This window comes from Aeromonas sp. Y289-2 (assembly GCF_027705925.1).
Lineage (GTDB): Bacteria > Pseudomonadota > Gammaproteobacteria > Enterobacterales > Aeromonadaceae > Aeromonas > Aeromonas veronii.
This window is the reverse complement of record NZ_JAPDCH010000002.1, coordinates 392,421-448,735: the sequence shown is the minus strand read 5'-3', so window position 1 is coordinate 448,735 and position 56,315 is coordinate 392,421. Positions and strand designations below refer to the sequence as shown.

General features: G+C 58.2%; 53 protein-coding genes and 1 riboswitch (2 of these 54 cut by a window edge). Of the genes, 36 read left to right on the top strand and 17 right to left on the bottom strand.

The window, feature by feature from the left end:
* From OKC43_RS06370 to OKC43_RS06340, 7 genes are all read left to right on the top strand, one after another.
* Window positions 1-2,675, top strand: partial view of an amino acid adenylation domain-containing protein gene (locus OKC43_RS06370; RefSeq protein WP_270658342.1) — the 3' portion only. It extends 1,315 nt beyond the left edge of the window; 2,675 of the gene's 3,990 nt are visible here — the last part of the coding sequence; its start codon lies beyond the left edge, outside the window; the stop codon is at window positions 2,673-2,675.
* A complete protein-coding gene (locus OKC43_RS06365) occupies window positions 2,672-3,541 on the top strand; it encodes a hypothetical protein (protein WP_270658343.1) in 870 nt (289 codons plus the stop codon). Before OKC43_RS06370 ends, OKC43_RS06365 begins: the two co-directional genes overlap by 4 nt.
* Window positions 3,542-3,809: 268 nt before the next feature.
* A complete protein-coding gene (gene pdhA / locus OKC43_RS06360) occupies window positions 3,810-4,898 on the top strand; it encodes a pyruvate dehydrogenase (acetyl-transferring) E1 component subunit alpha (protein WP_270658345.1) in 1,089 nt (362 codons plus the stop codon).
* Entirely contained in the window at window positions 4,891-5,877 is a 987-nt protein-coding gene (locus OKC43_RS06355) for an alpha-ketoacid dehydrogenase subunit beta (RefSeq protein WP_040066143.1), read from the top strand. The genes pdhA and OKC43_RS06355 overlap by 8 nt, the downstream gene beginning before the upstream one ends.
* Complete coding sequence (locus tag OKC43_RS06350; RefSeq protein WP_270658347.1) at window positions 5,874-6,974, top strand: dihydrolipoamide acetyltransferase family protein; 1,101 nt, start codon at window positions 5,874-5,876, stop codon at window positions 6,972-6,974. The genes OKC43_RS06355 and OKC43_RS06350 overlap by 4 nt, the downstream gene beginning before the upstream one ends.
* Window positions 6,975-7,182: 208 nt before the next feature.
* Window positions 7,183-7,392, top strand: a complete 210-nt coding sequence (locus OKC43_RS06345) for a cold-shock protein (protein ID WP_005302803.1) — start codon at window positions 7,183-7,185, stop codon at window positions 7,390-7,392.
* Between the two features lie 90 nt (window positions 7,393-7,482).
* Window positions 7,483-7,788, top strand: coding sequence for a hypothetical protein (locus tag OKC43_RS06340; RefSeq protein WP_270658348.1), 306 nt, complete (start codon window positions 7,483-7,485; stop codon window positions 7,786-7,788).
* Here the strand turns inward: OKC43_RS06340 and OKC43_RS06335 are convergent.
* A complete protein-coding gene (locus OKC43_RS06335) occupies window positions 7,775-8,023 on the bottom strand; it encodes a TIGR02647 family protein (protein WP_005334209.1) in 249 nt (82 codons plus the stop codon). The two genes, OKC43_RS06340 and OKC43_RS06335, sit on opposite strands and share 14 nt — an antisense overlap.
* Before the next feature lie 245 nt (window positions 8,024-8,268).
* Between OKC43_RS06335 and OKC43_RS06330 the strand changes: the two genes are divergently transcribed.
* Window positions 8,269-8,817 carry a hypothetical protein gene (locus OKC43_RS06330; RefSeq protein ID WP_270658349.1) on the top strand — a complete coding sequence of 183 codons (549 nt, stop codon included), beginning with the start codon at window positions 8,269-8,271 and terminating at the stop codon, window positions 8,815-8,817.
* Between the two features lie 159 nt (window positions 8,818-8,976).
* Window positions 8,977-9,369 carry a DUF2750 domain-containing protein gene (locus OKC43_RS06325; RefSeq protein ID WP_005334204.1) on the top strand — a complete coding sequence of 131 codons (393 nt, stop codon included), beginning with the start codon at window positions 8,977-8,979 and terminating at the stop codon, window positions 9,367-9,369.
* A 93-nt stretch (window positions 9,370-9,462) separates the two neighbouring features.
* On the opposite strand, the gene OKC43_RS06320 is transcribed toward OKC43_RS06325, so the two are convergent.
* The 4 genes from OKC43_RS06320 to OKC43_RS06305 form a co-directional block, all read right to left on the bottom strand.
* Window positions 9,463-11,313 (bottom strand): extracellular solute-binding protein, encoded by a 1,851-nt coding sequence (locus OKC43_RS06320; RefSeq protein ID WP_270658351.1) that lies wholly within the window; start codon window positions 11,311-11,313, stop codon window positions 9,463-9,465.
* Between the two features lie 127 nt (window positions 11,314-11,440).
* The gene (locus OKC43_RS06315; protein WP_005350628.1) at window positions 11,441-12,187 is read right to left on the bottom strand and encodes a DeoR/GlpR family DNA-binding transcription regulator; all 747 of its coding nucleotides are present in this window, start codon (window positions 12,185-12,187) and stop codon (window positions 11,441-11,443) included.
* Window positions 12,188-12,282: 95 nt separating this feature from the next.
* Window positions 12,283-14,715: a formate C-acetyltransferase/glycerol dehydratase family glycyl radical enzyme gene (locus OKC43_RS06310; RefSeq protein WP_270658353.1), complete on the bottom strand. Its 2,433-nt coding sequence runs from the start codon at window positions 14,713-14,715 to the stop codon at window positions 12,283-12,285.
* A 4-nt stretch (window positions 14,716-14,719) separates the two neighbouring features.
* Complete coding sequence (locus OKC43_RS06305; protein WP_042080205.1) at window positions 14,720-15,616, bottom strand: glycyl-radical enzyme activating protein; 897 nt, start codon at window positions 15,614-15,616, stop codon at window positions 14,720-14,722.
* 128 nt (window positions 15,617-15,744) lie between these two features.
* On the opposite strand from OKC43_RS06305, the gene fsa reads away from it, so the two are divergent.
* Both fsa and OKC43_RS06295 read left to right on the top strand, forming a co-directional pair.
* Window positions 15,745-16,398 (top strand): fructose-6-phosphate aldolase, encoded by a 654-nt coding sequence (gene fsa, locus OKC43_RS06300; protein WP_270658354.1) that lies wholly within the window; start codon window positions 15,745-15,747, stop codon window positions 16,396-16,398.
* Window positions 16,399-16,528: 130 nt separating this feature from the next.
* Window positions 16,529-16,708 carry a hypothetical protein gene (locus tag OKC43_RS06295; RefSeq protein ID WP_005344504.1) on the top strand — a complete coding sequence of 60 codons (180 nt, stop codon included), beginning with the start codon at window positions 16,529-16,531 and terminating at the stop codon, window positions 16,706-16,708.
* Window positions 16,709-16,726: 18 nt separating this feature from the next.
* Here the strand turns inward: OKC43_RS06295 and OKC43_RS06290 are convergent, their stop codons facing one another.
* Window positions 16,727-17,926, bottom strand: coding sequence for an HD-GYP domain-containing protein (locus OKC43_RS06290; RefSeq protein WP_270658356.1), 1,200 nt, complete (start codon window positions 17,924-17,926; stop codon window positions 16,727-16,729).
* A 168-nt stretch (window positions 17,927-18,094) separates the two neighbouring features.
* On the opposite strand from OKC43_RS06290, the gene rsuA reads away from it, so the two are divergent.
* Window positions 18,095-18,787 (top strand): 16S rRNA pseudouridine(516) synthase RsuA, encoded by a 693-nt coding sequence (gene rsuA, locus OKC43_RS06285; RefSeq protein WP_270658357.1) that lies wholly within the window; start codon window positions 18,095-18,097, stop codon window positions 18,785-18,787.
* 19 nt (window positions 18,788-18,806) lie between these two features.
* Here rsuA and OKC43_RS06280 read toward each other — a convergent pair whose 3' ends face one another.
* Complete coding sequence (locus OKC43_RS06280; protein WP_115520927.1) at window positions 18,807-19,706, bottom strand: DMT family transporter; 900 nt, start codon at window positions 19,704-19,706, stop codon at window positions 18,807-18,809.
* A gap of 156 nt (window positions 19,707-19,862) precedes the next feature.
* On the opposite strand from OKC43_RS06280, the gene OKC43_RS06275 reads away from it, so the two are divergent.
* Both OKC43_RS06275 and yfcE read left to right on the top strand, forming a co-directional pair.
* Complete coding sequence (locus OKC43_RS06275; RefSeq protein WP_270658358.1) at window positions 19,863-21,500, top strand: peptide ABC transporter substrate-binding protein; 1,638 nt, start codon at window positions 19,863-19,865, stop codon at window positions 21,498-21,500.
* Window positions 21,501-21,510: 10 nt separating this feature from the next.
* The gene (yfcE, locus tag OKC43_RS06270) at window positions 21,511-22,053 is read left to right on the top strand and encodes a phosphodiesterase (RefSeq protein WP_270658359.1); all 543 of its coding nucleotides are present in this window, start codon (window positions 21,511-21,513) and stop codon (window positions 22,051-22,053) included.
* A gap of 36 nt (window positions 22,054-22,089) precedes the next feature.
* Here yfcE and OKC43_RS06265 read toward each other — a convergent pair whose 3' ends face one another.
* The 3 genes from OKC43_RS06265 to flgA form a co-directional block, all read right to left on the bottom strand.
* Window positions 22,090-22,506: a flagella synthesis protein FlgN gene (locus OKC43_RS06265; RefSeq protein WP_040066163.1), complete on the bottom strand. Its 417-nt coding sequence runs from the start codon at window positions 22,504-22,506 to the stop codon at window positions 22,090-22,092.
* Entirely contained in the window at window positions 22,503-22,823 is a 321-nt protein-coding gene (gene flgM, locus OKC43_RS06260; RefSeq protein WP_115520930.1) for a flagellar biosynthesis anti-sigma factor FlgM, read from the bottom strand. Before flgM ends, OKC43_RS06265 begins: the two co-directional genes overlap by 4 nt.
* Window positions 22,824-22,914: 91 nt before the next feature.
* Entirely contained in the window at window positions 22,915-23,598 is a 684-nt protein-coding gene (gene flgA, locus OKC43_RS06255) for a flagellar basal body P-ring formation chaperone FlgA (protein WP_082182337.1), read from the bottom strand.
* 144 nt (window positions 23,599-23,742) lie between these two features.
* On the opposite strand from flgA, the gene OKC43_RS06250 reads away from it, so the two are divergent.
* From OKC43_RS06250 to mgtE, 14 genes are all read left to right on the top strand, one after another.
* The gene (locus OKC43_RS06250) at window positions 23,743-24,654 is read left to right on the top strand and encodes a chemotaxis protein CheV (protein ID WP_005334174.1); all 912 of its coding nucleotides are present in this window, start codon (window positions 23,743-23,745) and stop codon (window positions 24,652-24,654) included.
* 17 nt (window positions 24,655-24,671) lie between these two features.
* Window positions 24,672-25,496 carry a CheR family methyltransferase gene (locus OKC43_RS06245; RefSeq protein WP_005350656.1) on the top strand — a complete coding sequence of 275 codons (825 nt, stop codon included), beginning with the start codon at window positions 24,672-24,674 and terminating at the stop codon, window positions 25,494-25,496.
* A gap of 296 nt (window positions 25,497-25,792) precedes the next feature.
* Window positions 25,793-26,191: a flagellar basal body rod protein FlgB gene (flgB, locus tag OKC43_RS06240; RefSeq protein WP_257697007.1), complete on the top strand. Its 399-nt coding sequence runs from the start codon at window positions 25,793-25,795 to the stop codon at window positions 26,189-26,191.
* Window positions 26,191-26,610 (top strand): flagellar basal body rod protein FlgC, encoded by a 420-nt coding sequence (gene flgC, locus OKC43_RS06235; protein ID WP_005350658.1) that lies wholly within the window; start codon window positions 26,191-26,193, stop codon window positions 26,608-26,610. The genes flgB and flgC overlap by 1 nt, the downstream gene beginning before the upstream one ends.
* Window positions 26,611-26,625: 15 nt before the next feature.
* Window positions 26,626-27,366 carry a flagellar hook assembly protein FlgD gene (locus OKC43_RS06230; protein WP_128836054.1) on the top strand — a complete coding sequence of 247 codons (741 nt, stop codon included), beginning with the start codon at window positions 26,626-26,628 and terminating at the stop codon, window positions 27,364-27,366.
* A 10-nt stretch (window positions 27,367-27,376) separates the two neighbouring features.
* The gene (flgE, locus tag OKC43_RS06225; RefSeq protein WP_270658360.1) at window positions 27,377-28,732 is read left to right on the top strand and encodes a flagellar hook protein FlgE; all 1,356 of its coding nucleotides are present in this window, start codon (window positions 27,377-27,379) and stop codon (window positions 28,730-28,732) included.
* Between the two features lie 144 nt (window positions 28,733-28,876).
* The gene (gene flgF, locus OKC43_RS06220; RefSeq protein WP_005334159.1) at window positions 28,877-29,623 is read left to right on the top strand and encodes a flagellar basal-body rod protein FlgF; all 747 of its coding nucleotides are present in this window, start codon (window positions 28,877-28,879) and stop codon (window positions 29,621-29,623) included.
* Window positions 29,624-29,637: 14 nt separating this feature from the next.
* The gene (gene flgG / locus OKC43_RS06215; protein ID WP_005334158.1) at window positions 29,638-30,426 is read left to right on the top strand and encodes a flagellar basal-body rod protein FlgG; all 789 of its coding nucleotides are present in this window, start codon (window positions 29,638-29,640) and stop codon (window positions 30,424-30,426) included.
* A 14-nt stretch (window positions 30,427-30,440) separates the two neighbouring features.
* Entirely contained in the window at window positions 30,441-31,112 is a 672-nt protein-coding gene (gene flgH, locus OKC43_RS06210; protein ID WP_270658611.1) for a flagellar basal body L-ring protein FlgH, read from the top strand.
* A gap of 8 nt (window positions 31,113-31,120) precedes the next feature.
* Entirely contained in the window at window positions 31,121-32,218 is a 1,098-nt protein-coding gene (locus OKC43_RS06205) for a flagellar basal body P-ring protein FlgI (protein ID WP_216963553.1), read from the top strand.
* Window positions 32,219-32,261: 43 nt separating this feature from the next.
* Window positions 32,262-33,335 carry a flagellar assembly peptidoglycan hydrolase FlgJ gene (gene flgJ / locus OKC43_RS06200; protein ID WP_270658361.1) on the top strand — a complete coding sequence of 358 codons (1,074 nt, stop codon included), beginning with the start codon at window positions 32,262-32,264 and terminating at the stop codon, window positions 33,333-33,335.
* Window positions 33,336-33,338: 3 nt separating this feature from the next.
* Window positions 33,339-35,345 carry a FlgK family flagellar hook-associated protein gene (locus OKC43_RS06195; protein ID WP_270658362.1) on the top strand — a complete coding sequence of 669 codons (2,007 nt, stop codon included), beginning with the start codon at window positions 33,339-33,341 and terminating at the stop codon, window positions 35,343-35,345.
* 4 nt (window positions 35,346-35,349) lie between these two features.
* On the top strand, window positions 35,350-36,558 hold the full coding sequence (gene flgL / locus OKC43_RS06190; protein WP_270658363.1) for a flagellar hook-associated protein FlgL: 1,209 nt from the start codon (window positions 35,350-35,352) through the stop codon (window positions 36,556-36,558).
* 182 nt (window positions 36,559-36,740) lie between these two features.
* A riboswitch (M-box (ykoK) riboswitch) is annotated at window positions 36,741-36,910 on the top strand.
* Window positions 36,911-37,032: 122 nt separating this feature from the next.
* Window positions 37,033-38,376 (top strand): magnesium transporter, encoded by a 1,344-nt coding sequence (gene mgtE / locus OKC43_RS06185; RefSeq protein WP_270658364.1) that lies wholly within the window; start codon window positions 37,033-37,035, stop codon window positions 38,374-38,376.
* A 276-nt stretch (window positions 38,377-38,652) separates the two neighbouring features.
* Here the strand turns inward: mgtE and ppx are convergent, their stop codons facing one another.
* The 3 genes from ppx to OKC43_RS06170 form a co-directional block, all read right to left on the bottom strand.
* Window positions 38,653-40,143 (bottom strand): exopolyphosphatase, encoded by a 1,491-nt coding sequence (gene ppx / locus OKC43_RS06180; RefSeq protein WP_270658365.1) that lies wholly within the window; start codon window positions 40,141-40,143, stop codon window positions 38,653-38,655.
* Window positions 40,133-42,202, bottom strand: a complete 2,070-nt coding sequence (gene ppk1, locus OKC43_RS06175; protein ID WP_005350671.1) for a polyphosphate kinase 1 — start codon at window positions 42,200-42,202, stop codon at window positions 40,133-40,135. The genes ppx and ppk1 overlap by 11 nt, the downstream gene beginning before the upstream one ends.
* A 74-nt stretch (window positions 42,203-42,276) precedes the next feature.
* Window positions 42,277-42,792 carry a glycine cleavage system protein R gene (locus OKC43_RS06170; protein WP_047437655.1) on the bottom strand — a complete coding sequence of 172 codons (516 nt, stop codon included), beginning with the start codon at window positions 42,790-42,792 and terminating at the stop codon, window positions 42,277-42,279.
* Window positions 42,793-42,988: 196 nt separating this feature from the next.
* On the opposite strand from OKC43_RS06170, the gene OKC43_RS06165 reads away from it, so the two are divergent.
* The 5 genes from OKC43_RS06165 to OKC43_RS06145 all read left to right on the top strand — a co-directional run bounded on the left by OKC43_RS06165 (window position 42,989) and on the right by OKC43_RS06145 (window position 48,941).
* Entirely contained in the window at window positions 42,989-43,867 is an 879-nt protein-coding gene (locus OKC43_RS06165) for a DUF2726 domain-containing protein (protein WP_270658373.1), read from the top strand.
* A 268-nt stretch (window positions 43,868-44,135) separates the two neighbouring features.
* Entirely contained in the window at window positions 44,136-45,557 is a 1,422-nt protein-coding gene (locus OKC43_RS06160) for a sigma-54 dependent transcriptional regulator (RefSeq protein WP_042080359.1), read from the top strand.
* A 106-nt stretch (window positions 45,558-45,663) separates the two neighbouring features.
* A complete protein-coding gene (locus OKC43_RS06155; RefSeq protein ID WP_005334126.1) occupies window positions 45,664-46,698 on the top strand; it encodes a sensor histidine kinase in 1,035 nt (344 codons plus the stop codon).
* Window positions 46,695-48,038 (top strand): sigma-54-dependent transcriptional regulator, encoded by a 1,344-nt coding sequence (locus OKC43_RS06150; RefSeq protein WP_270658375.1) that lies wholly within the window; start codon window positions 46,695-46,697, stop codon window positions 48,036-48,038. The genes OKC43_RS06155 and OKC43_RS06150 overlap by 4 nt, the downstream gene beginning before the upstream one ends.
* A 141-nt stretch (window positions 48,039-48,179) precedes the next feature.
* A complete protein-coding gene (locus OKC43_RS06145) occupies window positions 48,180-48,941 on the top strand; it encodes a Nif3-like dinuclear metal center hexameric protein (RefSeq protein ID WP_442865490.1) in 762 nt (253 codons plus the stop codon).
* A 117-nt stretch (window positions 48,942-49,058) separates the two neighbouring features.
* On the opposite strand, the gene purN is transcribed toward OKC43_RS06145, so the two are convergent.
* Window positions 49,059-49,697 (bottom strand): phosphoribosylglycinamide formyltransferase, encoded by a 639-nt coding sequence (purN, locus tag OKC43_RS06140; RefSeq protein ID WP_270658377.1) that lies wholly within the window; start codon window positions 49,695-49,697, stop codon window positions 49,059-49,061.
* Window positions 49,694-50,731, bottom strand: coding sequence for a phosphoribosylformylglycinamidine cyclo-ligase (purM, locus tag OKC43_RS06135; protein ID WP_021231046.1), 1,038 nt, complete (start codon window positions 50,729-50,731; stop codon window positions 49,694-49,696). Before purM ends, purN begins: the two co-directional genes overlap by 4 nt.
* 176 nt (window positions 50,732-50,907) lie before the next feature.
* Between purM and upp the strand changes: the two genes are divergently transcribed.
* From upp to hda, 3 genes are all read left to right on the top strand, one after another.
* Complete coding sequence (gene upp / locus OKC43_RS06130; protein ID WP_005334115.1) at window positions 50,908-51,534, top strand: uracil phosphoribosyltransferase; 627 nt, start codon at window positions 50,908-50,910, stop codon at window positions 51,532-51,534.
* A 150-nt stretch (window positions 51,535-51,684) separates the two neighbouring features.
* Window positions 51,685-52,704, top strand: coding sequence for a DUF2066 domain-containing protein (locus tag OKC43_RS06125; RefSeq protein ID WP_088869418.1), 1,020 nt, complete (start codon window positions 51,685-51,687; stop codon window positions 52,702-52,704).
* A 102-nt stretch (window positions 52,705-52,806) separates the two neighbouring features.
* A complete protein-coding gene (hda, locus tag OKC43_RS06120; RefSeq protein ID WP_013723920.1) occupies window positions 52,807-53,508 on the top strand; it encodes a DnaA inactivator Hda in 702 nt (233 codons plus the stop codon).
* Window positions 53,509-53,614: 106 nt separating this feature from the next.
* On the opposite strand, the gene aceA is transcribed toward hda, so the two are convergent.
* Both aceA and aceB read right to left on the bottom strand, forming a co-directional pair.
* A complete protein-coding gene (gene aceA, locus OKC43_RS06115; RefSeq protein WP_005344572.1) occupies window positions 53,615-54,928 on the bottom strand; it encodes an isocitrate lyase in 1,314 nt (437 codons plus the stop codon).
* A gap of 73 nt (window positions 54,929-55,001) precedes the next feature.
* Window positions 55,002-56,315, bottom strand: the 3' portion of a protein-coding gene (gene aceB, locus OKC43_RS06110; RefSeq protein WP_270658378.1) for a malate synthase A. It continues 294 nt past the right edge of the window; the window shows 1,314 of its 1,608 coding nt (coding positions 295-1,608); the start codon falls outside the window, past its right edge; the stop codon is at window positions 55,002-55,004.

Here is a 56,315-nt window from a genome sequence, read left to right as displayed (position 1 = left end):
TGCGTTTGCCGCTGTTGCTGCCTTGCGAGCAGGCTGAGCTGGTACGCTGGAACCAGACCGACTATCCGTTGCCGACTACCACTCTGAGCGCACTGCTGGCCGAGGGGCTGGCGGCGGCAGATCAGAGCGCCATCGCGCTGGAGTGTGGCGCCGAGCGCTGGAGTGTGGCCGAGCTGCGCCAGCGAACCCGCCAGCTGGCCAGCTATCTGGCGGGGAGGGGCGTGGGCCCCGGTTGCCGGGTGGCTGTGGTGATCCCGCGTTCTCCCGAGCTTATTCTCGCCCAGCAGGCCATCATGGCGGTGGGGGCCGTCTATGTACCCGTGGATCCGGACTATCCGGCGGAGCGGATCGGCTACATTCTCGCCAGCAGCGATCCCGCGCTGGTGTTGACCAGTCGTACGCTTCAGATGCTGCCCGACGTGGCCGCGCCACTTGTCTGCCTCGATGCCCCCGGTGTGGCAGAGCAGCTGGCGACGATAGACGTGGCGGCGATAACACCTTGTGAGCTGCCAGCCCCCAAACCGGAAGATGCGGCCTACATCATCTACACCTCCGGTTCGACCGGTCGGCCCAAAGGGGTAGTGGTGAGCCATGGCGCCATCGTCAACCGGCTGCTCTGGATGCAGCACATGTATCCCATCGGCCCGGCGGATCGGGTGCTGCAAAAGACCCCGGCCGGTTTCGATGTCTCCATCTGGGAGTTCTTCTGGCCCTTTATGACAGGTGCGCGACTGGTGCTCGCCAAACCGGGTGGCCACAAGGATCCCGCCTACCTTGCCGAGCTGATTGAGCAGGCCGGGATCACCACCTTGCACTTTGTCCCCTCCATGTTGCAGATCTTCGTCGCACAAGCCGAGCCTGCGCGTTGCCGCGCCCTGCGCCAGGTCTTCTGCTCCGGCGAGGCGCTGCCCGCGGATCTGGTGCAGCGCTGGTATGGGACATTCTCAGCTCCCCTGCACAACCTCTATGGCCCGACCGAGGCGGCGGTGGATGTCACCTGGTATCCCTGCCGGGCAGACGAGGCGGTGACCAGCGTGCCCATCGGCTATCCGGTCTGGAATACCAGCATCCACATTCTCGACCCCTGGTTGCAGCCGGTGCCCCCCGGTGTGGCGGGGGAGCTCTGGATCGGCGGCGTGCAGGTGGCGGAGGGCTACTTTGGCCAGCCCGAGCTCACCGCCGAGCGCTTTATTGCCAACCCCTTCGGAGCGGGACGGCTCTATCGCAGCGGCGATCTGGCCGCTTGGCGCGAGGATGGCGCCATCGAGTATCTGGGGCGCCTCGATTTTCAGGTGAAGATCCGTGGCCAGCGCATCGAACTGGAGGAGATCGAACAGGTGCTGCTGCGCCATCCCCGGGTGGCGCAGGCGGTGGTGCTGGCCCCCGAATTTGCCCCCGGCGATCGTCGTCTGGTGGCCTATGTGGTGGCCGCAGATAGCAGAGATCTGACGCTGGCCGAGCTTACACCTGCCCTTGGCGCTGCCTTGCCTGACTACATGGTGCCGGGGCTCCTGGTAAACCTGGCCGAACTGCCGCTTACCCCCAATGGCAAGCTTGATCGCAAGGGATTGCCGCTGCCCGATATGGCATCGGCAGTGGGTCAGTCGCTGCCGAAAACCCTGCTGGAGGAGCGGCTCTGTCGCCTCTTCGCCGAGATACTGGGGCTGACGCGGGTCGGCGCCGACGATAACTTCTTTGCCCTTGGCGGCCACTCCCTGCTGGCGGCGCAGTTGGTGGTGCGCATTGAAGAGTCGACCGGACAGACTCTCACCTTGGCCAGTCTGTTCGAAGCGCCGAGCCCAGCCCAGCTGGCGCGCCGTCTTGGCGGCGAACGGGAGGCCATGCCCATGCTGTTGCCCCTGCGAGCGTCCGGTGCGCAGTCGGGCGCATCAGGCCCCACTCTCTTTTGTGTCCACCCCGCAGGGGGGCTCGGCTGGTGTTATGCGCCACTGGTGCCCCATCTGCCGACCGACATGGCCGTCTATGCCCTGCAGGCGCGGGCGCTCTGTCAGCCGGATGCGCCACTGCCCGCCAGTTTCGACGAGCTGGCGCTCGATTATGTGACCGAGCTACGTCGTCAACAGAGCGAGGGGCCCTACTGGCTGCTCGGCTGGTCGCTCGGGGGCATGCTGGTGCACCGGATGGCCGCCATGCTGCAAGAGCAGGGACAAGAGGTGGCCATGGTGCTGCTGCTCGATGCCTACCCCTGTCAGCAGTGGCAGACCCAGCCGTTGCCCGACGAGCAGCGGATGCTCGATGCGCTGCTGCGGATGGGGGGGATTGCGGTTGCGGACGAGGCGCTGGATTCCCTCACCCGTGACGCGGTGGTGGCCCGACTGGGGGCAGAGGGGAGTGCGTTGGCCATGCTCGACGAGCAGGTGGTGAGCGCCATGATTGAGCTGGTTGGCCACAACAACCGGCTGATCCGTGAGCCAGTCGACTACTGCTACCACGGGGAGGTGATCTTTATCGAAGCGTCAGCCTCCCGCCAGCCCTGGCTGGATGGACGTGGCTGGGAGCCACTGACAAAAGGGGACATCCGCTATGAGCGCTTCCCCTGCCTGCATCAGGAGATGGTGCATCCCGACTGGCTGGCAAAGATCGGCGCTTTTATTTGTGAGCGGGTCGATGGGGTCGGGCAACAACCGCACATCCGGCAGGAGGGTGACGCATGACCTCGGTTGCCGCCATCCGGGAAGCCTTGCAGGCGGGCAAGCTGGTGGGGCTGGGAGAGCCGCATTGGCACCCGGATTTTATCCGGCGCCAGCACGCCTGGCTCTGCGATCCTGCGCTCTGGGGAGTCATGAACGATCTGGTGCTGGAGTGCGGCAACCGCCGCCATCAAGGCTTGCTCGATGCCTGGTTGGCGGGGGAGGATAGCTGGCAGGGTGAGCCGCTGACGCTGGCACGGCTCTATCCGGTCTGGCTCGACTCCTGCGCCTTTCCCGCCTGGATGGCCCCCGAGTTTCCGGCTCTCTTTTCCGCTCTGCGCCAGAGCAATCTGGCGCGCCCTAAACATATGCGGCTGCGGGTGCATCTCTGCGAGCCCTTATTCGAGTGGCAGGAGATGAGCCCGGAGCGATGGCAGCAGCACAACAGGGGGCGGGATCAGGCGCTGGCCGACTATCTTCTTGCACTTCCCCCCCACGGAGTGGTGGTGCTGGCGGGGGCGCGTCATCTGCTCAAAGCCGCAGGGGATCCCCACTTTGCGCAGCCGACGCTGGGCCAGTTGCTGGAGGCCGCACGGCCGGGTTGGCTGCAGGTGCTTCACCCTTGGCCAATGGCTGCTGGAAAGGGAGATGAGGAAGAGGAGCGAGTGTGCGAGCTGGCCGGGATCGCGACTGCCGACCTCTATCCCCACTGGCCGGCGCATCCGCCGCTGGAGACCCTCATCGATCGGTTGGTGCGCGTGGCTGACCGGGGACGGGAGATGCGAATTTGCCCCACCTTGCTCGCCGAGCCCTGGCGCAGTCGCTTGTTGAGTCGCGCTCACTTGCTGCCAGTTGGCATGGCCCGCCAGCTGCAACAGTGGCTGGCGTAACTGCTGGTTGGTGTAACCGCTGACTTGAGTAACAGAAGGGGGAGCAAGGCTCCCCTTTTCAATATTTGGCATCCTGTCTTCAGCGCTGCAAAGTTGCACCATTTACGGCATACCTTGCCACTCATCGCCGAAAATTCAGCTCCTTCGCTACTTTAAAGAAGTTTCTACTGGTCTTACCTGAGTAAATCTCTTTGCTTTTTATTTAACAAGGTATTTACATCTAGGTGTCACCAGCATCGGTGACGCTCACAACGGCAAGGAGCCAGTTATGACCCATGTCGACATCCCTTTCCTTCGTTACCTCGATGCGGAAGGGTGCCCGGTCGCCACCTTACCGACCTGGCTGGACAAGGCGATACTGCACACTTTCTACCGCAATATGGTGATGGTGCGCAGCTATGACAAAAAAGCGATTGCGCTGCAACGAACCGGCAAACTCGGTACTTTTCCCTCCCATCTCGGCGCAGAAGCCGTGGGGATTGGCATTGGTCTGGCCATGCAGCCGCAGGATGTCTACGTCCCCTACTATCGGGACATGCCCACCCTCTATGTGCGGGGCGTACCGATGGAGAAAAACCTGCAATATTGGGGCGGGGACGAGCGGGGCAGTTATTTTCTTAAACCCGATGGGAATCCCTCTGAAGATCTCCCCATCTGCGTCCCCATCGCCACCCAGATCACCCACGCCTGCGGTATTGCCTCGGCCTTCAAACTGCGTAATCAACCGCGGGTTGCCGTAGTCACTATCGGCGACGGCGGCACCTCCAAGGGGGATTTTCTGGAGGGGCTCAACTGCGCCGGGGTATGGCACCTGCCCATGGTCATCATCGTCAACAACAACCAGTGGGCCATCTCGGTGCCACGCAAGCTGCAATCGAGCGCTCCTACGCTGGCCCAGAAGGGGATTGGCGCAGGGGTGCGCAGCCTGCAGGTGGATGGCAACGATGTGGTGGCGGTCTACGATGCCGCCCGCAGTGCCGTCGAACGGGCACGCAGCGGCAAGGGGCCGACTTTGATCGAGGCGGTCAGTTATCGTCTCGGCGATCACACCACGGCCGACGATGCCACTCGCTATCGCGACGGGGCCGAGGTCGAGGCCGCCTGGGCCAAGGAGCCGGTCAAGCGGCTGCGCCAGTTTATGCATAGCAAAGGGTGGTGGGATGAAGAGCAGGAGCAGAGCCTGCTGGCGGAGGCTACCCGAGAGGTAGAGCAGGCGGTTGCCCGTTATGAGGCGATGGCGCCCCAGCCGCCGGAGGCGATGCTCGATTATCACTACGCCAGCCTGCCCGCCGAACTCTTGCCCCAGCGCGAGCGAGTGATTGCCAAGGGGATGAAGCAGGAGGTGGGCCATGAGTGAGATCAGTTTGCTGGAAGCGGTCAACATGGCCCTTCACTACGAGATGGAGCACGACCCGGATGTGGTGGTGCTGGGCGAGGATGTGGGGGTCAACGGCGGGGTGTTTCGCGCCACCGTGGGCCTGCGCGACAAGTTCGGTTTCAAGCGGGTGATCGACACGCCGCTGGCCGAGGGATTGATCGCCGGGGTGGCGGTCGGCATGGCGACCCAGGGGCTCAAGCCGGTGGCTGAGTTCCAGTTTCAGGGTTTCATCTTCCCCGGGATGGAGCAGATCATCTGTCAGGCGGCGCGGATGCGAAACCGCACCCGTGGCCGCCTCTCCTGTCCTCTCGTCTATCGCTCCCCGTATGGTGCTGGCATTCACTCGCCTGAACATCACAGCGAGAGTGTCGAGGCGCTGTTTGCCCATATTCCGGGGCTGCGGGTGGTTATCCCCTCCAGCCCGAGACGAGCCTATGGCCTGCTGCTCTCGGCCATCCGCGATCCGGATCCCGTGATGTTTTTCGAACCGGATCGCATCTATCGCTCGATGAAATCCGAGGTGGTGGATGACGGTGTCGGCTTGCCGCTGGATGTCTGCTTCACCCTGCGCCCGGGCCGGGATATCACGATAGTGGCTTGGGGGGCCTGCATTCAGGAGGTGATGCGGGCGGCGAACCTGCTGGCCGAGCAGGATATCCAGTGCGAGGTGCTGGATCTGGCCACCATCAAGCCGTTGGATATGGAGACCATCCTCACCTCGGTACGCAAGACCGGCCGGTTGCTGGTGGTGCATGAGGCGTGTGGCAGCTTCGGGGTCGGGGCCGAAATTGTGGCGCGGGTGACCGAGCAGGCGCTTCCCAGCCTCAAGGCGCCGCCCAAGCGGCTGACCGGCGTGGATGCCGCCGTCCCCTACTATCGCAACGAAGCGTATTACCTCATCACCGAGCAGGATATCGCCGATGCCGCTCACCAGCTGATGGAGAACCAGTGGCTATGAAATTTTTCAAATTACCGGATCTGGGTGAAGGGTTGGCCGAAGCCGAGATCGTCGAGTGGAAGGTGAGTGCCGGTGATACCGTTGCGGTCGATCAGGTGCTCTTGTCGGTGGAAACGGCCAAGGCGCTGGTGGACGTACCCTCTCCGGTGGCCGGGGTGATTGCCCGTCTCTGCGGCGCCGAGGGAGATATCCTCCATATCGGTGCGCCGCTGGTGGAGTTCGAGGGGGGCGAAGATGATGGAACTGTGGTGGGCAAGGTGAGCGCCCATCAGCAGCATATCGAGGATCACTTCGTGGTAGGGGCCATTGCCCCGGGGGGATCGCTGGTGCAAGCCATGCCTGCGGTGCGACTGTTGGCACAAAAACTGGGTCTGGATATCGACCGGATCAAGGGAAGTGGCAGCGGCGGCATGGTGACCGAGCTGGATGTGCAGCAGGCATTCGAGGCCCAGCAGAGCAGTGGCAACGAATTCCTCAAAGGGTCGCGCAGGGCCATGGCCAAGGCGATGGAGCTCTCTCATCAGACTGTGGTGCCGGTCAGCATCACCGACGAGGTGGATTTGCGTCATTGGCGCCCTGATGAAGATGTGACGGTGCGCCTTATCAAGGCCATTGGCGTGGCGTGCCGCGCCGAGCCCTCGATGAACGCCTGGTTTGATGGTGAAACCCTGTCACGGCGGCTGTTCGAAGAGGTCAATGTAGCCATCGCGGTGGATTCAAAGCATGGCCTTTATGTGCCGGTGATGGAGAACGTGGCCGAGCGGGAGGGGGCAGATATCCGGCAGGGGCTGGATCGGATGATCGCCGATGTGAAGGCGCGCGCCGTGCCCCGCGAGATGTTGCAGGGGGCGACCATTACGCTCACCAACTTCGGCGCCATCGCAGGCCGCTATGCCAGCCCCATCGTCACGCCGCCGCAGGTAGCCATCATAGGGGCAGGCAAATTGTTCGAAAAAGTGGTTTTCATCCATGGTGAAGCGCGTCCCGTCAGGGCATTGCCGCTGTCGATGACATTTGACCACAGAGCCTGCACCGGCGGCGAGGCGGCTCGTTTTCTCAGAGCGCTGGTCGAAGCGTTGGAAGCGGCCACCTTATAACGGTTTGTGCCCTGCCGTTGGCAGAGCACAAATTTGTTTGCGTAATCTACAAAGCCACGTATAATCCAAACCAGCTTGAAAGGGCGATAGTTATGTCAATGAATACGATGTTTCACATCTTGTCCTGTTGTTCATAAGTTAATCCCGTTTTTTGAGCTTTACCCGCTGAAAAGCATAAGTAATTATTTTGAATACAGGTTTAAAAGATATGTCTAACATGATCACCGGTACCGTTAAGTTTTTCAACGAAACCAAAGGTTTTGGCTTCATCCAGCAAGAAAACGGCCCGGACGTTTTCGTTCACTTCAGCGCCATTCAAGGTAACGGTTTCCGTACCCTGGCTGAAGGTCAGCGCGTACAGTTCTCTGTGACCCAAGGTCAGAAAGGCCCGCAGGCTGAGAACGTAACCGCTCTGTAATTCTTACAGAATTTAAGAAAGCCGTGGTACCTCTGGTGCCACGGCTTTTTGTTTATATGGCTTCTGCTACTGACTCCCATGTGCTGAATCATGCTGCTATCGCTCCTGCTTGCTGCCACCTTGACTCCGTCGTCCGATGCGCCGGTACCGGTTCAATCCGCGATGGAAGCGCAGGTGATCTGCCAGCAGTTTGTCCAGGTCCGAATAGGTGATGCGCTGCAATCCGATGAGGTAAATGCGCGACTGGTGCCTGAAAGGGAGGGGGAGTGGCTGGTGGATGGCAAAGTAAAAGGACCCGAAGGTCCTTTTCTGTTTGCCTGTCATCTTCACCAAGGGGAGCGCTGGGAGCTACTCAACTTTTCGCTCTGGGCACCACAGCCGGTCAAAGCGGTTTGAGTGCGACCAACAGATGTTGCAGGTGTTCAACCATGGTCATGCCAAACGGGGTGAGATAGCCGCCATCTTCTGCGCTGATGAGCCCCTGTTGATGCAGACGGGCTGCCGCCTGGCACAACTCTTCAGACATATCGCTGCGTAATTTAATCCCCAGACTCATGTTGGCCGGATCAAAGCATGCCAGTATTTTCAAATCGTTCACGAATTCGTTAGAAACCTGGTCGATCCCAATCATGGATTTACTCCTTACGCTAAAGATGTATGCAAACTAGCATCCCCGGATCCACTTTAGTGGGCGCTGGCTCAAATTATTGATCTTTGACTGGATGCTGCGTTTCAAATGCTGTTTTTTTCGGCGTAATCAGATGGTTGGCTGACAGCTTCGCCAAGGGCCGAGCCGGACCAAACGTGGTAGGATAGGGCACTTCTTTATATCGGACGGTCTATTGGTGGCTGTTCGCCCTGTTCAAGGTATCGCTCATGGTCAAGATCACTCTGGTATCCCTGCTGCATTCACTTTGTACCCGCTTTCCGGTTTACCCCGCTGCTTCGTTGACGTCCCTGTTGGATGCCCATCAGGGCGAGGTATGGTTGCCTGCACGCAAGGGGGCCGACATTGCACTGTTGCGCAAGCATGCCAATGGGGCTCATGAGCTGGCGTCACTCGATGCGGGCTGGTGTGATTTTGCCGTCAGCGACAGCGGTGATACACCCGAGCTGGATGCACTGGCCAACTACGACAGCGAGATGATGGATAACCTGCTGATGTACTGGCACACCGCCGCCAAGATCAACAGCCCGATCACCGATAACCTGTTCGAGTTGCGCCGCGAAGTGGTGAATGAGGCCCACGGCGCCAAACTCGCTGCCGCCTGGGAGCAGCAGCAACAGCTGCGTTTTGAGCAGCTGATGGCGATGGCGGCCAATGGCCGGGATCTGCTCTGCTTTGTCGAGGTGGAGTCCGCCTACTGGCTGCGGCAAAAGCTAAGCGAGCAGCCTGATGTGGAGCTGATCACCCCTGCGCTGTAAAAGGGGCAATATGATGGCTGGCGGTCTCGCTATCGAGGAGGCTGCTCTATCCTTATTTGCGTCATTGTCCTCCCCATCCGGTGCCAAGGGGCTGCAAGCTGGACAAGCTGACGACAAGATGTGAACATGGCGCCCTTTATCGAGAGAGAGACTTGGCCAATGAGCTATGAACTGAGCGACACCGAGCGCAATGCCGCGCTGCAACTGAACGCTGATTACCGTTACGATCACTTCATCAGCAAGCTGGTCGAGCATGAAGAGCTGTTCGTCCTGACTGACGAGCATGGCGTCATGATGCTGACCACCGACGATGAAGATTGCATCCCGGTATGGCCGCACCCGGAGTACGCCAAGGCGTGGGCCGAAGGTGAGTGGGCCGATTGCAAGCCGCAGTCCATCACCCTGAAGGTGTGGCTGGAGCGCTGGGTTGACGGTATGGAGCAGGACGAGCTGTGTGTTGCCGTGTTCCCGACCCCGGATCAGGAAGGCATCGTACTGGAGCCGGCTGACGTGGCTGACGCCATTGCCGAGAAGCAGGCAAAACGCGGCTGATCACCGCTCGATTCGCAACACAGGTTGCAACAAAGACCCCGCTATCTGGCGGGGTCTTTGTTTTAGGTCTGTTTGCCAAACGAGTTGTGGCTATCAGGGCTGGCGATAGGTGGTGTCGATGATGGGCTCGGCTGGGAAGGTCTTGCCGCTCTTGATGGCTGCCCTGGTCTCGGATTTTAGCTCTTCATCGAGCCACAGCAGACCGCCATAGCTGTAACCGCTGTTGTCGCCACCGAGGGACCAGTAGAGCTGCTCGCTCTTGGGGGTGGCAGGTACTTTTGGCAGTTTGATCCAGCGCCAGGCTCCTTCCCGGGTGTAGGGCACCTGATAGGCGGGGACGAAGCTCGCCAGCTCATAGAGCCGCTGCTGGATCTGCCGTGACAGGGCCGCCTTTTTGGCAAAGTCGAACTCCTTGTCATACTGCTCCACCAGCGCTGTGATGGCGTCGTCATCGATGTTCATGATGTTGTTGGTCTGGGGTTTGTTGGCGTTGACCTTGTGGAAGAACTCCCAATAGGCGGGATAGCGGCTACCCGCCCAGGCCATCCAGGCGCTCTGGTGCTTTTTCTCCAGCATCGATTTAAAACCGGCCGAGGCATCCATCAGGTTTAGCTCCAGATTAAGCCCCGCCTTCTTGGCCTCTTCCCGCAACAGCGTGAGCCGCTGGGCGTGCTCTGCGGTGGTGTAGGTGATAGCGAGCGTCAGTGACTGCCCCTTGTCGTTTTGCAAAATCCCCTGTGGCCCCACTTTGTTAAAGCCTGCCTTGGCAAAGTATTCCCGTGCCAGTTTGGGATCGAACGGACGGGCCTTGATCTCGCTGTTGGTAAACTCACCCTGACCTGAGCCATAACTGTTGAGTCGCTGGTAATCCCCCCGCAGCAGGGTGGTGAGCATCTTGTCGAGGTTGAGGGCATGCTGGATCCCGAGCCGCACATCGAGATTATTCAGCAGCGGATCGGCGGTGTTGAGATAGAGCCCCATTGGCGATTGCGGGGTCTGGTTGTAGAACCAGGTGCGCGCGATATACCCCTTCTCGAACTCGGCGGTGTTGGTCTTGTCGTGCCACCAGTTGGGCATCACCAGCGGGAAGGTGTCGAGATCGCCGCGCAGGAAGTGCTGCCAGGCGATGTTCAGATCCCTGAGCACCTTGATCTCGATCCGCGCAGGATTGAAGCGATGCTGGAAGTAGCGCTCGTCATCCCCCCACCAGGTTTCAATCCGCTTGAAGGTGACCGATTTACCCTTTTTCACCTGATCGATCTGATAGGGGCCGGTGACTGGCAACACCTTCCAGTTGTACTCCTTGACCCAGTTGGCGGTGAGCGTGATGGCGTGGCTCGGCTCCGGGCTGATGGGCAGTGACTCGAGCAAATCCTGGCGGCTCTTTTCGGTACCGCTGGTGATGGCCAGGGTGTGATCATCAAACTTGGTGATATCGGCTATCTGGGTGCTGTAGTAGTTGTTGTTCCAGGGATCGTTGATCTCCTTGCTGCGCATCATCTTGAGGGTAAAGAGCCAGTCATCGGCGGTGACCGGTTGGCCATCTGACCAGCGCGCTTTGGGATTGATGCGAAAATAGAGGGTCTTGTTGTCGGCGCCGAAGGCCCACTCGTTTGCCAGCATCGGCATGGGGTTGCCGGTGACGGGATGAGTGCTCAGCAGTGGCAGGTTGGTTTCCCGCACGTAACCGGCAAAGCCGCCGTTGGAGTCGGGGCCATATTTGCGCAGGGTCAGGGGGAAGCTGGTCATAAAGGTGCGAAAGGTGCCGCCGCGTTTGGCGGCCGGATCGGCATAGAGAGGATCCTGGTTGTTGCTCTCCCACTTCAAGTCGGCAGGCAGCGTGGCACTCCAGCCAAACGGGCTCGAGCACAGGGTCAGGGTGATGGCGGTGGCGCGAATGATAGGGGGGAGGCGGCGCTCCCCGGCGGTGATGGTCGATGGCATGTCCTTGCTCTCCTGAAGTCTGCTTCCTGCAGATCACACACTGGTGATGTCAGTCCCGATGGGGACTGGCTCATCATGAAAATTTTATCCTGTCAGGTCAATGAAATAGCGTGAATTAGCGGGTGGCCTAGGCCGCAACGCAGTGCAGGGTGATCCCCTTGGCCGCGATGGCGGCCCGCATGGGGGCGGGCAGGGCATCGTCGGTAACCAGCACGTTGATCTGACCCGGGGCGCCAAGCTGGCTCGGGTGGATGGCGCCAAATTTGCTGCTGTCGGTGATCACCACATTGGTCATCCCCTTGGCCAGCACGCTGTTGACCACATCGGCCCGCATCATGTCGCGGCCGGTGAAACCCATCTCGGGATGAAAACCGTCGACCCCGATAAAGGCCTTGGAGAAGTGCACCTGCTCGATGCAGAGGCGCGTGAGCGGCCCTACCACGCTCTCGCTCTGATGCTGGAACAGCCCGCCGAGCAGCACCACCTGAGCCGGGGTGTCTTTGAGCAGATGGGCGATATAGCTGCTGATGGTGATGATGGTGACCCGTTTGTGCAGGGCCAGATGGCGCGCCAGCATGGCGTTGGCGCTGCCCCCCTCGATAAAGACCGTCTCGCCATCTTCCACCAGCTGGGCGGCCCGCTCGGCGAGGCGCTCCTTGAGCAGGTAATTGATGTTCATCCGGGCATCCGGGTCATCGGTCTCCAGCGCCATGGCCGAGCCGTGTACCCGTCTGAGCAGTCCCTGCTTCTCCAACGCGGTGAGGTCGTTGCGCACCGTCACCTCAGACACGCCGGTATGTCGGGAGAGTTCACTCACGCTCATCTTGCGAGCCTGATGGACCAGAGTGAGGATCAGTTGGTGGCGTGGATTCATGGTGCGCTCACATGCAAGGTGTTGGATAGCGGCAAGCCACCCGTGGGGTGGCTTGCCAATCATATGACGTCACAGGCGCCATGGGGTGCGCCCCGTCAGAGACTGTGCTCGGTGCGGGCGATGATATCATCTTGCGCATAAGGGGATAAGGCGGTGAAGAAGGCCGAATAGCCCGCTACCCGTACCACCAGATCCCGGTATTGATCCGGATTGGCTTTGGCCGCCAGCAGGGTCTCGCGCGAGACGATGTTGTACTGCACGTGCCACCCCTTGTGCACCTCGAAGAAGGTGCGCAGTAGGCTCATCAGTTTGGCCTTGTCCCGCTCGTTCTCAAGGCTCGCCGGGCTCAGCTTCTGGTTGAGCAGCACCCCGCCGAGGATGGCCGCCGTGGGCAGCTTGCCGATGGAGTTGAACACCGCCGTCGGGCCGAGACGATCCGAACCCGAGGAGGGGCTGGCCCCTTCCGCCAGCGGCGTGCGGGCATGGCGACCATCCGGGGTGGCCATGGTGGCGGCACCGAAGGGCACGTTGGCGGAGATGGAGGAGGTGCCCGCATAGTAGGTACCGCCGATGGGGCCGCGGCCGAAACGGGTGTTGTGCAGCCCCTTGAGCTCGTCGATGTAGCTCTGGTAAGCCTGCACCAGCAGCAGGTCAACCTCGTCCAGATCGTTGCCATATTTGGGGGCGGCGTTGGTGAGGCGCTGGCGCAGCTGCTCCCCCGCCAGTCCGGTAAAATCTTGCTCGAGTGCTTCGGCCAGCTCTTGCTGATCCACAATCCCCTGCTCGAACACCAGTTTCTTCAGGGCTGCCAGACTGTTGCCGAGGTTGGCAATTCCCACCTGCAGACCGGAGACCCAGTCATAGACGGCGCCCCCCTCCTTGATGGTTTTGCCGCGCTCGATGCAGTCATCTACCAGGGTGCTGCAGAGGATATCGTGGGCTTGAGCCTCCAGCACGCTGTCGACTACGCAGTCGATCTCGATGGATTTACGGGTGAAGTAGCGCACCTGCTCATCCCAGCGGGCCATCACCTCGTCAAAGTTGCCAAAGCTCCCGTCTCGCAGCGACTGGGGCTGGGGCAGGAATACCTTGCCGGTGGTGGCATCGCGGCCGCCGTCAAGGGAGGCCAGCAGGATGCGGGCGAAGTTGATAAAGCTCATGCCGGTGCAGCGATAGCCCCACTTGCCGGGCACGGCGGTCTCGATGCAACCGATGGCGGCGTAGTGGTGGGCATCCTCCACGCTTACTCCGAGCTTGATGAACTCGGGGATCACCACTTCGTCGTTGTTGAAGGCGGGCATGCCGAAGCCGCAGCGGATCACCTGAATGCAGGCGTCGAGGAAATCCTCGCTCATCCCGGCATGGTAGCGCACCGAGAGGTTGGGTTGGGTGGATCTCAGCTGGCCGCAGGACTCCAGAATCGCGTAGGAGAGGCCATTGACCGCGTCATGGGCTGCACCATCCCGCCAGTTCTGGCCGCCGATGGTGACGTTCTGATAGAGCGGGCTGCCGGCGGAGGCTTTGGAGTGGGTGCTGGAGCGGATCTTGTTCACCTCCAGCAACTTGAGCCAGCACCCTTGCAGCAGTTCGATGGCGCGCGTCCGAGGCAGGGATTCCGACAATTCCACCTCGCGGCGATACCAGGGGTAGAGGTACTGATCCATCCGGCCGAACGACACCGAGTGACCGTTGGATTCGATCTGCAGGATGAGCTGGATAAAGTAGCAGAGCTGCAGCGCCTGCCAGAAGGTCTCGGGGGGCTGGTGGGCGATGTGGGCGCAGTTGAGCGCGATGGTCTCAAGCTCGTTTCGGCGCTCGGGGCGAGATTCTTGTGCTGCCATATCATGGGCAAGTGCGGCATAGCGCGAGATGTGAGCGCTGACCGCATCCAGAGTGATGGCGACGGCGTGCAGGAACTGCTCGCGCTGCAGATCGGCCCAATCCGCCAAATCCAGCCGACTGCGCCGCTCGGCCACCTTGGCCTTGAAGCCATCGAGCCCCAGCGTGAGCAGTTCCTCATAGTTGACCGCGAGGTGGGCATCCCCCGAGGTCATGTTGCCCTCGGCCTTGATGATGCCGCTCTCCAGCAGCGCTTTCTGCTCGTCGGTAAAGAGGCCGAAGCAGCGATCCTGCACCGTCTGGCCGCGCCAGAAGGGGGTGAGGGTGTGGATGATCGCCTTGTCGGTTTCGCTGACCGCAAAACCGGCGCCGGGACGGTCTGCCAGCTCGTCGATCTCCTTCTCAATCCAGCTCACCGTGTATTCAGGAAACAGCGGCGCCGCCCGTACCTGACTGGCCTGATTGCCGACGATAAGCTCGTCGTGCTTGATCCAGATGGTGCGCTCCTTGAGGTGATGGGCCAACGCCAGAGCGCGGCGCACCGGCAGCGGCCGGGCGAGGTGAGCCTGATAAGCTTCGGTGTAGTGGCGGGCACGCTCGGTGCAGACCGGCGGCTGAACGATGTGGATCAGGCTCTCTTTGTGGGCGCGGATCCGCGGGCTGAGGGTATTGAGGTCGAGCTGGGTCATGATCTTATCCTCTGGTCACAGGGGTCAGCCCCTGACGTTGGGCGTATGCATGGGCAAAGCGGAGTAAATCGGGGTCATCGAGCGGTGTCTCCGGCGCCTGATAGGGCAGATCCAGCAGGGCATATTTGCCCATCCCCAGCGTGTGGTAGGGGAGGAAGTGGATCTCCTGCACGGTGCCGAGGCTGGCGGCGGTGTCGGTGATGGCGCTGATCGATGCGCGGTCGGCATTGAAGCCGGGAATGAGCGGCACCCGGATCTGCATGGCCACGCCGTGCTCGGCCAGGCGTTTGAGGTTCACGATGGGAAGCTCCACCTTGCCGCGGGTCCAGTGGAAGAAACGTTCTTTATCCACGTGTTTGAGATCCGCCAGCACCAGATCCAGTGAGGGGAGACTTGGCTCAATCTGGTGCCAGGGCACATGGAGGCAGCTCTCGACCGCGGTGTGCAGCCCTTCGGCTTTGCAGCGGGCCAGCAAAGCGGCGGCAAAGTCGGGCTGCATAAAAGGCTCGCCACCGGAGAGAGTGACGCCACCGCCGCTGCGCTCGAAGAAGGGGCGATCCCGCAGGATGGTGTCCATCAGGGTGTCCAGGGTTTCATCGCGGCCGCACACCTGCAGCGCTTCGCTTGGGCAGAGGCCGCGCAGCCGTTCCATATCGCCGGCCTTGAGGGCAGAACGGCTGAGCTGGATGCCCTCGCTGTCACGCAAGATTGCCGGACAGGCCTGGCTGCATAGCTGGCATCCCTCGATGCACTGGCGCCGGTCGAGTAGTATGTCCGGCTTGGGAGAGCGGCTTTCCGGGTTTTGACACCAGCGACAGGCCAGCGAGCATCCCTTGAGAAACACCAGGGTGCGAATGCCGGGGCCATCGTGAGTTGAATATCGTTGCAGGTCAAAAATCATACCGCCTCCTTTTGTATTTGCATTCTATTTGCTTTCATTCGAAAGTTGATTTGATTTTGATCAAGCTATTTGCAGATGTTTTATCGCTAGAATGGCGACATATTGAACATCCCGTTAAGGAGTTAGAGATGGAGCTGTATCTCGATACCGCCGATGTGGCGGCAGTGCGTCGCTGGTCACGGATCCTGCCGTTGGCCGGTGTCACCACCAATCCTTCCATTACCGCCGCCGGGGGATTGCCGCTCTGTGAGCTGCTGCCCGCCCTGCGCGACGTGCTGGGCCCCAAGGCGCGCCTGTTTGCCCAGGTGATGGCCAAAACCGAAACCGAGATGGTGCGCGAGGCATTTGCCCTGCGTGAGCTGGACCCGGATCTGGTGATCAAAATCCCGGTATGCGCAGAGGGGCTGGCGGCCATCACGAGCCTGACCGCCAACGGTGTGCCGACTTTGGGCACCGCTGTCTATACCCCGCTGCAGGGTTGGCTGGCGGCGGTGGCGGGGGCGGAATATGTCGCACCTTATGTCAACCGGCTGGATGCCCAGGGGGGCGATGGCATCGCCACCGTGCAGGAGCTGCAACAGCTGCTTGCGCTGCACGCGCCGAACAGCAAGGTGCTGGCGGCGTCATTCCGTACCCCGCGTCAAGCGCTCGACTGCCTGCTGGCGGGTTGCCAGTCCATCACCTTGCCGCTCGATGTGGCGGAGCAGCTGCTGAACGTGCCAGCGGTGGATGCGGCGCTAGCGAAGTTTGATCAGGATTGGCAGCGCGCCTTCGGTCGCTGATCCCGGTGACAAGCTGATTGCAGTGATTGAGGGGGAGGGTGAAGAAGCGCGGGTGATGGGGATTGACCGACTAGACTGGAAAGAGGTGGCCACGTTCGCGGGCCGCCCTGCAGTCTACCGGAGGTATCCCATGAGCGACCATCTGCTACTCCCCCATGGTGAAGATTTGCGTCGTGCGGTGCTTTGGCTCAGCGAGCATCATCAGCACGATATCGCCGCCATTGAAGAGGCCAGCCTGCGTTTTGATCTCTCGCCGCTGGATGAGGAGTTTCTGATCCGGCACTGGCTCGACAGCCAGCGCCAATCATGAATAACTGAGGTGAGAGGTTTAGAAGAAGTTGGCGAGGTTGATGCCAAACTCTTTGGGGTCGACTGTATTCTCGATGCTCTCCTGCACCCCTGACTTGGCCAGATCTAGCCAATGTACGTCGAGGTAGTGACGCTGGGTGGAGTGATAGATCACCTTGACCACCGGCTTGAGCGGCTGCTGCTCGTTGCGCTGCATCACGATAGCCAGGCGCTGGTTTGAGAGCTGTACCAGCGTTCCCACCGGATAGACCCCCATGCACTTGATGAACTTGGTGACCAGTTCGGCATCAAAGTGCTGATTGATCCCCTTGAGCAGAATGCGGAAGGCCTGGGTCGGCTGCATACCTGCTTTGTAGACCCGATCCGCGGTGATGGCATCATAGACATCGACGATGCCGCTCATCCGGGTATAGAGAGAGAGCTGCTCCCCCTTCAGTCGCTGCGGGTAGCCGGAGCCATCGAGCCGCTCGTGGTGGTTGGCGGCCACCTCCAGCATGGTGGGGGTAATGCCAGGGGTATTGCTGAGGATCTCGTAACTGTGCACCACATGCTGACGCATGATGGCGAACTCCTCATCGGTCAGCTTGCCCGGTTTGTGGAGCACCTCGTCCGGGGTCATGATCTTGCCCACGTCGTGCAGCAGGCCACCCAGGGTCAGCTCCTTGAGTACGCTGCGTTCCAGTCCCAGATAGCGGCCGAAGTTGGCCAGCAGAATGGCCACGTTCATGGAGTGCTCCATCAGGTAGGCATCCTTGGCGCGAATACGGGCCAGACAGAGCATGGCATCGCCGTGGGTGAACATGGTGTCCACCATCTCTTCGGCAACTTCGGCCAGCGGGGTGATGTCGATGGGCTCACCCGCTTTGAGGTGGCGAATGAACTTGCCTTGCAGCTCGCGCGCTTCCTGATAGAGGCGTCGGATTTTAAGCTCCCGTCCTTCGCCGTTGGCACTGGCCCGGCGTCCCACCTGGGCGCTGTTGGCATTGAGGTCGGGGGAGGTAACGGCGTCACTTTCGGCACTGCCCGGTTTGCTGCGGGCCAGATCGATGCGTACCGTGAGCACCCCCTGACGCACCAGATTGGCAATTTGCGCCACGCTGGTCACCAAGCCCATCTGGGCGATCTCCATCCCACCTGTCTGGCTGGCGATAGCAATGACATACATGCCGGGTTTCAGCTGGTTGACGGGAATGACGGGATAGGATGCTTGAGACTTCATGAGGGCTTCCTGACTCTTATTATTATGAGTATCGTTCGGATGGGTCACACCGGAGAAGTGTAACATCGGATGACCAGTTCGTCATAATTGGCAACCCCTTAACAGTGGCGTTGTCGCCCCCGCCCGATATAATGACGCCCCTTTACTTGTTGGACTCCGAGGTTGTGAATGCGGCTTGATAAATTTCTGTGCGATTGTTCCGATTTGACCCGCTCGCTGGCAGGCAAACTGATCCGTCAGGGTGAGGTCATGGTGGATGGCATTGTGGTCAAGCAGCCCACCTTTCATATCAATGAGCAGAGCCAGATCGAGTTTGACGGCGTGCTGCTGACGCTGGAGCAGCGCAACCGCTATTTCATGCTGCACAAGCCGGAAGGTTACGTCTGCTCCAACGATGATCCGGATCACCCGACCGTCTTCTTCCTGATGGATGAACCGGCGATGGGCAAGCTGCATGTAGTGGGTCGCCTCGACCTCGATACCACGGGTCTGGTGCTGGTGACCGACGACGGTCAATGGTCCCACCGCATTACCTCGCCGCGCCACGAGTGTGCCAAGACCTATCACGTCTGGCTGGCCGATCCGGTGAGCCCGGATGCAATCGCGCTGTTCGCCGAAGGGGTCTACCTGCGTAACGAGACCGATAAAACTCGTCCTGCCCAGCTGGAAATTCTCGGCGAGTGCGAGGCCCGCCTGACCATTCACGAAGGCAAGTACCATCAGGTCAAGCGGATGTTTGCCTCCATCGGCAACAAGGTCGTTGGCTTGCATCGCGAGCGTGTGGGTGGCTTGACGCTTGACGAAGAGCTGGCACCCGGTGAATACCGCGAGCTGACAGCTGAGGAGATTGCCCTGTTCTGATCAGGGATGGTGCCGGGGGTCAGTGAGTGCTGAAACCCAGCACCAGTGCGGTGCCCAGGGTGGCAATCAGTGCACCCGCCCAGGCGGCAACGGATGGCCGCTCCCCCGAGTGCCACCACAATAGCGGCAGCAGCAGTACCGGCGTGGTAGAGGAGAGAATGGCCACCATGCCCACCTCGCCCTGCCGCAGCGCCATCAGGATCAGCGTCATCCCCAGCCCCATCGCTAGAAAACCGTTGGTGGCAATCATGGCGAGGATATGGCGATTGACTGGTTTGAGCGGCATGGCCAGCGGCAAGCGCCCAAGCCGCAGGACGCAGTGGGCCAGCAGGGCACTGCCCATCCGGATACCCGATGCACTCACCGCATCCACCTCACCACTCATCATCACTGGCTTGGCGATGATGGCTCCCACGCTTTGACACAGTGCCGCCGTCAGGCCAAGGCCAATTCCCAGCGCCAGATTGCCGCGGATCTGCTCCCACTCGTTGCTGCTACTGCGTCTGCCAAACAGGATCGCCAGCATCACGCCGGCAAAGACCAGCATGGCCCCCAGCAGTCGCCAGCCCGTCAGCTGTTCATTAAAGAGCCAGAGCCCAAGCAGGGCGGAAAAGAGCGCATGGCAGGAAAAAAGCAGGGCACTGCGTCTTGGCCCCAGCCGGTTCATGCAGGCAAACAGCGCAGTGTCGCCGACGAAGATACCGACCAGTCCCGAGATGGCGAGAAGGGGCAGGGCGCTTGCGGTGAGGGTTTGCCAGCCGCCAGTGAGCAGACTCATGGTGCCGAGCATCAGGCTGACCAGAAACATGCGCCAGCGGCTGTAGGCAAATGCGCCGAGATGACGGGCCGGTTTGACCGAAATTAGCGCTGCAACTGCCCATAAACTGGCCGATGCGAGGGCCAGCCACTCATAACCCATAAAAACTCCTGAAAAAATTAACCCGAAAGACTCCATCTCCCGGGCAAGCCCGATACAATACGGGGCGTTTTCGGGGATAACAAGAGCGGCATCAGGCATTCATCAGGCGCGCCGTCGGCCTTCCCCTCCTGCAGTGGTTTTATTCGAGGTTTTGTCATGAGGTATGGTTTTTTCCCCAAGCTGGCGCAACGCTGGCTCTCCCCGCTATTGCTTGCCGTGCTGGCAGGGCCCCTGGCCCATGCCACCACCGTTGAGCAGCAGCCTCTGCTGGCCGATCGGCAAACCCTGGTCAAGGGCAACGGTGCCGAGCCGGAGTCGCTGGACCCGGCACTGGTGCGATCCGGTTTTCCGGGGGAGGCGGTACTGGTCGATCTGTTTGAAGGGCTGGTCAGCGATGACGGGCAGGGGCATATCGTCCCCGCTCAGGCACTGCGCTGGGAGGTGAGTGACGATGGGCTGGAGTGGCGTTTTTTCCTGCGCCCTCAACTGAAATGGTCCAATGGCGAGCCGCTGGTGGCCGCTGATTTTGTCTATGCCTGGCGCCGTCTGCTCGATCCGGCCATCAACTCCCCTTCTGCCGGATTGCTGCTGGCAACGGGGATCAACAATGCTCAATCCATCTATGCCGGTGCGCTGGAGCTCGGCAATCTGGGCATTGAAGCGCAAAGCGATCAGATCCTGAAAATCACCCTGGAGCGGCCGGTTCCCTATTTCCTGCAACTCATCAGTCAGCGCCCCTTTGTGCCAGTCAATCAGAAGGCGATAGCCAAATTTGGCAAACAATGGACCGAGCCCGGCAAGCTGGTGAGCAATGGGGCGTATCGTTTGGCAAGCTGGACGCCGAACGAGCGGATAGAAGCCGAGCGCAATATCCACTACTGGGATGACCTTCACACCCGTATCGGACGGGTCACCTACCTTCCTATCAACTCGCAACATGCCGAACGGCTGCGTTATGAGGCTGGTGAAATCCAGCTCACCAACAAGGTCTCCCTCGGCTATTACCAGAAGATGAAGCGCGAATCTCCGGAGCGGCTCTGGGGCTTGCCGCTGTTTGGCACCTATCTCTATGCGTTCAATTTGAAGCGACCCGAACTGCAGGATGTGCGGGTGCGTCAGGCGCTCTCCATGGCGGTTGATCGACAGCAGCTCATTGGATCGGTGAGCGGGCAGGATGAACAGGCGGCATGGTCGCTGTTGCCGGAGATGCCGGGTTACCCCCGGGTGTTATTGCCTGTGGCGCTTGAAGATATGCCAACCCGCCAGGCCAAAGCGGCAGCGTTGTTGTCAGCGGCCGGGTATAACAGTGCCAATCCACTCAAGCTGAGCATTACCTACAACAGCGCAGAAACCCACAAGCAGATGGCGATGGCCATTGCCGCCATGTGGCAGAAGCTGGGGGTACAGGTCACCCTCAACAGTCTGGAGTGGGGCGCCTATCAGGTGGCCAAGGATAGCGGTGATTTCCAGGTAGCCAGAAGCTTCCTGTTTGGCGATTACGTGGAGCCGTCTGCCATGTTGGGCAGCTTCCGTTGTCAGGATCTGCGCAACGAGAGCGGCTACTGCAATCCCGACTTTGATCTGCTGCTGGAGCAGGCGGCCAATACGCTGGACAGCGCGAGCCGTGTTGAACTCTACCGGCATGCCGAACAGTTGCTGCTTGAGGAGGCGCCGATCCTCCCCGTGTATCATTACAATCAGATGAGACTGGTCGATCCCGCGCTGCGAGGGCTGCCCAGCCAGAATTTGAAAGGGACGATTGCCACCAAGGATCTCTATTTCAGCCCGCAGTGAGGAGCATTTCATGAAACTTGCCATCATTTCCGACATCCACGGCAGCATCATTGCGCTGGAGCAGGTGCTGACCCAACTTGAGCCCTGGCAGCCGGATCACTATCTGCTGCTCGGCGATCTGCTCAACCATGGCCCGCGCAATCCTCTGCCGGAAGGGTATAACCCGGCCGCTGTGGCCGATCGGCTCAACGAGTTGGCTCCGCAAATCATCGCGGTGCGGGGCAACTGTGATTCCGAAGTAGATCAGATGCTGTTGCGCTTTCCCATCACCGCCCCCTACAACCAGTTACTGATCGATGAGCGGCGCTGGTTTGTCAGCCATGGCCATCTTTATCGCCCGGACGAGGTACAGCTGCCTGTGGGGAGTCTGTTCCTGAGCGGTCACACCCATGTACCTGTGCTGGAGTGGCAGGGGGAGCGGGTATTGATGAACCCGGGGTCAATCTGTTTCCCGCGCGGTGAGCTGCCGGCCAGTTACGGGTGCTATGAGGACGGGGTACTGCGCGTCAATGCGTGTGAGGACGGGCGAGAGTTGTTGCGACTGGTGCTTTAAAACGGAGAGCAAAAATGCAAGGCCTGATAAGAGATGTCAGGCCTTGATACCGTAGGAGCGGGTGCCAGAGCGAGTGTTGCCCTTGGCGTCATAGGTCAGGCTGTTGCGATCGCGCAGCTGACTCAGAAAGGTTGCCAGACGACGGTTTGATACGATGCTCAATTCAAGCAAGCGACCGTTGATATCATTTTGTGCCTGGCAAGCATCCAGTTTTGCACGAAGTTGCGCCATCTCATCGGGATAGGCTGCCAGCTGCAGTGCCAGTTCCGGCATCTCTGCCAGTGTCTTGTCCAGAGTTTCTATCGCAGCAAGCAACTGCTGTTTGCGCTCGGTCAGTGCGGGCAGGGCCAGTGCCTGATGCTGTTCGAGCAAGCTGAACTCCTCTTCCAGAATGCCTTGCATCTGGCTGAGGTAATCATCTTGGGTGTGCAGTAACGAAGGTAAATCCATCATCCCAGAACTTTGTCCAGATTGGCCTCGAAACTGAACATCTTCTTGGCCACAGCGTCGCTGTTAACCTGATATTCGCCACTCGAGACGGCTTTTTTCAGCCGTTCGACCTTGCTCTCATTGCCGGTTGAGGCGGTATTGAGGTTTTGTTGCATCTTTTGCAATTGTTGCGCCTCACTGGTCAAGGAGACGGAGTCCAGCTTGACAGTAGCCGCTTTGTTTTCGGGCGATGAGGTGACTGACTTGCTGCCTGTCCCCTGGCTATTAGCGGTATTTTGCAACCGATTATTCGCCAAGTTGTTGATATTGTTGATGGCCATTTTAGTTACCTTCGTCTGCTTTAAGGTTTGCTTACCTGTTTATCGGTGCGGCAGATCAAAACTTTAGAAAAAAGTTGTCAAGGATCCGGATTTAAAAAGTGACCGATACGGCACCTACCGAACTGACTTTACCCTCAACGGTTTTGCCGGAGCGAATATTGACGAGTTTGATGATCTCTCCGAAGCTGCCATCTTGCAAGGCTCGGGCCATGGTTTTGATCTGGAAGTTGCTGTTTTCTGCCGTCAGGGTGACCTGATCCCCTTTGCACACGACACAAACCTGGCTCAAACGGATGGGTTGCCCAGGTTTTAGTTCCCGCTTGCTGCGTACTCCGACAAGAGGGGCTGTGTCAGTCAGGTAGTCGCCGCGGATCAGGGTCTGATCCTGATAGGCCAACACCAACTGGCTTTCACTCAGCAGGTCCCCCTTGGCGATGGGGTTGGTCACAGTGACATAGGGCTTTTGAATGCTGACCCGCACCGGGAGATAGACGTCCCAGGGCCTTTCTTCCTCACATTTAAGGTAAACTGTTGTATTACGGCGAATTTCCATTTTTGCTGGTAAGCTGATAGTGAGTAGATCTTCGCAGCGGGTCAGTGGGAGCCGTTCATCCAGTGTGGCAGAGGTGACCTCGGCTCTGGCATCCAACGGAATATCCAGCTGGCTGTAAACGAACTCTTGTGCCTTTTCTTGCAGATAAGTAGTGACGTCCGAGGCGTAGCTGGAAGATATGCTGCCAAAAAAGAGGCTGATGAGTAAAAGTCGGTTAATCATTTTCGCTCGTTGGTCGATAAGTTGTTCACGCATATCACCATATTTAACTATGATTGCTTCAGAATCTGTTCGTTGTCACATCGATAGTCTGACGCAATCCATCACGCATGCATGATTAATGCCAAGCGTTTTTAGGGAGTGTTTATGGCCAGTATCCTGGACTCGGTCAACCAACGTACCCAGCTAGTGGGGCAAAACCGGCTGGAGTTGTTGTTGTTTCGTCTCAATGGACGTCAAAGATTTGGCATCAACGTATTCAAAGTGCGTGAAGTGTTGCAGTGTCCCCCCTTGACCGTGATGCCAAAATTGAACTCCTGCATTCGCGGGGTTGCACATATTCGTGGCCAGACTATCTCGGTCATCGACCTCAGCATGGCGGTTGGCAAACGCCCGATTGATGACCTGAGCAAATGCTTCATTATCATCTCCGAGTACAACCGCTCTATTCAGGGATTTCTGGTGCATTCGGTCGAGCGCATCATCAATATGAACTGGGAATCCATCCTGCCTCCGCCCAAAGGTGCGGGTCGCATCAACTACATGACAGCCGTGACTGAAGTCGACGGCGAGTTGGTCGAAATTCTTGATGTTGAGCGGATATTGAACGAAATTTCGCCGGTTGCAACGGATGTGAGTGAGGAGTTGGTTCAGGCCAGTGTCGACCACCCGACTCTGGGGCGTCCTGTTCTTGTTGCGGATGACTCCTCAGTGGCACGCAAACAGGTACAACGTGCGCTTGAGGCTATCGGTGTCGAGTGCGTGTTGGCAAAAGATGGCCGCGAAGCATTGAACATGCTGCTGGAAATGACCAAAAATGGTCCTATCAAGGATCAGGTTGCGCTGGTTATTTCGGATATCGAAATGCCGGAAATGGATGGCTATACCTTCACTGCCGAGATCCGGAATAATCCCAATCTCAAGGATTTGCATGTTATTCTGCATACCTCGCTCAGTGGAGTATTCAACCAGGCAATGGTGCAGAAAGTTGGTGCGAACAATTTTATCGCCAAGTTCCAGCCTGATGAATTGGCCAAGGCCGTACAAAACGCACTCTAATAAAGAAGAACAGCTGCATGAAGACACTTTCGGACGACTTATACAAACAGTTCAGCAACTTTCTGGCGGTACAGAGCGGAATTGTGCTGGGGGATAACAAACAGTATCTGGTGAAGAGCCGTCTTTCACCTTTGATGGCTCAGTTTGGCATCGAGAGTCTGTCTGATCTGGTTACCCGTGCAATGAGTGTGCGAGAGCGTGACCTGAAAATGGCCGTGGTGGATGCCATGACGACCAACGAGACCCTCTGGTTTCGTGATACCTATCCGTTTCAGCTTCTTACTGACAAGATTTTCCCCGAGTTGGGGAAAAGTGGCCGCCCCATCAAAATCTGGTCAGCCGCATCCTCGTCAGGTCAGGAGCCCTATTCCATTGCCATGACGGCACTGGAGCAGCAGATGAAAAAGCCGGGTACCTTGCCTGGTGGCGTGCAGATTGTCGGGACGGATATTTCGACGACCATGCTCAATCAGTGTAAGGAAGGCGTTTACGATAGCCTTGCTCTGGCACGCGGTTTGTCACCGGAGCGCAAGAAGATGTTTTTTGAGCCTTACGGTGACAACAAGATGCGGGTCGCTGAGCGAGTCAGAAAATTGACCACCTTCCGGCCACTCAACTTGTTGGAGAGTTATAGTCTGCTCGGCAAGTTCGACATTATTTTTTGCCGTAACGTGCTCATCTATTTTGCGCCGGAAGTGAAGTCGAAGATCCTCAACCAGTTTGCTGCCAGTCTCAACCCCGGTGGATATCTGATGTTGGGAGCGTCGGAGTCACTGGCCGGGTTGACCGATCGGTTCGAGATGATCCGCTGCAATCCGGGGATTGTTTACAAGGTAAAATAGGCCTGATCGCCTTGATATTCGGGGTTCTACCGGATATTGCCAGTTCATGTAAAGAGGGAAGCTACGAGCTTCCCTCTTTCTTTATCTACTGCTCGGTCTTTCTATTTACCTACCATATCTCGCCACTGCAAAAGTGGTTAAAACCTTAAGGTGGCCAAATGATGCCGTCTGACTCAGGGCAAGAGATGCTCCTGCCGTTTTCGGTTTGCAATGTGCTCATACCCAAACCATCGATCTGAGTGATTTGCTTATGGCACACCTCTTGCAGACAAAATAAACCAAGCAGGAGGTGTGCTATGGCTCTTTCATTTGACAAGGCATTCGGTGTGCATCAACACACCATAAGCGTTCGCGCCAAGCGTGCTGAGGTGCTTTCCAGCAATATTGCCAACGCAGATACCCCGGGCTTTAAAGCCAGGGATATCAATTTTGCTCAGGCATTGCAGGATGCCCAGTCGCATCAGGGTTTTGGTTTGGCAACGACCAGCGAAAAGCACTTTGCCTTGAATATGGACGCTCCGGGGACCGTGCAATATCGCAACCCGCTGCAACCGGATACCGGTGACGGCAATACAGTCGATGTGCAGCAGGAGCGCAGCGAATTTCTGCGCAATAGCCTCGAGTATCAAACCTCCCTTGAATTTATGAATAGCAAGATCAGTGGCCTGCTAAAGGCCCTGAAAGGAGAGCAGTGATGAGTTTGTTCAAGGTCTTTGACATAGCAGGCTCGGCTATGAGTGCACAGTCAGTGCGCCTCAACACAGTTGCCAGCAACATGGCCAACGCGGACAGCGTCAGCTCCAGTGTGGAAAATACTTACCACGCCAGGCGGCCAGTCTTTGCCGCCCAGCTCGATCAGGCGATGTCTGACAAGCAGGGCTCAGTTGGGGTTGAGGTGAAGGGGATTGTCGAGAGCAAAGCGCCACTGCTTAAAGAGTACAACCCCAACCACCCGATGGCGGATAAAGACGGTTTTATCTTCAAACCAAACGTCAACATGGTTGAAGAGATGGCCGACATGATCAACGCCTCGCGCAGCTACCAGACCAACGTACAGGTTGCAGATTCGGCCAAGAAGATGCTGCAGCAGACGCTCCAGCTTGGCAAGTCCTGATAGGAGGGATGCAGCATGGTCGATACAACCAATAATGTGAACGGCATCAGCCGTACCACGACCCAGACGACAGGCACCACAACGACGCCCAAGAAAGAGCTGGATCAGGCTTCGTTTATGAAGCTGCTAACAATGCAATTGTCTTATCAAGACCCCTTCAAACCTGTTGACAATGCCCAGATGCTCTCCCAAATGGCGTCCATGTCAACTTCGGAGGGGATCAGCAGTTTGTCTACCCAGATGGGGAAACTCAATGACCAGATGATTTCCAGTCAAGCCCTGCAAGCGTCCTCTTTGGTAGGTCAAAATGTGCTACTGCCAAGCAATATAAGCTATTTAGACAAAGAGGGGCCACTATCAGCAGTCGTAGCGGTTGGTACTACTAATAAATATGCGAATATCAAAATCACTATCGAAGACGAAAAAGGACAAGTTATCAAAGAGTTTCCCCTGGAAGGAGAGCAAAAAGGTAACGTTGAAGTTGCTTGGGATGGTACTGACAAGGCTGGTAACCGAGTTTCTGCAGGCAAGTATGTCGTCAAAGCCAGCGGTACTATTGATGGCAAGTCGGAAAATATTGCTGCATACGCTTATGCCAAAGTGGATAGCGTTGCCTTGGGTAATGCCACCAACCCGACTCGCCTCAACTTGAGAGGGCTGGGGAGCGAATATCTGAACAATATTCTGCAAATTTCAGGCACCAATTCAAATCCGACGGTTACACCGTCAAAAACCACGTCGACAGCATCGATCTAAGGAGCTGGATATGTCATTTAACAATGCCTTGAGCGGTGTCAACGCGGCACAAAAAGACTTGAACGTCACCGCCAACAACATTGCCAACGTTAACACCATGGGCTTTAAAGAGTCCCGTGCCGAGTTTGCGGATGTCTACGCCAACTCCATCTTTGTCAATGCCAAGACCCAGGTCGGTAACGGTGTGGCAACCGGCGCGGTTGCCCAGCAGTTCCATCAGGGAGCGCTGCAATTCACCAATAACGCACTGGATCTGGCGATTCAGGGTAATGGCTTCTTTGTGACCTCTGACGGTCTGACCAACCTGGATCGCACCTACACCCGTGCCGGTGCCTTCAAGCTCAATGAAAACAGCTATATGGTCAACAATCAGGGCCATTATCTGCAAGGTTATGAAATTAATACTGATGGTAGCCCGAAAGCAGTTAGTATCAATGCAACCAAGCCGATCCAGATCCCGGATCGTGCAGGTGAACCGGTGAAGACGACTAAAATAGAAGCAAGTTTCAACTTACCTTCAACTTCAACAACCAAACCGCAACCATTCAATCCTTCAACATTTGATCCAAAAGATTCAAAAACGTACTCGTCATCCACCTCTGTGGTTATTTATGATTCTTTGGGAGAACCTCATACTATTACTCAATATTTTGTCAGGGATGCGGATACCGTTGATCCGACCAAACCAGCAGATCCACCTGCTTGGCGCATGTATCTTTATCAGGGTGACAAGCCTATTGATATCGAAAATGGAACCGCCCCGACGATGGCTGCTGGCCTGAACCCAGCACCCAAAGCAGCCCAAATTACCTTTGGGTCTGATGGTAAAATGACGGGAATGATTCCTACTACGCTCAAAACTGAACCACTTGGGACTGTCGGTGTAACTGGTGCGGGCATTATTACTAATGGTGCCGACCCGACTCAGCAGATTGATATCAGTCTTGATTCGGTGACTCAATATGCTTCACCTTTTGAGGTCAGCAAATTGACACAGGATGGTTCTACTGTCGGCCGTTTGACCAAGGTGGAGATCACGCCAGATGGTATTGTGTCTGCAACTTACAGCAACGCCACCACCATCAAGGTAGCGATGGTCGCCATGGCCAAGTTTGCCAACTCACAAGGATTGACTCAGGTTGGTGATACCTCCTGGCGACAATCCCTGCTCTCTGGCGATGCTTTGCCGGGGACACCCAACTCGGGCACGTTTGGCACCATCAAATCTTCGGCGCTGGAGCAGTCCAACGTGGATTTGACCTCCGAGCTGGTGGACCTGATCACTGCCCAGCGTAACTTCCAGGCCAACTCCCGTTCTCTGGAGGTCAACAGTTCGCTGCAGCAGACCATCCTGCAGATCCGTTAATCTCGCAATAAATGATAATGAGAGGGGGCTTGGCCCCCTCTCTGTTTCTGTCGTATTGCCATCTTCCTTATCCCCCCATATTTCTGCTGTTGGCACTCTAATTGCATTTCTCCTGTCAGAGTCATCTGTTTGACGGAGAATTCCATGGATCACCTGCTTTATATCGCCATGTCCGGGGCCAAAGAGACCATGAACAGCCTGGCTGTTCGGGGCAACAACCTCGCGAATGCCAATACCACCGGCTTCAAGTCCGATTTTGAGCAGGCCAGAAGCATGCAGGCGTTCGGTGAAGGCTTGCCAAGCCGGGTGTTTGCCATGGCTGAGCGCCCGGGGCAGAACCTGCAGCATGGCATGCTGATGACCACCGGACGGGATCTGGACGTGGCGGTGGATGGTCCTGGCTGGATTGCCGTGCAGGATCCCAAGGGGGGCGAGGCCTATACCCGCATGGGGAATTTGCAGGTCAATGCGACCGGCAACTTGCAGACCTCGACGGGCCTAAATGTGGTGGATGACGGCGGTCAGCCAATCGTGTTGCCGATGCCGATGGAGAAACTCGAGATCAATCGGGATGGCACCATCAGCGGTCGTCCTGAGGGGGCTGCCGCCAACTTGCCGGAAGATTTTCAGCGGATCAAGTTGGTCAATCCGGCCGCCGATGCGGTGGAGAAGGGGCAAGATGGTCTGTTTCGCCGCAAGGATGGTCAGAATGAACCCGCCTCTGCCAATGTCGGCCTGATTGCCGGCTCCCTTGAGGGGAGCAACGTCAATGTGGTGGATGAGATGACCAACCTGATCCGGCTGCAACGCCAGTTCGAAACCCAGGTCAAAATCATGAAGACGGCCGAAGAGAATGATGAAGCTCAAACCCAACTGCTGCGAATCAGCTAATCAAGGAGTTACCTATGAATCCCGCACTCTGGATCAGCAAGACCGGGTTGGATGCACAGCAGACCAATATCTCGGTCACCTCGAACAACCTGGCGAACGCCAGCACCGTGGGCTTTAAAAAGTCACGGGCCATCTTTGAAGATCTGCTTTATCAAAACATCAATCAGCCCGGTGGCCGCTCCTCTGCCGATACCGAGCTTCCTTCTGGCCTGATGTTGGGGGCGGGTGCCAAGGTGGTGGCGACCCAGAAAAACCACAGCCAGGGTAACGTACAAACCACCGACAACTCGCTCGATTTGATGATCAGTGGTCGTGGTTATTTTGAAATTCAGCTGCCGGATGGCAGTGCGGCCTATACCCGCAACGGTCAGTTCACCCTCAACGATGAAGGGACCATAGTGACCCCGGGTAATGGCTACCCGCTGCAACCGGAAATCCAGATCCCGGAAAACGCCCAGAGCGTTACGGTGGGTGAAGATGGTCAGGTCTCGGTGCAGCTCAAGGGCGATGGCGCTTCTCAGGTCGTCGGTCAGATCAACATCTCCGACTTCGTCAATGCCAGCGGCTTGCAGCCGATGGGGGAGAACATGTTTGTCGAGACCCAATCCAGTGGTGCTGCCGCTCAGGGGACTGCCGGTGCCGATGGCTTGGGGGTGATCAAGCAGGGGATGCTGGAGACTTCCAACGTCAACGTGACCGAAGAGCTGGTGAACCTCATTCAGGCTCAGCGGGTCTACGAGATGAACTCCAAGGTGCTCTCCGCCGTGGACGGCATGATGTCCTTCCTGATCCAGCGTACCTAATTAGGAGGTGCATGATGAAAGCCGTATGGATGCTGGGATTGTTGGTGCTGGGAGGGTGTAGCAGCACTCCCAATACGCCCAAGCCTGATGATCCCGAGTTTTCCCCCGTCTACGGGGAGTCGGAGCCGGTGTCGGTGCGACCGACAGGGGCGATTTTCCAGCCGGATCAGGTCAATGGCATCTATTCGGATATCAAGGCGCACAAGGTGGGTGACATCATCACCATCGAGTTGGCGGAATCGACCTCTGCCTCGAAAAAGGCCAATACCCAGAGTGGCAAGAATAACAAGTTCAATCTGGACCCGGTAAAGTTGGGTGGCGTGCCCGTGACCGCCAGCCCCTATGATCTCTCAGCCTCCATTGCTCAAGACAGCGCGTTCAAGGGGCAGGCCAAGGCGGATCAGAGCAACAGCCTGCAGGGCAATATTTCGGTCAGCGTGGCCAAGGTACTGCCCAACGGCAATCTGCTGGTGCGCGGCGAGAAGTGGATCATGCTCAACAATGGCAATGAATATATCCGGATCACCGGCCTTATTCGCCCGGAGGACGTGACGTCTGATAACAGCGTTTCGTCCCAGAAAGTGGCCAATGCCCGCATTTACTACGGTGGTACCGGCGATCTGGCCAATAGCCAGGAGCAAGGGTGGCTTACCAGCTTTTTCAATGGTCCCTGGTGGCCGCTCTAGGAGATGTTATGAAGTCACTCCGTCTTGTCACTCTGCTTTGCTGTCTGCTGCCCTTGGGTGTGGTCAATGCGGCCCGGATCAAGGACATCAGCTCGGTTGAAGGGGTGCGTAACAACCAGCTGATTGGTTACGGTCTGGTGGTGGGGTTGCCCGGCACTGGCGAGAAGAACAACGCTTTCACCGAGCAGACCTTCCGCACCATGCTCAACAACTTTGGCATCAAGGTGCCGGATAACATCAAGCCCAAGATCAAGGATGTGGCACCGGTGGCGATTCATGCCGACCTGCCCCCCTTCTCCAAGCCGGGCCAGACCATAGACGTCACTGTTTCTGCCATTGGCGAGGCCAAGAGCCTGCGGGGCGGCACCCTGTTGCAAAGCTTCCTGAAAGGGCTCGATGGGCGGGTCTATGCGGTTGCGCAGGGCAGTCTGGTGGTTGGTGGTCTGGGGGCCGAGGGGGCTGATGGTTCCAAGGTAGTGATCAATACCCCGACCGTCGGGCGGATTGCCAACGGTGCGACCGTGGAGCGGGAGGTGCCCAACTCCTTCAGTCAGGGGGACACCATCACCTTCAACCTTAACCGCCCAGACTTTACCACTGCGCGCCGTCTGGCCGATGTGGTCAACGATCTGGTGGGGCCGAATACCGCTCAGGCGCTCGATGCCACCTCGGTCAAGGTCTATGCCCCGCGAGATCCGGGTCAGCGCGTCTCCTATCTCGCCACCATCGAGAATCTGGAGGTGGATCCGGCCAACGAGGCGGCCAAGATCATCGTTAACTCCCGCACCGGCACTATAGTGATCGGCAGTCAGGTCAAGCTCAAACCGGCGGCCATCAGCCATGGCGGGTTGACGGTGACCATCGCCGAAAACCAGCAGGTCTCCCAGCCCAACCCGCTGGCGGGAGGAGAGACGACGGTGACCAACAACTCGACCATCAATGTCCAGCAGGAGCCGGGGCGGATGTTCAAGTTTGATACCGGTGCGACCCTGGACGATCTGGTCCGGGCGGTCAATCAGGTCGGGGTCGCCCCCGGTGATTTGATGGCCATCCTTGAGGCGCTGCAGCAGGCAGGCGCCATCGAGGGGCAACTGGTCATATTGTAACAAGCGGCAAGTGGTTGCCACGGGTGGCAATGAGGTAAGCAAAATGGCGGAGTTTGACAGCAACAGCGGCATGAATCTCGGGATGGTACAGGACATCAAGAACCTGGATCGTCTGCGCCAGATGAGCCAAAGCAAAGAGGGACAGGCCGAAGCGCTCAAGAGTGCGTCACGCCAGTTCGAGTCAATCTTTACCCAGATGCTGTTTCAGAGCATGCGTCAGGCCAACGGGGTGTTGACTCAGGACAACCCGATGAACAGCAGCTATACCCAGTTCTATGAAGGGATGCTGGATGAGCAGCGGGTTGCCGACATGTCCAGCAAGGGGGGACTGGGATTGGCTGAAATGGTGGCTAAACAGCTCTCTCCCGAGACCTTTACCCATCAGGATGGGCGGGTGCTCAAGATGCCGCAGCGCACCGAACGGACCTACAAACCCTATCAGCCACCCACGGCGGCTGCCGATGATTTGATCGCGGCATCAAAAGTTGGCAAAGATTTTGCTGAAAAAGAGATGGCGGAGGGGGCCAAGGAGAGCCATGGGCTCACCATGCCCCGTCGACCACACCGCAGCGTACCGCCCATGGGGCGTATGGCCAGCGAAGAGGGCAGGGCCACAGGGAGTGGGAGCAAAGAGTTCGATACGCCGGAAGAGTTCGTCAACCGCCTGATGCCACTGGCCAAGAAAGCGGCTGACAAGCTGGGGTTAAGCCCAGCGGTACTGGTCGCTCAGGCGGCACTGGAGAGTGGTTGGGGCAAGCGGGTGATCAAGGATGGCGAGGGGCAGGTGACCCATAACCTGTTTGGCATCAAGGCCGATCCGCGCTGGGAAGGGCCCAAGGCGGTGGTGAGCACGCTGGAATATGAAGAGGGCGTCGCCTCCCGTCAGAAAGCGGCATTTCGCTCCTATGAGTCGTTTGAAGAGAGCTTCAACGACTACGTGGACTTCCTCACTTCCGGCTCTCGCTACAAGGGCGCCCTGGCGAAGGTGGATAGTCCTGATCGCTACTTTGAGGCGCTGCAACAGGCGGGTTATGCCACCGACCCGCACTACGCCAGAAAATTGAAACAGGTATTGCGCAGTGACGCCATTGCCCAATACAACGAGATGGAGCTGTAACGTATGGCAAGCGACCTGCTTGGGATTGGTTCATCGGGCGTGCTGGCACAGCAACGCCTGCTGCAGACCACCAGTAACAACATAGTGAACGTCAATAGCCAGGGCTATGTGCGTGAGCGTACGCTGGTGTATACCAATACCATCGGTCTGGGGACCGGTGACATCAAGACCCAGCGGGTAATCAACGACTATATGCAGGGGGAGGTGCGCCGTGATACCTCTGCCTATCATGCCTCCCTGACCCATTATGAACAGCTGGCTGGCGTTGACAGCTTGCTTGGGGATACCAGCAACAGCGTGGGGGCGGCCATCACCTCCTACTTCAAGTCATTTCACTCTGCCAATGAATCGCCCGCCGACATCGGTGGTCGCAAGGTTAGCATGACTGAACTGAATGGCATGGTGAACAGATTCCATACCCTTTCTGCCCAGTTTGACAAGCAGAGCGATACCCTCAACACCCGTATTGAAGATGAAACCAAGCAGGTCAACAGCCTGCTCACCAGTATCAATGATCTTAATCAGGCCATCATCCGCACCCTGGGGTCACCCGAAGAGAACCTGATGCTGTTTGATCAGCGGGATGAGGCGATCCGCCAGCTCTCCGAGAAGATGGATATTCGCACCGTAGCCCAACCCAACGGCAGCATGCTGGTCAATATGAGCACTGGCCATTCGTTGATCCTCGATGGTGGCGTCGCCCAGTTCAAGCTGATTGCAGGAGATCCTGACTCCCGGGATCAGGAGCTGCAGCTGACCCTGGGGGATAATCAGGCAACCATCGATCACGATACGTTTGGTGGGGCCATGGGCGGGCTGTTCAAGTCGCGAACCGACCTTGAGCCCACCAAGCGTGAGCTGGGGCAGTTGGCCGTCGCGATGGCTGATGCGATGAACCAGCAGAACCGCCTCGGGATGGATCTGGATAACGAGATTGGCGGCGACATCTTCACCCTGCCCACCAGCAAGGGATTGCCATACGGCAGTAACACTGGGACGGTTGGTGCGAATGTCAGCTTCGTGCCGGGCCAGGGCACGTCAGTCACTCCGTTTGATTACGAAGTGCGTTTTAGCAGTGCCACCGGTTATGAGGTGTTCTCGCTGGACAAGTCGGGCAATCGCACCTCTGTGGCGACCGGCATAACGCCTCCGCCCCCTGCAACGTTTGAACTCACCGGTCACGGTATTTCAATCGAGATCACCGGTACTCCGGCTGCGGGTGACAAATTGTTGTTGCAACCTACCAAGAGTGCTGCGGCGGGCCTTGGCCAGCTGATCACCCGGCCGGAAGATCTTGCTCTGGCTTCTCCACTTAAAGCCGAGAAGACGACCAATAACATCGGCAGCGCTGATATCAAGCTGGGGGGGGTGTTCAATACAGGGGCGGGATCTGGCTTTGGCACCAATACGCTTGATCCCGCGGCACCTCAGGTGGTCAAAATAAACAACAGCGGCGACTACGAGGTCTATGACCAAGTGGGTACGTTGATGGGAGTAGCACCAGCAGCCAGCAAGGGCCAAAATTTGATGGCCGCCTTGCAACTCCCTCCACCTGCCATTGGGCCTGTCTACTCTAATCCCCAAAAGATCCCTGGTTATGAATTCAGCATTACCGGCACAGTGCAAGCCAACGACAGCTTCAAGCTCAGTTACAACAGCAATGGCTTTGCCGATAACAGCAATGGTCTGGCATTGGCCGAGCTGCAAAACAAGGATCTGGTGCGCAAGAGCACCAATGGTGGTACCACCAATGACAAGATGACCTTTAATCAGGCCTATTCCGGATTGGTGATGGAGGTGGGCAACAATACCAGTCAGGCAAAAACCTTGCTCAAGGCCAATGAGTCCAAGCTGATCCAGAGCACCGGCATCTTTGAAAGCGTGTCAGGGGTCAATCTGGAGGAGGAGGCAGCCAATCTGATCCGCTTCCAGCAATCCTATGCCGCTTCGGCGCAAATCGTCAGTACCGCCAAAACCATTTTCGATACACTGCTCTCGTCCGTGAGGTAACGTCATGCGCATCACCACCAACATGATCTACGACCGGAATATCTATTCCCTCAACAGTGCCAATGAGCGGTTGAATACCGCCTATCAACAGCTGCAAACCGGTAATAAATTTCAAACTGCCGGCGAAGATCCCGCAGGGATGAGCCAGAAGATGGCGCTGACCAAGGAGATCGACCTGTTCAAGCAGTATGGGGTCAATGGTAGCCTGCTGGAAAACAGTCTGGGGCATGAGGAGACGGTATTAACGTCAATTAATAATGCGATGCTGAGTGCCCAGACCCTGATCCAGAAGTCAAATAACGGCTCTATCAGCATGGATGATCGCAAGGCTATTGCCAGCGAGCTGGAAGGGTTGCAGCAGCAGATGTTCGACCTGATGAATAGCAAGAACTCCTCGGGTGAATTTATCTTTGGTGGCAATCAAAGCAAGACCCAGCCTTATGTAAAAGATAGTAACGGGAAATATACTTATCAGGGCGATCCTGGTCAGCGAAATATTCAGGTGTCACCTACAGTACAAATTGCTGCCAATGATTCCGGGCAGGATTTGTTTGAAATTGTAGCGACCAGAAGAACAGCTAGTGCGTTGACTCCTGATATCAAGGTGGATGTATCTGATCAGGATCATTTCGATAATTTTTATAGATCAAATTACAATTCATCCTTGGCAAGTAATTCATACACAGTGTCGACAACTGCCGGATCACCAGACACCTATGAGATTAAAGATGCTGCTGGTAACTCTGTCGCAAATGGTAATTATATTTCAGGTAATGGTATTCCGTTTAATGGGCTGGAGTTAACTCTTAATGTACCTGTCGGAGGCACTCCACAGCAATTTGAGCTAAAAAAACCAGAAAATGATAATGTTCTCAACGGGATGTCGGATTTTATTACCGCTTTACGTGATCCCAGTATCACAGCTGACAACTTTGCGCAGGAAGTGGCTGATTCCACCGTCCATATGAAAAATGCCCGCCTGAATATCGATCATGGGTTGGGTGAGTTGGGTGGCCGGATGAACAGTCTCGAGGCAGTCATGGGCTCCAATGAAGGGCTCAGTACCCTCAACTCAGAGGCGAGAGCCAAGGTGTCGGAAGCGGATCTCTATGAGGTTATTTCGGCATTGTCAAAAGAGGATGCGGCATTGAGTGCCTCGCAACTCTCGTTCAGCAAAATAAGCCGTCTGACGCTATTTGACTATATTCGCTAATAAATAAGGGGCCCTTTGGGGCCTTTTCTTTTATCACGGTTTTGTAGATTGGTTCAGTGTCATCTCCTGCCAATTGTAACAAGCTGTTGCCGTTGCCCATTTAATGTGGACTGCGGGGTTGACCTCCCTGCGGGATTGGATAATCATGCCGCCCGCACAACAGAGCGTTGTGCGAATTATTTGCAGCATCTCGTTAGGCGAGGCTCCTGTATAAACACAGGCCACTGATCTCACGACGTCCAGAGACGCCCAAGATCAGGACAGTTTTCATCGGATTAAGGTGTAAACCCAAGTGGCTTCCGGCATGCCGGATACGTTATACAGTGCTAAAGCTGGTACGTGGGGATGATGACACGCCGAACGGCGTCATTTCCTGCCTATTACTCGTCAATCAAATTGCTGTTTTCTTGTCGTTGCCTCCGGCTATTTCCGGAGGCATTCAGGTTCGCCTGAAATCACATGAGGATATCTGTGATGAAGAAAACACATACCATTCTTAACCGTCACCAACTGCTCGATCTGGCCGCCCTGCAGGGTTGGCTGGAACATAATCTGGATCCGGTTCAGCGCGCCGATCAACTGCTGACCCTGCGTCCGGAAGAGCTCAACTGCATCTTTGATACCCTGCCAATTCCGCAAGGTGCCGAACTGCTCGGCTCACTCTCGGCCGAGAGTGCCGGGCGCCTGTTTCAGCGGCTCCATGGCAGCATCGTCAGCGTGTTGCAGGAGGCCATTCCCCACCGCGAGATGGTCGCCATCCTGCGCAAACTGAGTCGTCAGGATCGCACCATGTTGCTGGCTCGCTTCCCGACCCAGGCGCAGGCCATGTATTACTCCCTGCTGGATTGGCCCACCGAGTCGGTGGGGGCCAACATGCGCCACGAATATCTGGCGGTACGGGAGGAGGACGCGGTCGGTCACGCCAAACAGCTGATCCACGATGCCTGGGACAATGCCCAGCTGTTTCGCCATATCTATGTGGTCAACGGGGATGGTCGTCTGCAAGGGAGCCTCTCCCTCAAGACCTTGCTGATCGCTGACCCGCTGGCCAGCGTCGCGACTCTGATGGATCGGGAGACTGTGCGGATCAATGCCCGTGCGGATCAGGAGCTGGCAGCGCGCCTGCTCATCGACCGCGACCTGTCGGTATTGCCGGTCGAGGATCAGGGGCGACTGGTCGGTATTTTCCACGTCGATGATGCGGCGGATATTCTGGAGCTCGAATCCACCGAGGATGCCGAGATGCAGGGGGGCTCATCACCGCTCGATACCCCTTACTTGCAGGCGACGCCCTGGCAGCTGTGGCGCAAACGGGTGGGCTGGCTGCTTATCCTGTTTGTGGCGGAAGCCTACACCGGCACCGTGCTGCGGGCATTCGAGGAGCAGCTGGAAGCCGCCATCGCGCTGGCCTTCTTCATTCCGCTCCTGATCGGTACTGGCGGTAACAGCGGCACCCAGATCACCACCACCATAGTACGTGCCATGGCGGTCGGGGAGGTGAGCCTGCGCAATCTCGGCACAGTGCTGAAAAAGGAGCTCTCCACCGGTCTGCTCATCTCGGGTGCCATTGCCATGGCGGCCTGGGTACGGGCATGGAGTCTCGGCGTCGGTCCCCAGATTGGCATGGTGGTGACCTTTACCATCATCGCCATCGTGCTCTGGAGTGCTACGGTCGCGTCCATTATTCCCATGGTGCTGCGCCGTTTCCGCATCGATCCGGCGGTGGTCTCTGCGCCATTCATCGCGACGCTGGTGGATGGTACCGGCCTTATCATCTACTTCGAGATGGCCAAGTGGTTGTTGCCCGAGTTGCAGTAACCGGGAGATTGAGATGAAAAAGGCAGCCAGTGGGCTAATGCAAGTCAGTTAAGAGAATTTGAGTCCCAACCCGCGTGGTATAAGGGCTAACGAGTGAGGGAGGCATGATGCCTCCCTCTTTTTATTGCATGCCTGTCAGGGCAAGGGTTGGAGCCAAATTGACTCTTTAATCATGGAGCTACTTTTGATATTCAATATTTCGAATAATTAGTCATAAAAGTGCTTAACTGACTGGCATTAAGCCAGTGGGCTGCCTTTTTCATTTATCTTTCCGGTTTAGCCGAGCTGGAACAACAGTGGCCAGCCCTGCTCCTGGCAATAACGATGCTCCTTCTCCAGATTCTGCATCAGGAGACGGTTCTCCTCGCACCAGTCGATCGGCAGGGTCACGACCAGCTGATCCCCTTGCACTGCGACTTTCCACTCAGGCAGCAGGTTGTCCTGACGCTTGTGGTGAGCGGCGACTGCGAGGCGCAGGATGCGGATGCAGCGCAGCACCGTCTGCATGTCGTGGTTGGGCAGGGGAGGCAGCTCGGAGAGCTTGAGCCCCTTGCGCTGAAAGCGTACCAGCGCTGCCAGCAGGCCCTGATCGTCCTGGTTGAAACCTGGCAGGTCGGTGTGTTGCAGGATATAGGCGGAGTGGCGATGAATGCCGCTGTAGTTGATGGCAAGGCCAATTTCGTGAAGCCGGGCCGCCCAGCCGAGGATGGCGCGATAGGGCTCTACTTCCATCTGCCAGGGCTCTTGCAAGGCATCAAACAGGGTCAGCACGCTCTGCTCCACCCGGGCTGCCTGTTTTTTGTCCATCCGGTAGTGGGTACCGAGCGCCTGTGCGGTGCGCTCGCGAATATCGTGGTGCTGCAAGCGCTCCTCGAATTCATAAAGCAACCCTTCGCGCAGGGCACCATCGGAGTAGTCGAGCCGCTCGATGGGCAGCGAGGTAAACAGCCCGAGCAGGATGGCGACCGCAGCGGCAAACACCTCCTGACGCTCCTCGGTAAGCCCTGTCAGCTTGAGGTTATCGACTCGCTTGCGCTCAATCATCAGCGCCTTGAGCCGCTCCAGCCCCTCCAGCGTGATGCTGCCGTCAGTCAGCCCTTCGCCTTGTAGTACATCCCGTACCGTACGAATGGAGCCTGAGCTGCCAAGGCAGCTCTGCCAGCCCAGCTTGCGGTATTGGTTGACGATGGGGGCGAGCTGGTGCTGCGCCTCCAGCACGGCATTGGTGAAGTGCTTGTCGCTCAGCTTGCCGCTGGCAAAGAAGCTCTGGGTAAAGCTGACGCAGCCCATCTTGCGGCTGGTGAGGACCTTGTGTTCAAACCCTTCACCGATGATGAGCTCGGTGCTGCCGCCGCCGATATCGATGACCAGTACCTGGCCCTCGATATGCTGGGTATGGGCAACCCCCTGATAGATGAGCCGTGCTTCTTCCTGCCCGCTGATGATCTCGATGGGGTGGTTGAGCACCTTGGCTGCTTCACTCACAAATTCGCGCGCGTTGCTGGCACGGCGCAATGTGTAGGTACCGGCGATGCGGATCTGGTCCGGCTTGATATTGGTGAGGCGCTCGGCAAACAGCGACAGACAGGCGAGGCCGCGTTCCATCGCCTCCGGGCTCATCCGCTTCTGCTCATCCATCCCTTCCGCCAGACGCACCCGCTCTTTGATGCGATCGACGATGCGAAAACGCCCTTCGCTCAGATGGGCGATCACCATATGAAAACTGTTGGAGCCGAGATCCACGGCGGCATAGAGACTATTGTCCATTGTTTGACTCGATACGTTTGAGATAGTCGTAAATCGCCACCTGAGAGCGGATCTTGCGGCGGTTGCCCCGCTTCACATATTCGTTCTGCTGGTCGGCATCAATGACCCGCGCCTTGCAGGTATCACTCAGTTGTAGTTCGAGAATGTCCATGATGCGCTGCTTGAGGCGCTCGTCATAAATGGGGGTGCCCACCTCGATCCGGCCGTCGATATTACGGCTCATCCAGTCGGCGCTGGAGATATAGAGCTGGGGGTTGCCCTTGTTGTGGAACACCATCACCCGCGGATGCTCGAGGAAGCGGTCGATGATGCTGATCACCTTGATGTTGTCACTGAGGCCCGGTACGCCCGGACGCAGGGCGCACATGCCACGGATGATCATCTGAATCGGCACCCCGGCCTGACCAGCGGCATAGAGGCGGTTGATGAGATCCTTGTCCACCAGATTGTTGATCTTGAGGATGATACCGCTCGGCTGGCCCGCCTTGGCGTTGGAGAGCTCGTTGTCGATGAGGCGATAGAGCTGACGGCGGCTGTTAATGGGGGAGACCAGCAGGTGATTGAATTTGTAACGCTTATAGGGGTACTCGATGTATTCAAACACCCCTTCCACTTCGGCGGTGATATCCGGATTGCGGGTGAGCAGCGAGAAGTCGGTGTAGATCTTGGCGGTCTTCTCGTTGAAGTTGCCGGTACCGATATGGGCGTAGCGCACCGCCTCGCCATTTTCGTGGCGGGTGATGAGGCAGAGCTTGGAGTGGATCTTGAGGCTCGGTACCCCGAACACCACCTTGACCCCGGCATCGGTGAGGATGTTGGCCCAGTCGATGTTGGCCGCTTCGTCGAAACGGGCGCGCAGTTCGACCACCACGGTCACCTTCTTGCCATTGTTGGCAGCATCGATGAGGGAGTGGATGATCCGCGACTTCTTGGCGACCCGATAAATGTTGATGCGAATGGCGCTGACCGCCGGATCGAACGCCGCCTGGCGCACCAGCTCGGTGAAGTGGTGGAACTTGTGGTACGGGTAGTAGAGCAGGATATCCTGCTTGGTAATCGCATCGAAGGCGTTGACGAAGCCGTCAAAATCGCGGCAATCGAGGGCCGGCAGCTTGGGGTTTTCCAGATAGTCACGACCCACGTTGGGGAAGCCGATGAAATCCTTGAAGTTATGGTAACGCCCACCCGGCATGATGGCGTCGTAGGAGCTGATCTGCAGCTTGAGCTTGAGGAAGCTTATCATGGCTGCGGGCATCTCCCGCTCGTAGACGAAGCGCACCGGCATGGCGGTGAGGCGCTGCTTCAAGCCGTCACTCATCTTGTCCACCAGGCTCAAGTCCAGCTGGTCGGAGAGATCATATTCGGCATCCCGGGTCAGCTTCACCGCATAGGCGGCAATCTCATCGTAGTCGAAGAAGCCCTTGAAGATCTCGTCGAGGCAGAAGCGGATGACGTTATCCAGAATGATGATCTGCTTCTTGCGGCGGGTCCCTTCCGGCGGCAGCTGGAAGAAGCGGGGCAGGTCGTCGGTCGGCACTTCCACCAGGGCGTACTGGATCACCTGACCGTTCTTCTTCATCTCGATGGCCAGATAGGTGTACTCATCCTTGAGGAATTTGACCGGATTGACCTCTTTGTTGAGCAGGATTGGGATGATGTGACGCAGCACCTTCTCCTTGAAGAAGACCCGCAGCCACTTCTGAATGGCATCGGAGAGCTGGTTCTCGTTGACCAGGAAGATGTTGTGGCGAGCGAGCGCAATCAGCAGCTCCTTGTAGGTGTTGTCGAACGCTTCACCGAGCGCCATCACTTTTTGCTGGATGGCGCGCAGCAGCACTTTCGCTTCATCGTCGCCACCATGTACTTCATTGATGAGGATGCGACGCTTGACGTCCGATACCCGTACCTTGAAGAACTCATCCTGGTTGGAGGAGAAGATCCCCAGAAAACGAACCCGCTCGATGAGGGGCACCGTCTTGTCCATTGCCTCTTGCAACACCCGTTCATTGAATGAGAGCCAGCTCAGCTCTTTCTCTTCATACTGCTTGTCGGTGCTCATCTTGTGCCTCTGTTTCAGGTCGCGTCTGCGCGGCAGTTATGGCGTTAATATATGACAAATAAATGACAGTATTGTTACTGCTCGCTGAACGCTTCGTCGATGTCGACCACCAGATCGTCGGAGAGGGATTCCAGCGCGGTGATAAGCGTATCCATCGCGAGCCCGTCGGGCAGGGCAACCAGCGCATGGGCATAGAAGAGCGGGGCGCCGGAGTGGGGAGCCGGTTCACAGCCGGTGGTGAGATCGGCCACGTTGATCTCGAGTTGGCGCAGGATGCTGGCCACTTCGTGGACGATGCCGGGGCGGTCGTTGCCGGTCACCGTCATCATGACTTGATGGGCTGGCTCGGCGGTCGGTGTCCCTTCGGCAAAGCTGATGGTCAGACCCGGTAGCAGGGCCAGTGCTTCGCACAGGCTGCGATAGTGCTCATCGGGGACAGAGACATGGAGAATACCGGCAAACTGGCCCGCCAGTTCGCTCATGGCGCTGCCCAGCCAGTTGCCCTGCTCGCGGCTGATGACAGCTGCCAGACTTTCGACGATCCCGGGTTTGTCTGCACCGATCACGGTGACCACCAATTGCTTTTGCATCCTGCTCTCCTTGAAATGGGATTTCTTGCTCTATCCCTATTGTGCCTGCTGGGACTGGTCATATGAACCCCCGCCTGCTGACAAATAGATAAAAAGACGGGACTTTTCACTTTCTATACACGGGTCTGCTGCCTTGCCCCATGGCGGCTGTGGTAAAGTGATCCCCCTTTCGTGTTGTGAACTGGATCGTGCTCTCATGAATACCCTTGTCCTATCGGGATTGTTGTTGCTGGCGCTGCTTGTGCTGGCGATCTTCTGGAGCAGAGGCAGACAGCAAAAGCGCCTGCCCTATGATGTGCAGGAGACCCTGTTCAGTCCCGCCGAGCGCTCCTTCCTCGGGGTGCTGGATCTGGCTGTGGGTGACAAGGCCCGGGTCTTTGCCAAGGTGCGGGTGGCCGATGTGCTGACGCCGCAGGCCGGGATCGGCAAAAGCAAATGGCAGCAGTACTTCAACAAGATCAGCGCCAAGCATTTCGACTATCTGCTTTGCCACCCCGCGGATCTCTCCTTTATCTGCGCCATCGAACTCGATGACAGCTCCCATCGTCACCAGAAGCGCAAGGCGCGGGATCTCTTTCTGAAAACCGCCTGCGACAGCGCCGGTCTGCCGTTGCTGCAGATCCCGGCAAGTGCCAGCTATCTGGTGGAAGAGCTGCGCGAACAGATCCTGCCGCTGCTGGTCAAAACCAGCGAACCGGTGATCGACGATTTGCCGCACGGAGCGCGCCGCGAGCCCACCTTCAACCCTCTGTTGCTGGATGGTGTGGATGTCGGTGCCGGGATGCGTGGCCGCACTGCCCATGCCGAGGCCATCTCGCCTGCGTCGCTCCACGAGCCCGCCATCCAGGCCAAGGGGATGGTGGAGGCGCCACAGAGTGAGGGGGAGCTGGTCGATGGCTTGTTCGCCGATGTAAAAGATGATGAAGAGCACGAGGTACACCACTGCCCCCGCTGCGATGCGCCGCTGGTGGAGCGGGAGGCGAAAAAAGGCCCCCACGCCGGTCGACTCTTTCTGGCTTGCAGCCGTTTCCCCGAGTGTCGTTACGCGGCGCCGCACCACCATAATCGCCACTGAATGCGCTTCACCGTGTCCCATGCTGCCCTCTGACGAGGGCAGTTTTCTTTCCGCTATTGGCGGCGTTTGTTAACGGCGCCAATGCAGAAAATTCCTCGGCAAAATTTATCTAATCTCCCGTTTCTGTCGATACACTTAGCCTGAATACGACAACTTTTGACAATGTGTCGGAATTTTGGCACTTTGTGTGCCTGCAAAAAGACAGTCGGTAGCTGTTTTATCATTAAATAAAACAATAAGTTAGTTCAGGACATCGCGAGGAATGGATATGGTGGAGATGGGCGTGTTGATTGTTGATGCCGATGCGCAGCGGCGCCAACAGTTGGGAACTGTGCTCTCGTTTATGGGGATCCCGTGGCAGGAGGTGGCACAAAGCGATCTGGATGTGGCCATCGAATCCTCCGGACCGCTGCAAGGGGTGCTGGTAGGTGAGCTGACCGACCGCCCCTTGTCAGAGTTGCTGGCCGCTTTCCCCCGTACCCCCTTTCTCTCGCTGGTTGAGGCCGATCTGCCCAACAGCAACTTTATCGGGGTCGCGCTCTCGCCCTTTACCTATGAATCCCTTACCCGTCATCTGCACTTCTGTCAGGCCTTTGTATCCTTGCATCCTCGTCAGCAGACCCATGACAAGGGTCAGGCCCTGCTGCGCTTGCTGGTGGGCAAAGGGAAGGGGATCCAGGAGGTACGCCGCCTCATCAGCCAAGTGGCCGAGACCGATGCCAACGTGCTGATCCTCGGCGAGTCCGGCACAGGTAAAGAGGTGGTGGCTCGCGCTATCCATGAACTCTCTTCCCGAAGTCAAGGCCCCTTCGTGCCCATCAACTGCGGCGCCATTCCGGCCGAATTGCTGGAGAGCGAACTGTTTGGCCACGAGAAGGGAGCCTTTACCGGCGCCATCGCGGCTCGTCGCGGTCGCTTCGAGCTGGCGCAGGGGGGCACTCTGTTCCTCGACGAGATCGGCGACATGCCGATGCCGATGCAGGTCAAATTGCTGCGGGTATTGCAGGAGCGGCTGTTCGACAGGGTCGGTGGCGGCAAGCCCATTCAGGCCGATGTGCGCATCATAGCGGCTACCCACCGGGATCTTGAGGCGATGATCCGCACTCAGGGTTTCCGCGAAGATCTCTACTACCGCCTCAACGTTTTCCCCATAGAGACGCCGCCGCTGCGGGATCGCATCGATGACATCCCGCTGCTGCTGCAGGAGCTGCTCAACCGCCATGCCGAGCAGCACCATGGCTTTATCCGGTTGACCCAGCGTGCGCTGGAGTCGCTGATGCAGTACCCCTGGCCCGGTAACGTGCGCGAGCTCTCCAACCTGCTGGAGCGGCTGTTGATCCTCTACCCGCACCAGATCGTCGATGTGGCCGATCTGCCGAGCCGTTATCGCCTGCTGCCGAGCGAGCCGCGGGATGAGCGGCTGACCGAGATGGATGAGCGGGATGCGCTGGCGGCGGTGTTTCAGGATCCGCCCGAGCTGGATCACGCCCTCGCCTCGGCCCGCACCATGCAGTTGCCGGAGGAGGGGGTCAACCTCAAAGAGATGCTGGCCGACCTTGAAGTGGAGCTGATCCGTCAGGCGCTGGAGTCTCAGGATGGGGTGGTGGCCCGCGCCGCCGATCTGCTCGGCATGCGCCGTACCACCCTGGTGGAGAAGATGAAAAAGTACGGGATGAGCAAGGACGTCTGAGGGTCAAAGCCTTGACGCTAATGCGCAATTCATTGTTTTAATTCATATAATTTAGTGGCATGAAAATTGAATAACCTGACCCAATAGCCAGTTTGAGGTCAGGTTTATGACAATCCAGCAGCAGGACATGCCACTCCAGTCCCACGAAGTGAGCCAGCTCTATGCCATCTTCAAGGCGCTCCCCACCGGGGTGTTGCTGCTTGACGGGGCAGGGGTGGTCACCCGCGCGAACCCGGCGGCCATCTCCCTGCTGGGGGAGCCGCTGGAAGGGGAGCTCTGGCGTCACATCATTGCCCGCTGCTTCGAGCCGCGCGAGGATGATGGCCACGAGATCTCCCTGCGCGACGGGCGCCGGGTCCAGCTCTCGACCCAACCGCTGCCGGATCAGCCCGGCCAGCTGGTCTTTATCAATGACCTGACCGAAACCCGTAAACTGCAAGACCGCATCAACCATATGAAGCGGCTGTCGGCGCTGGGCAATATGGCGGCCTCGCTCGCCCACCAGATCCGCACACCGCTCTCCGCTGCCATGCTCTATGCCGCCAATCTGGCCAACCGCACCCTCAAGCCGGAATCTCGCACTCAGTTTCAGCAAAAGCTGATGGCCCGTTTGCAGGATCTGGAGAAGCAGATCAACGACATCCTGCTGTTTGCCCGCAACGGTGACAATCAGGTGGTCACCCCCATCTCGGTACAAGGGCTGCTGGCCGAAGTGCAGGCCGGTGCCGAGGCCTTCTGCCAGCAACAGGGCTGCGAGCTGCACATGGAGGCGCCGGAGCCCGATCTCTGTCTGCTGGCCAACAGCAGCGCGTTGGCGGGAGCCATCAACAATCTGATTGCCAATGCCCAGCAGGCGGGGGCCACGTCACTCTTGGTCAGCGCGGTGCGCAGCGGAGCTCGGGTGGAGATGCGGGTCATCGATAATGGCAAGGGGATCCCTTCCCATCAGCTCGGTCAGGTATTCGAACCCTTCTTTACCACTCGCTCCCAAGGCACTGGTCTCGGACTGGCGGTGGTGCAATCTGTAGTGCGTGCCCATCAGGGGGAGGTCGGTGTGGCCTCGGTTCCCGGTGAAGGCACCTGCTTTACTCTGTCGTTCCCCCTGCACCAGCAACCGGTGCAGCTTGGAGGTGTAGCATGACACAGGCCAGGATCCTGGTAGTTGAAGATGACAATGGCCTGCGCGAAGCGCTGGTGGATACCCTTTTGCTCGGCGGTTATGAGTGCCGTGAAGCGGACAGCGGCGAGCGGGCTTTGCTGGCCCTCTCCCGTCAGCCGTTTGACATGGTGATCTCCGATATCCAGATGGGGGGAATGGACGGTCTCACCCTGTTGGCTACCATCCGCCAGCAATATCCGCAGATACCTGTGCTGCTGATGACCGCCTACGCCAACATCGATGGTGCGGTGCGCGCCATGCGGGAAGGGGCCATCGACTATCTGGCCAAGCCGTTCTCGCCGGAGGTGCTGCTTAATCAGGTCAGCCGCTATGTGCCCGCCCAGAAGGTAGAGAAACGCGCCGTGGTCTACGGGGATCCCAAAACTGCCGAGCTGTTCCAGCTGGCGACCCGGGTGGCCAGAAGCGAAGCGACCGTGATGGTGACCGGCCCGAGCGGGACGGGGAAAGAGGTGCTGGCCCGTTACATTCACGATAACTCCAGCCGCGCCGAGCAGCCTTTCGTCGCCATCAACTGCGCCGCCATTCCGGAAAACATGCTGGAGGCGACCCTGTTTGGCTACGAGAAGGGGGCGTTTACCGGCGCGGTACAGGGGTGCCCGGGCAAGTTCGAGCAGGCACAGGGAGGCACCCTGCTGCTCGACGAGATCACCGAGATGGATCTGGGGCTGCAAGCCAAATTGCTGCGGGTGTTGCAGGAGAAAGAGGTGGAGCGGCTCGGCAGTCGCAAGATGATCCCGCTGGATGTGCGGGTCATCGCCACCAGCAACCGGGATTTGAAAAAAGCGGTGCAGGATGGCCAGTTCCGCGAAGATCTCTACTATCGCCTCAACGTTTTTCCGCTGCGCTGGTCTGCCCTCTGTGAGCGGCCCGGCGACATTCTGCCGCTGGCGGAGCACCTGCTGGCCCTCCATGCCAGTCAGCAGGGGCTGCCGACACCGCAGTTGACGGACGCCTCGCGGGAGCGGCTGCTGGCCCACCCCTGGCCCGGCAATGTGCGGGAGCTGGATAACGTGGTACAGCGTGCCCTGATCCTCAGCCCCGACGGGGTCATTGATTGTGACCACCTCATTCTGGAAGAGCTGGACGAGCAGGAGATGGAGTTTGTCAGCGTGGAGCGCAGCTATGGCGGCGATCGCCTCGGCAGCGAACTCAAGCAGCAGGAGCACCAGATCATCCTCGACACCCTGCAAGATTGTAACGGCAGCCGCAAGGCGGTGGCCGATCGGCTCGGCATCAGCCCGCGCACCCTGCGCTACAAACTGGCCCAGATGCGGGAGGCGGGGATCGACCTGCCAGCCTGAGGCCGGGAGGGAAACCGCACTGTGTGGGGGCTGTCATGGCCTTGGCGGCCCGGCTCGATTATCATGGGGCCCTTGGCGCTTTGAGCCTGGGCCCTGTTTTTATTGGTAAAGCAGGGGACCGAGCCTTAATAAGGGACCCCTATGATCTCTCATCGAAAACTCGAAACCGTACTGAACCATCTGCTCGAACCGCACGCCATCAAGGATTACTGCCCTAACGGCCTGCAAGTGGAGGGGCGCGAGCGCATTCGCAAGGTAGTGACCGGTGTCACTGCCAGTCAGGCGCTGATTGACGCGGCGGTGGCTGCCGAAGCCGATGCCATTCTGGTCCATCACGGCTACTTCTGGAGCGGTGAACCGGCCCAGATCACCGGCATGAAGCAGCGTCGGCTCAAGACCCTGCTGACCCACGATATCAACCTGTTTGCCTACCACTTGCCGCTCGATGTCCATCCCGAGGTCGGCAACAACGCACAACTCGCCAAGCTGCTCGACATCACGGTGCGTCGCGGTCTGGAGCCGTGGAACAGCAAGAGCGTCGCCATGGTGGGCAAGCTGGAAGAGCCGATGAGTGGTGCCGACTTTGCCAAACTGATTGCCGAGCGCCTTGGCCGCGAACCACTCTATTGTGGCGACAGCGGTCCCGAGCTTATCCGTTCCGTGGCCTGGTGCACCGGTGGCGGTCAGATCTACATCAATCTGGCGGCGGAGCAGGGCATCAATGCCTTTATCTCCGGCGAAGCCTCCGAGCAGACCATTCACACCGCTCGCGAGATGGGGATGCACTTCTACGCCGCTGGCCATCATGCCACCGAGCGTTACGGCGTCAAGGCGCTGGGGGAGTGGTTGGCGACCGTGCATGGGCTGGATGTCACCTTTATCGATATCGACAATCCGGTGTAGGGTCGCTTGGCCGCGTAGAGGCGTAATCGGACCTGACCTAAGCCATCGTGTGGTAGGTAGAAATGACAAGGGAGGCCTAAGCCTCCCTTGTTGTATCTGACATGCAGTTGTTGGCGGTTACTCGCAGGCGTAGCCAGCGGGGTCCAGCAGGGCGCCATCCAGTTGCACGGCGCCGTCTACCATTTGCAGCCTGCCTTCGCAGTACCAGCGTACCACCAGCGGGTAGATGCTGTGCTCCTGCGCCTGTACCCGTGCCGCTACCTCGTCCGCAGTGTCCCCTTCAAAGATGGGGACGCGGGCCTGCAGGATCACCGGGCCCCCGTCCAGCTCTTCGGTCACGAAGTGGACACTGGCGCCGTGTTCACTGTCACCGGCATCTATGGCGCGCTGGTGGGTGTGCAGGCCCTGATACTTGGGCAGCAGGGAGGGGTGGATATTGATCATCCGCCCGGCGAAATGGCGCACCAGATCGCCGCTCAATATCCGCATAAACCCGGCCAGCACCACCAGGTCAGGCTGATAGTCTGCCATCAGCGCCAGCAGGGCGGCGTCATACTCCTCCCGGCTGGCAAACTGCTGCTGGGCCAGAATGGAGGTCGCCACCCCTGCTTCTTTGGCACGAACCAGACCATAGGCATCGGCCTTGTTGCTGATAACGCCGACCACTTCACCGGCAATCTTGCCGCTGGCGCAGTGGTCTAGGATCGCCTGCAGGTTGCTGCCGCTGCCAGAGATTAGGACGAGGATCCGCATCATTTGATGACGACCTGCTCCTCACCGTCTGCTGCCTTGGCGATATGACCGATGTGCCATGCGTTCTCGCCTTCCGCCTTGAGCAGGGTCAGCGCCTTCTCCAGCTGGTTGGCGGGCAGGGCGATGATCATGCCGACACCGCAGTTGAAGGTGCGATACATCTCGTGACGGGTGACGTTGCCAGCCTGCTGCAGCCAGCTGAACACCGCCGGCCACTGCCAGCTCTGCTCATCGATCACCGCTTGGGTGTTGGCGGGCAGGACACGGGGGATGTTCTCCCAGAAGCCGCCACCTGTGATGTGGGAGAGGGCGTGGATCTCGCACTCCTTGATGAGCTTGAGTACAGGTTTCACATAGATTCGGGTCGGTTCCAGCAGGGCGTTGGCCAGAGTGGTGTCACCCAGCGGCTGATGCACGTCGGCTTTGGAGACTTCCAGAATTTTACGGATCAGGGAGAAGCCGTTGGAGTGAGGGCCGCTGGCGGCCAGCGCGATCAGGGCATCCCCTTCACCGACCTTGCTGCCGTCGATGATTTCGCTCTTCTCCACCACACCGACGCAGAAACCGGCGATGTCGTAGTCTTCCCCTTCATACATGCCCGGCATCTCGGCGGTCTCGCCGCCCACCAGGGCACAGCCTGACTGCTCGCAACCGGCACCGATCCCGGTGACCACCGCGGCCGCGGTGTCCACGTCCAGCTTGCCGGTTGCATAGTAGTCGAGGAAGAATAGCGGCTCGGCGCCCTGTACGATCAGGTCATTGACGCACATGGCCACCAGATCGATGCCCACGGTGTCGTGCTTCTTCAGGTCGATGGCCAGCCGCAGCTTGGTGCCCACACCATCGGTACCGGAGACCAGTACCGGCTCCTTGTAGCCCGCAGGGATTTGACACAAGGCCCCAAAGCCGCCAAGACCACCAAGGACTTCAGGACGACGAGTGCGCTTTGACACGCCCTTGATACGTTCAACCAGTGCATTGCCGGCATCGATATCTACGCCAGCATCCTTGTAGCTCAGTGAGGTTTTGTCAGTCACGAGTATTCCCCGTCATGTAAGAAGTGGAGGGTAAAATTCGGGGCGTATTCTAACAGTGGCGGTGAAAAACCAGAAAGGAAATCGTTTGCGCGTTTTTGCGCGGAAAAGCTCTACAAGCAGTGGCTTTTGTTGTATGATTCCGCGATTTTTTTTGCGGCAGGTTAGAGGAGATAATAATGAAAGTCGTTGAAGTCAAACACCCCCTGGTCAAACACAAGATCGGTCTGATGCGTGAAGGCGATATCAGCACCAAGCGTTTCCGTGAACTGGCCAAAGAAGTGGGCAGTTTGTTGACCTATGAAGCGACCTCTGACTTCGAAACCGAGAAGGTTATCATCGATGGCTGGAATGGGCCAGTAGAAGTTGACCAGATCAAAGGCAAGAAGGTAACCGTCGTACCTATCCTGCGTGCCGGCCTTGGCATGATGGATGGCGTGCTGGAGCACATGCCGAGTGCCCGCGTCAGCGTGGTCGGTATCTACCGCGATGAAGAGACCCTGCAACCGGTTCCCTATTTCGAGAAGATCGTCAGCAACATCGAAGAGCGTCTGGCGCTGGTCATCGATCCGATGCTGGCCACCGGTGGTTCCATGATCGCTACCATCGATCTGCTGAAGAAGAAAGGCTGCCAATCCATCAAGGTGCTGGTACTGGTTGCCGCGCCGGAAGGGATCAAGGCGCTGGAAGCCGCTCACCCCGACGTAGAGCTCTACTGCGCTTCTGTCGACCAGGGGCTGAACGAGAAAGGTTACATCGTGCCGGGTCTGGGCGATGCAGGCGACAAGATCTTCGGTACCAAATAAGTTTATGCCTTGACCTGCTTCCCATGTGGAAGGGGTGATCGGAGCCGGCGCATCGCCGGCTCTGCTGTTTGTGGCCGCTTGTGCCAGCCTTGCCGCAGGACGCGCCTTGCCGCTACCATAAGCACACTCTCCCATTTCGAGACTCTGTTCATGTTCAAACGTGTTGTGACCGCCCTCTGCTGCGGCTTGTCATTCATGGCCTCGGCCGCTCAGGTGACCGACCTCTATCAGGGCAAGGCCCCGACCAGTGGTGACATGGTGGCCGCTCAGGGGCAGGCACTGGGTCAGGTGCTGATCAAGGTGACCGGCAAGCGCGACATCCTCACCCAGCCGGTGGTGGTCAAGGCGCTGGCGGCGCCGGGCGACTATGTCAAAAGCTATGGCTATCAGGATCAGGACTCCGTCAAGTATCTGAAAGCCGAGTTCAAGAGTGACAAGGTCAACAGCCTGGTCTCCGAGAGCCAGTTTGCCCTGCTTGGCCCGGCTCGTCCCCAAATGGCCATCTGGCTGGTGGTGGATCAGGGTGAGCGTCGCTTGCTGGCGGATCAATCCAGCGATGGTTGGGCGCAAGCCTTGCGCGAGCAGGCCCAGACGCTGGGGCTACCCATCAGCATTCCGCTGATGGATCTCGATGACAACATGGCTGTCAGTGCCACCGACGTCTGGGGACGCTTTGCCGACCCGATTTTGCAGGCAAGCCAGCGCTATGGCGCCGAGATGGTGGTGTTGGGCAAGCTGACTCCTGAAGGTGACAAGTGGAGCATCGATTGGGGACTCTACGGCCCCAAAGCGGCCGGTGAAGTGGCCGAGCTGACCCGTGGCAATAACACCGGCACTCAGGCCGAAGTGGCGCAAGGGTTTGCCGATACCTTGGCGGCCTGGCTAGTGAAAAACTACGGTGCCCGCATTTCTGGTCCGGCAACCAGCCAGACCCTGGTGGTAGATGGCCTCTCCGAAGTGGACAGCATGATCGCCGTGCAGAAGATGCTGCAGGGGATGGCCAACGTCAGCAAGGTGGCGATCGGCAAGCTGGAGGGGGACCAGGTCACCTTCAACTTTACCCTGCAAGGGGAGCAGGCCGAATTGGTGCGGGCGCTGCAACTTGAGAGTCGTTTGCGCAAGGTTGACGATAATGGCAGCGGTTTGCGTTACCAATGGTCGCAGCCCTGATTTTATAAGGCTTTTGTAGACCGCCCGGCTTGCCCGGGCGGTTCTCTATCTGCCTTTGCGATGATACACTTAGCCACAAATGTCACAGTCAAAGCCCAACGAGTGAAGCAACCGGCCCAACTGTCTTTAGCCGTACAACTACCGGATGATGAAACCTTCGTCAGTTTTTATCCCGGCAACAATGCTCATCTGATCACCGCCCTCAAAAACGCGGCCATCGGTCAGGGATCGCCTTTCCTCTATTTCTGGGGAGCCAAGGGATCCGGACGCTCTCATCTGCTCCACGCCACCTGTGCCGAGGTCAACGCCCGCGATGCGGCGGCGGCCTATCTCTCCCTCGATCAATTTGAACAGCTCGATCCCAGCATGCTCGATGCTCTCGAAAGCCTGCCGCTGGTCTGTCTCGACAGCCTTGAGGCCATCGCCGGCAATGCCGTGTGGGAGCGGGCGCTATTCGATTTCTACAACCGCTGGCAGGAGAAGGGCGAGGGGACGCTGGTGGTCACCGGCTGCAGCGCACCGCGCAAACTGGGACTGCAACTGCCGGATCTCGCTTCGCGCCTCGACTGGGGTGTCAGTTTCCATCTCGAAGAGCTGGATGATGAAGGCAAGCTCAGTGCCCTGCAGCTGCGTGCCGAGCTGCGGGGCTTCAAATTGCCCATCGATGTGGGCCGCTTCCTGCTGAACCGACTCTCCCGCGATATGCGCACCCTGCTTACCACTCTCAATCAGCTCGACAACGCCTCATTTCGCGCCAAGCGCAAGCTGACCATTCCCTTTGTCAAAGAGATCCTCGAGCTCTGAGCCTCTCGACTGTGTGCGGTTGTGTGCCTGACTTTCGTTTGAATTACAGATAAAAAGAAACCCCGGCATCAGGCCGGGGTTTTGCTATTTCAAGGCTGCTCTCTTATTAGTGGAACTGATCTTCTTCGGTGGAGCCGGTCAGTGCGGTCACCGAGGATTGGCCACCCTGAATGACGGTGGTCACCTTGTCGAAGTAACCGGTACCGACCTCCTGCTGGTGTGCCACGAAGGTGTAGCCACGGCTGGCGGCGGCAAATTCCGGCTCCTGCACCATCTCGACGTAGTGCTTCATCCCTTCGCCACGGGCGTACTGGTAGGCCAGTTCATACATGTGGAACCACATGTTGTGGATACCCGCAAGGGTGATGAACTGGTACTTGTAGCCCATGTCGGAGAGCTCCTGCTGGAAGCGGGCGATGGTGGCATCGTCCAGATTCTTCTTCCAGTTGAAGCTCGGGGAGCAGTTGTAGGCCAGGATACGATCCGGGAACTTGGCCTTGATTGCTTCGGCAAATTTACGCGCTTCGTCCAGATCCGGCTTGGCGGTTTCACACCACACCATGTCGGCATAAGGGGCGTAAGCCAGACCGCGAGCAATGGCCTGATCGATACCGGCACGTACCTTGTAGAACCCTTCGGCAGTGCGCTCGCCAGTCAGGAAGTCTGCATCGTACGGGTCAGCATCGGTGGTCAACAGGTCAGCGGCGTTGGCGTCGGTACGGGCGATCACCAGGGTGGTGGTGCCGCACACATCGGCTGCCAGACGGGCGGCAACCAGCTTCTGCACCGCTTCCTGAGTCGGTACCAGCACCTTGCCGCCCATATGACCGCACTTCTTGACGGAAGCGAGCTGATCTTCGAAGTGCACGCCGGCGGCGCCCGCTTCAATCATTCCCTTCATCAGTTCGAAGGCGTTCAGCACGCCACCGAAACCGGCTTCCGCATCAGCCACGATGGGCAGGAAGTAGTCGATAAAGCCCTCATCCTGCGGCCCGACCTTGTTGGCCCACTGGATCTGGTCGGCGCGGGCGAAGGAGTTGTTGATGCGCTCCACCACGGACGGTACCGAGTTGGCCGGGTAGAGGGACTGATCCGGATACATGGTGGAGGACAAGTTGTTGTCCGCCGCCACCTGCCAGCCGGAGAGGTAGATCGCCTCGATCCCCGCCTTGGCCTGCTGCACTGCCTGACCACCGGTCAGGGCGCCGAGGCAGTTGACATAGCCTTTCTTGGCGTCGCCGTGGATCAGACCCCACAGCTTGTCGGCTCCACGCTGGGCCAGGGTGTGCACCGGCTGCAAGCTGCCGCGCAGGTTCACCACATCTTCGGCGCTGTAGCCGCGCTTGATCCCTTTCCAGCGGGGGTTTTCCGCCCAGTCTTTCTCGATAGCCTGGATCTGTTGCTCACGGGTCAGTGCCATATCAGTTCCCTCTTTCATTGATTTCACGTTTCCATTGACTTGTTATTGGCGAGCCCCGCTGGGGGCCCGTGATTCAGAGCCGCTCGTAACCGGGCAGCGTCAGAAAATCGATCAGGGTATCGGCGCAGGTGATCTCTTCCATCAGCTCGCTTGCCTCGGCAAAGCGTCCTGCCTGCCAGCGCGCAGTACCCACCTCGGCTTTGACCACCTCCAGCTCCTCGGCCAGCATCTGGCGGAACAGCTCTTTGGTCACCACCTTGCCATTCGACAGACTCTTGCCGTGGCGGATCCACTGCCAGATGGAGGTGCGGGAGATCTCGGCGGTGGCGGCATCTTCCATCAGACCGTAGATGGGCACGCAGCCGTTGCCGTTGATCCAGGCCTCCAGATATTGCAGGGCGACCCGGATATTTGTACGCATGCCTGCTTCGGTCCGCTCGCCCTCACAGGGGGCCAGCAGGTCGGCGGCAGTGATGGGGGCATCCTGCTCGCGCAGTACGCCGATCTGGTTCTTGGCGCCAGCCGCAATGGTGGCATTGAACACCGCCATGGCGGTATCAGCGAGGCCAGGGTGGGCGACCCAGGTACCATCGTGGCCGTTGTTGGCTTCGCGCTCCTTGTCGGCCTTGACCTTGGCGAAGACCTGCTCGTTAACGGCGGCATCCTTGGCCGGAATAAAGGCGGCCATACCGCCCATCGCCAGCGCACCGCGCTTGTGACAGGTCTTGATCAGCAGCCGCGAGTAGGCGGAGAGGAACGGCTTGTCCATGGTTACCACCTGGCGGTCCGGCAGGACCCGATCCGGATGGTTCTTCAAGGTCTTGATGTAGCTGAAGATGTAGTCCCAGCGGCCGCAGTTCAGCGCAACGATGTGATCTTTCATCTGATAGAGCAGCTCATCCATCTCGAATACGGCCGGCAGGGTTTCAATCAGCACGGTGGCCTTGATGGTGCCATGGGGCAGACCGAACTTGTCCTCGGTCCAGGCGAACACTTCGCTCCACCAACGCCCTTCCAGATGGCTCTGCAACTTGGGCACGTAGAAGTAGGGGCCCGAGCCTTTGGCCAGCAGCGCCTGATAGTTGTGCAGGAAGTAGAGGGCAAAATCGAACAGACCGCCGGGGATGGGCTCGCCATCGAAGGTGACATGTTTTTCCGGCAGGTGCAGACCGCGTACTCGGCAGATGAGTACCGCCGGATTGGGGGTCAGGGTATAAGCCTTTCCTTCCGGGCTGGTGTAGGAGACGGTGCCGTTGACCGCATCGCGCAGATTGATTTGACCCTCGATCACCTTATTCCAGGCGGGAGCCAGTGAGTCCTCGAAGTCCGCCATGAACACCTTGACGTTGGTGTTGAGGGCGTTGATCACCATCTTGCGCTCGACCGG

Excerpts from the sequence above, each read along its gene's own strand:
- OKC43_RS06365 (WP_270658343.1), top strand. The coding sequence starts at position 2,672 with ATGACCTCGGTTGCCGCCATCCGGGAAGCCTTGCAGGCGGGCAAGCTG.
- pdhA (WP_270658345.1), top strand. The coding sequence starts at position 3,810 with ATGACCCATGTCGACATCCCTTTCCTTCGTTACCTCGATGCGGAAGGG.
- OKC43_RS06355 (WP_040066143.1), top strand. The coding sequence starts at position 4,891 with ATGAGTGAGATCAGTTTGCTGGAAGCGGTCAACATGGCCCTTCACTAC.
- OKC43_RS06350 (WP_270658347.1), top strand. The coding sequence starts at position 5,874 with ATGAAATTTTTCAAATTACCGGATCTGGGTGAAGGGTTGGCCGAAGCC.
- OKC43_RS06345 (WP_005302803.1), top strand. The coding sequence starts at position 7,183 with ATGTCTAACATGATCACCGGTACCGTTAAGTTTTTCAACGAAACCAAA.
- OKC43_RS06340 (WP_270658348.1), top strand. The coding sequence starts at position 7,483 with ATGCTGCTATCGCTCCTGCTTGCTGCCACCTTGACTCCGTCGTCCGAT.
- OKC43_RS06335 (WP_005334209.1), bottom strand. The coding sequence starts at position 8,023 with ATGATTGGGATCGACCAGGTTTCTAACGAATTCGTGAACGATTTGAAA.
- OKC43_RS06330 (WP_270658349.1), top strand. The coding sequence starts at position 8,269 with ATGGTCAAGATCACTCTGGTATCCCTGCTGCATTCACTTTGTACCCGC.
- OKC43_RS06325 (WP_005334204.1), top strand. The coding sequence starts at position 8,977 with ATGAGCTATGAACTGAGCGACACCGAGCGCAATGCCGCGCTGCAACTG.
- OKC43_RS06320 (WP_270658351.1), bottom strand. The coding sequence starts at position 11,313 with ATGCCATCGACCATCACCGCCGGGGAGCGCCGCCTCCCCCCTATCATT.
- OKC43_RS06315 (WP_005350628.1), bottom strand. The coding sequence starts at position 12,187 with ATGAATCCACGCCACCAACTGATCCTCACTCTGGTCCATCAGGCTCGC.
- OKC43_RS06310 (WP_270658353.1), bottom strand. The coding sequence starts at position 14,715 with ATGACCCAGCTCGACCTCAATACCCTCAGCCCGCGGATCCGCGCCCAC.
- OKC43_RS06305 (WP_042080205.1), bottom strand. The coding sequence starts at position 15,616 with ATGATTTTTGACCTGCAACGATATTCAACTCACGATGGCCCCGGCATT.
- fsa (WP_270658354.1), top strand. The coding sequence starts at position 15,745 with ATGGAGCTGTATCTCGATACCGCCGATGTGGCGGCAGTGCGTCGCTGG.
- OKC43_RS06295 (WP_005344504.1), top strand. The coding sequence starts at position 16,529 with ATGAGCGACCATCTGCTACTCCCCCATGGTGAAGATTTGCGTCGTGCG.
- OKC43_RS06290 (WP_270658356.1), bottom strand. The coding sequence starts at position 17,926 with ATGAAGTCTCAAGCATCCTATCCCGTCATTCCCGTCAACCAGCTGAAA.
- rsuA (WP_270658357.1), top strand. The coding sequence starts at position 18,095 with ATGCGGCTTGATAAATTTCTGTGCGATTGTTCCGATTTGACCCGCTCG.
- OKC43_RS06280 (WP_115520927.1), bottom strand. The coding sequence starts at position 19,706 with ATGGGTTATGAGTGGCTGGCCCTCGCATCGGCCAGTTTATGGGCAGTT.
- OKC43_RS06275 (WP_270658358.1), top strand. The coding sequence starts at position 19,863 with ATGAGGTATGGTTTTTTCCCCAAGCTGGCGCAACGCTGGCTCTCCCCG.
- yfcE (WP_270658359.1), top strand. The coding sequence starts at position 21,511 with ATGAAACTTGCCATCATTTCCGACATCCACGGCAGCATCATTGCGCTG.
- OKC43_RS06265 (WP_040066163.1), bottom strand. The coding sequence starts at position 22,506 with ATGATGGATTTACCTTCGTTACTGCACACCCAAGATGATTACCTCAGC.
- flgM (WP_115520930.1), bottom strand. The coding sequence starts at position 22,823 with ATGGCCATCAACAATATCAACAACTTGGCGAATAATCGGTTGCAAAAT.
- flgA (WP_082182337.1), bottom strand. The coding sequence starts at position 23,598 with ATGATTAACCGACTTTTACTCATCAGCCTCTTTTTTGGCAGCATATCT.
- OKC43_RS06250 (WP_005334174.1), top strand. The coding sequence starts at position 23,743 with ATGGCCAGTATCCTGGACTCGGTCAACCAACGTACCCAGCTAGTGGGG.
- OKC43_RS06245 (WP_005350656.1), top strand. The coding sequence starts at position 24,672 with ATGAAGACACTTTCGGACGACTTATACAAACAGTTCAGCAACTTTCTG.
- flgB (WP_257697007.1), top strand. The coding sequence starts at position 25,793 with ATGGCTCTTTCATTTGACAAGGCATTCGGTGTGCATCAACACACCATA.
- flgC (WP_005350658.1), top strand. The coding sequence starts at position 26,191 with ATGAGTTTGTTCAAGGTCTTTGACATAGCAGGCTCGGCTATGAGTGCA.
- OKC43_RS06230 (WP_128836054.1), top strand. The coding sequence starts at position 26,626 with ATGGTCGATACAACCAATAATGTGAACGGCATCAGCCGTACCACGACC.
- flgE (WP_270658360.1), top strand. The coding sequence starts at position 27,377 with ATGTCATTTAACAATGCCTTGAGCGGTGTCAACGCGGCACAAAAAGAC.
- flgF (WP_005334159.1), top strand. The coding sequence starts at position 28,877 with ATGGATCACCTGCTTTATATCGCCATGTCCGGGGCCAAAGAGACCATG.
- flgG (WP_005334158.1), top strand. The coding sequence starts at position 29,638 with ATGAATCCCGCACTCTGGATCAGCAAGACCGGGTTGGATGCACAGCAG.
- flgH (WP_270658611.1), top strand. The coding sequence starts at position 30,441 with ATGAAAGCCGTATGGATGCTGGGATTGTTGGTGCTGGGAGGGTGTAGC.
- OKC43_RS06205 (WP_216963553.1), top strand. The coding sequence starts at position 31,121 with ATGAAGTCACTCCGTCTTGTCACTCTGCTTTGCTGTCTGCTGCCCTTG.
- flgJ (WP_270658361.1), top strand. The coding sequence starts at position 32,262 with ATGGCGGAGTTTGACAGCAACAGCGGCATGAATCTCGGGATGGTACAG.
- OKC43_RS06195 (WP_270658362.1), top strand. The coding sequence starts at position 33,339 with ATGGCAAGCGACCTGCTTGGGATTGGTTCATCGGGCGTGCTGGCACAG.
- flgL (WP_270658363.1), top strand. The coding sequence starts at position 35,350 with ATGCGCATCACCACCAACATGATCTACGACCGGAATATCTATTCCCTC.
- mgtE (WP_270658364.1), top strand. The coding sequence starts at position 37,033 with ATGAAGAAAACACATACCATTCTTAACCGTCACCAACTGCTCGATCTG.
- ppx (WP_270658365.1), bottom strand. The coding sequence starts at position 40,143 with ATGGACAATAGTCTCTATGCCGCCGTGGATCTCGGCTCCAACAGTTTT.
- ppk1 (WP_005350671.1), bottom strand. The coding sequence starts at position 42,202 with ATGAGCACCGACAAGCAGTATGAAGAGAAAGAGCTGAGCTGGCTCTCA.
- OKC43_RS06170 (WP_047437655.1), bottom strand. The coding sequence starts at position 42,792 with ATGCAAAAGCAATTGGTGGTCACCGTGATCGGTGCAGACAAACCCGGG.
- OKC43_RS06165 (WP_270658373.1), top strand. The coding sequence starts at position 42,989 with ATGAATACCCTTGTCCTATCGGGATTGTTGTTGCTGGCGCTGCTTGTG.
- OKC43_RS06160 (WP_042080359.1), top strand. The coding sequence starts at position 44,136 with ATGGTGGAGATGGGCGTGTTGATTGTTGATGCCGATGCGCAGCGGCGC.
- OKC43_RS06155 (WP_005334126.1), top strand. The coding sequence starts at position 45,664 with ATGACAATCCAGCAGCAGGACATGCCACTCCAGTCCCACGAAGTGAGC.
- OKC43_RS06150 (WP_270658375.1), top strand. The coding sequence starts at position 46,695 with ATGACACAGGCCAGGATCCTGGTAGTTGAAGATGACAATGGCCTGCGC.
- OKC43_RS06145 (WP_442865490.1), top strand. The coding sequence starts at position 48,180 with ATGATCTCTCATCGAAAACTCGAAACCGTACTGAACCATCTGCTCGAA.
- purN (WP_270658377.1), bottom strand. The coding sequence starts at position 49,697 with ATGATGCGGATCCTCGTCCTAATCTCTGGCAGCGGCAGCAACCTGCAG.
- upp (WP_005334115.1), top strand. The coding sequence starts at position 50,908 with ATGAAAGTCGTTGAAGTCAAACACCCCCTGGTCAAACACAAGATCGGT.
- OKC43_RS06125 (WP_088869418.1), top strand. The coding sequence starts at position 51,685 with ATGTTCAAACGTGTTGTGACCGCCCTCTGCTGCGGCTTGTCATTCATG.
- aceA (WP_005344572.1), bottom strand. The coding sequence starts at position 54,928 with ATGGCACTGACCCGTGAGCAACAGATCCAGGCTATCGAGAAAGACTGG.